Raw genomic sequence first — 55,443 nt, 5'->3', positions numbered from 1 at the left:
CCGTCCGCGCCGCCGTCGAGGAGGCCGGCTACCAGCTGGCATGAGCACCTCGGCGAAGCTGGCCGGCTTCGCGGCTGCCGTCGCCGCGATCTTCGGGATCGCGATCCTCGTGGGCCGGGTCGTCGGCCCGGTCGACGACACCGACAGCGCACACGACCAGGGCCAGCACGGCTCCGACCAGATGGGCGCCACCCACGGCGGCCACGCTGAGGGCCAGGACGCCGCGGCCGAACTGCCCGGCGGCCTGATGGTCTCCCAGGACGGCTACACCCTGGCGCTCGGCCAGGAGCGCGCCACCGCGGGCGTGGACCGGCCGGTGAGCTTCACGATCACCGGTCCCGACGGCGCCGCCGTGACCGACTACGAGACCGCGCACGACCGCGACCTGCACCTGATCGCCGTCCGCAGGGACCAGACCGGCTTCCAGCACGTGCATCCCACCCTGGACGCCGCCACCGGAGAGTGGAGCGTCGAGCTCGACCTGACGCCGGGCACCTGGCGGCTCTTCGCCGACTTCGTGCCCGAGGGCGGCGATCCCCTGACCCTCGGCACGGACCTCAACGTGGCCGGTGAGTTCGAGCCGGCCTCCCCCGGACCCGAGCGCCGCGTCGCCGACGTCGGCCCCTACCAGGTCAGCATCGACGGTGACCTCGTAGCGGGCGCCGGCGCCGAGCTCACGGTCTCGGTCACCAAGGACGGCCGGCCGGTCACCGACCTCGAGCCTTACCTGGGCGCCTACGGACACCTGGTGGCCCTGCGCGACAGCGACCTCGCCTACCTGCACGTGCACCCCGACGGCGACCCCGACGACGACGCCACCGAGCCCGGCCCCGACGTGGTGTTCCACACCGCCGTGCCGAGCAGCGGGCGCTACTACCTCTACTTCGACTTCCAGCACGGCAACGTCGTGCGCACCGCATCGTTCGCCGTCGACGCCCCAGCGGCCGAGTCCGGCGGATCGCACGGCAGCGCCGGCCATAGCCACTGACCCCACGAGAGGAGGACAGGCAGATGAGCACCCCGACCACGACCACGACCGGCGAGGCCGGCAGCGACGTCGAGCTCGCCATCACCGGGATGACCTGCGCCTCGTGCGCCAACCGGATCGAGCGCAAGCTGAACAAGCTCGACGGCGTCACCGCGACCGTCAACTACGCCACCGAGAAGGCCAAGGTGCACTACGCCGACGGGATCGACCCCGAGACACTCGTCGACGCCGTCGAGCAGGCCGGATACGCCGCGACCCTCCCCCAGCCCGAACCCACGACCGAGGCCGGCGAGGAGGGCGCAGCAGCCGGCGACGCCGCCGACCCCACCCGGGCGCTGCGGCAGCGCCTGATCATCTCGGCCCTGCTCTCGGTGCCGGTGATCGCGATGGCGATGATCCCGGCGCTGCAGTTCACCAACTGGCAGTGGCTCTCGCTGACCCTGGCCGCACCGGTGGTGGTGTGGGGTGCCTGGCCGTTCCACAAGGCAGCCTGGACCAACCTGCGGCACGGCACCTCCACGATGGACACGCTGATCTCGCTGGGGACCCTCGCCGCGCTCGGCTGGTCGGTCTACGCGCTGTTCTGGGGGACCGCGGGCACGCCGGGCATGACCCACCCGTTCGAGTTCACCGTCGAACGCACCGACGGCGCGGGCAACATCTACCTCGAGGCCGCGGCCGGGGTGACGACGTTCATCCTCGCCGGGCGGTACTTCGAGCAGCGATCCAAGCGCCGGGCCGGCGCCGCACTGCGGGCTCTGCTGGAGCTCGGCGCGAAGGACGTCGCGGTCCTGACCGGCGGCTCCCCCGACGACCCCGAGAGCGGCGTCGAGACCCGCATCCCGGTGGGGGATCTCAAGGTCGGCGACCTGTTCGTGGTGCGGCCCGGGGAGAAGATCGCCACCGACGGCACGATCGAGCGCGGCACCTCCGCCATCGACGCCGCGATGCTCACCGGCGAGTCGGTGCCGGTCGAGGTCGGGCCCGGCGACGACGTCGTGGGCGCGACCGTAAACGCCGGCGGACGGCTCGTCGTCCGCGCCACCCGGGTCGGTTCCGACACCCAGCTGGCCCAGATGGCGCGTCTGGTCGAGGACGCCCAGAACGGCAAGGCGCAGGTCCAGCGCCTCGCCGACCGGATCTCGGGGATCTTCGTCCCGATCGTGATCCTGCTCGCGGCCGGCACGCTCGGCTTCTGGATCGGCACCGGCAACGGCCTGTCGATGGCCTTCACCGCAGCGGTCGCGGTGCTCATCATCGCCTGCCCGTGCGCGCTCGGGCTCGCCACGCCCACCGCGCTCATGGTCGGCACGGGGCGAGGCGCCCAGCTCGGCATCCTCATCAAGGGACCGGAGGTCCTGGAGTCCACCCGTCGCGTCGACACCGTCGTGCTCGACAAGACCGGCACCGTCACGACCGGCGAGATGAGCCTGCGCGACGTCGTCGCCGCACCCGGCGAGGACGCCGACCAGGTGCTCCGATTCGCCGGCGCCCTCGAGGACTCCTCCGAGCACCCCATCGCCCGCGCGATCGCCGACGCGGCGCGCGAGCGGGTGGGGCCGCTGCCGCGGGTCGAGGACTTCGCCAACCTCGCGGGCCTCGGCGTCCAGGGCGTCGTGGTCGGGACCGACGACGAGGCGGACGCGAGCCACGCCGTCCTCGTCGGCCGCCCGCAGCTGCTCGCCGAGTGGTCCCAGACCCTGCCGCCCGAGCTGGAGCAGGCCATGGCCGAGGCGCAGGCAGCCGGCGGCACCGCGGTCGCGGTCGGCTGGGACGGCGCGGCGCGCGGCGTGGTCGTCATGGCCGACTCGATCAAGCCGACCTCCGCCGAGGCGATCGCCCGGCTGCGGGACCTCGGTCTCCGCCCGGTCCTGCTCACCGGCGACAACCTGCGTGCCGCGCGCACGGTGGCCGCCGAGGTCGGGATCGCCGAGGCCGACGTGATCGCCGACGTGCTGCCGACCGACAAGGTCGAGGTCGTCACCCGGCTCCAGGACGACGGCAAGGTCGTCGCGATGGTCGGCGACGGCGTCAACGACGCCGCCGCCCTGGCCCAGGCCGATCTCGGCCTCGCGATGGGCACCGGTACCGACGTCGCCATCGAGGCCAGCGACCTGACCCTGGTGCGCGGAGACCTGCTCGTGGCGGTCGACGCGATCCGGCTCTCGCGCCGCACGCTCGCGACGATCAAGGGCAACCTTTTCTGGGCCTTCGCCTACAACGTCGCCGCGCTGCCGCTCGCGGCCGCCGGCCTGCTCAACCCGATGCTGGCGGGCGCGGCGATGGCGTTCTCGTCGGTGTTCGTGGTGTCGAACAGCCTGCGCCTGCGCGGGTTCAAGCCAACCGCCTCGACCACCGGAGGTTGAGCAAGCCGGAAGGGCGAGGAACGAGCCCAACCGGCGCCGACGAAACCTCCCAACCCCGCCTGCCAACGCCGGCACCGCCGGTCGCCGGGGTTTCGTCAGCGCTCGCTGGCGCTCACTTGCTCAACCTCCGGCGAAGGGGCAGCTGGCCGGAACCGTGCTCGAGATCCGGCGGACGCTAACGTCGCGGCGTGAGCAAGCAGACCGCCCTCGACCTCGGCGGAGCCGGGCTGGTGCTGCTCGGCGGGACGATGGGCACGCTTGGCCGTTACGGGGTCTCGCTGGCGTTGCCGACGGCCGACGGCTGGCCGTGGCCCACCCTCGCGGTGAACGTCAGCGGCGCGTTCCTGCTGGCCCTGCTGCTGGAGTGGCTCACGACGCCGGCCCCGGAGTCGAGCGGACGGCGTCGGGTCCGCCTTCTGCTCGGTACCGGCGTCCTCGGGGGCTCCACCACCTACAGCACGCTCGCCGTCGAGACCGAGCGGCTCCTCGCGGCCGGTGATCTCGAGATGGCGGCGGGCTATTGCGCCGCGACCCTGGTCGTGGGCCTGCTCGCCGCGGTCGGCGGCTACCTTCTGGCCGCCCGGCTGCGCGGCGGCCGAGTCGTCCCGGAGTCCGAGGAGGGGGCCGCGTGATCCTCGCGCTCCTGATCGCCGTCGCCGGCGGACTCGGCTCGGCGCTGCGCTACCTGGCCGACCGGGCCGTCGCGGCCGTCCTCGGTCCCGCGTCCTGGGGCATCGTCCTGGTCAACGTCACCGGCTCCTTCGCCCTCGGCGCGCTCACCGGGCTCGCGGCCCGTGGCGCCCTCGCCGAGGACCCGCGCCTGATCCTCGGACTGGGCGTCTGCGGCGGCTACACGACGTTCAGCACCGCGATGGTCGACGTGCTACGGCTCGGCCTGCGCGACCGGCGCGGAGCCGCCGTGGCCTGCCTCCTCGGCACCTTCCTCGGCGCCGTGGGTGCTGCCGCACTGGGGTTCGCGGTCACCGCCTGACGGCGTCCGCGACGGCGTCGCGCACCGTCTGCGCCCAGACCTCCGGATGGGTCGCCCATAAGTCGTGCGGCACGTCCGGCACCACCGAGAACCGCCCGTGGCGGACCAGCCGGGCGAGCTGCTCGGCCGGCCAGGCCGGCCGGATGTCGTCGCCCGCGGCGATCAGGTGGATCGGCACGTCGCAGTCGGCGAGCCGGCGCCACAGGTCCGGGTGCTGGGTCCACTCGGTGAAGGAGTGCGCCAGCGCGGCGTGCACGCCCTCGTCCCACTCGATCTCGACCACCGGCTCGGTGGGGCGCCCTGACTCGTAGGCCTCCGACCAGAGCCGGTCGCGCTGGGGCCCACGCCCGGCGATGCCCACCACGGCGGTGACCGGGCCAGGATGCTCGACGGCGTAGCGGACGGCGAGGTCGGAGCCCCAGGAGTGACCCAGCACGGTCCAGGCGTCGACGCCGACCGCGACCCGGATCGCCTCGAGGTCGGCGATGGCACGCTCGATGGTGTGCGGCCCGCCGCCGGAGCGACCCACGCCGCGCGGCTCGGGATACCAGCAGCGAAAGCCGGGCGGGCCGAGGTCGGCACGTTCGAGGTACTGCACGCAGCCGGGTCCGCCGGTGAGCAGGAGCAGGTCGGGCCCTTGGATCGGCCCCGCCGCACCGACGTGGAGGTCGACGTCGTCGACGCGCACGGTCCTCGATTCAACTACCACACCACAAGCCTATGGAAGCCTCTCCCGACGGTCTCATCGGTGGCCTACGATCCGGTCACCCTTCCCGACCGCACCGCAGACCGAGAGGACGCCGATGAGCGACCAGGTGACGTACACCCTCGAGCCGGACGAGCAGCCCACACACTGGTACAACATCGTCGCCGATCTGCCGACTCCGCCGCCTCCGCCGCTGCACCCCGGCACCCGCGAGCCGGTCGGGCCCGACGACCTGGCGCCGCTGTTCCCACCCGAGCTCATCGCGCAGGAGGTCAGCGGCGAGCGGTACGTCGAGATCCCCGAGGAGGTGCTCGACGTCTACCGGCAGTACCGGCCCTCGCCGCTGTATCGCGCCCGCCGCTGGGAGGAGAAGCTCGGGACGCCGGCGCGGATCTACTTCAAGTACGAGGGCGTGTCACCGGCCGGATCGCACAAGCTCAACACCGCGGTGCCGCAGGTGTACTACAACCGGCTCAACGGCATCACCCGGCTCACCACCGAGACCGGCGCTGGCCAGTGGGGCACGGCGCTGTCCTACGCCGCGGCGCTGTTCGGCGTGGAGTGCGAGGTCTGGCAGGTCGGGGCGTCCTACGACACCAAGCCGCAACGGCGCACGCTCATCGAGGTGTTCGGCGGCAAGGTGCACCGCTCGCCGAGCCGGCTCACCGAGTCCGGCAAGGCGTTCGAGGAGGGTCACCCCGGCTCGCTCGGCATCGCCATCTCGGAGGCGGTGGAGGTGGCCGCGCAGGACCCGGAGGCCAAGTACTCGCTCGGCTCGGTGCTCAACCACGTGCTGCTGCACCAGAGCATCATCGGCGAGGAGGCCCTGCGCCAGCTGGCCAAGGCGGGCGAGTCCGGCGCCGACCTAGTCGTCGGCTGCGCCGGTGGCGGCTCGAACTTCGCCGGCCTGGTGTTCCCGTTCCTGCGCGAGAAGCTTGCCGGCAACCAGAGCCCGCGGATCCTCGCCGTCGAGCCGAGCTCGTGCCCGACGCTGACGCGCGGCGAGTACCGCTACGACTTCGGCGACACCGCCGGGCTCACGCCGTTGATGAAGATGTACACCCTCGGCCACGACTTCGTGCCCTCGCCGATCCACGCGGGCGGGCTGCGCTACCACGGCATGGCGCCGCTGGTCTCGCACGCCGTCGACCAGGGCCACATCGAGGCCACCGCGCTGCACCAGAACGAGTGCTTCGAGGCCGGCGTCGAGTTCGCCCGCACCCAGGGCATCGTCCCGGCCCCGGAGTCCTCGCACGCGCTGGCCCAGGCCCGGCGCGAGGCCCTGGCGGCCAAGGACGCCGGCACCGAGCCGGTCATCGTCATCGGCCTCTCCGGCCACGGCCTCCTCGAGCTCGGCGCCTACGCCAACTTCCTCGACGGCGCCCTCGACGACGACCCGCTCTCCGACGACGCCCTCTCCGACGCCCTCGCGAACGTCCCCGTCATCGACTGACGCCTCCGACTCCCCCATCTACGCTGACCCGTCCGCTATAGCTGACGGGTCAGCGCGGATTTCACGCTGACCCGTCTGCTATGGCTGACGGGTCAGCGTCCATTGCGAGTCGCCACCTGTGGATAAACCGGATGCGGGTGGGAGGTGGGGGTCCGTAGCGTCGGGCGGCGTGACGGACCAGACGCCGCAGGCCAGCACCGAGATCCCCGACCACAGCGACTACTGGGACGCCGAGTCGGCCGAGCGGTACGACGAGGCGTCGGCGTTCATGTTCGAGCCCGACGTGCTCGACCCGGCCGTCGAGCGGCTGGCCGAGCTGGCGGGGGACGGACCGGTGTTGGAGTTGGCGATCGGCACCGGGCGGGTGGCGATCCCGCTGGCCGAACGCGGGATCGAGGTGGCCGGGATCGAGCTCTCGGCACCGATGGTCGAGGTGCTCCACCGCAAGCGCCTCGGCCTGCCGGTGCGCATCGGCGACATGGCGACGGCCGAAGCGCCCGACGACGGCCCGGCGATCGGTGCGTTCTCGCTGGTGTTCGTCGTCTGGAACAGCCTGGGCAACCTCCGCACCCAGGACGCCCAGGTCGCCTGCTTCGCGAACGCCGCCCGCCACCTCGCGCCGGGGGGCCGGTTCGTCGTCGAGCTGTGGATCCCCGGCATCCGGCGCTTCCCGCCGGGCCAGGATGCGGTGCCCTTCCACGTCGGCGAGCAGCACGTCGGGTTCGACACCTACGACATGACCACCCAGCAGGGCACCTCGCATCACTACACCCGGCAGCCGGACGGAACGGTGCGCTACGGCTCGAGCAACTTCCGCTATGCCTGGCCGGGCGAACTCGACCTGATGGCGCGGCTCGCGGGGCTCGACCTGGAGGGCCGCTGGGCCGACTGGCACCGGGCGCCGTTCACCAACGACAGCGAGAGCCAGGTGTCGGTCTGGCGCAAGCCGTCCGGCGCGCGCTGAAGGTCCGGACGCCGAGCGCTCACCGGTCCGGCATCGAGACCGGCACCGGGATGTGCAGGGCGTTCTGGCAGTCGGTGAACACCTCGTAGCGCAGCATTCTGATCGGCTCGAGCGAGCGGACGTCGCTGCTCAGCCGGCCGTCACCGAGCTGGAGCGACACCCCGCGCGGCAGCAGCCGGCCGCCGCCGGCCAGGTTGTTCGTCTGGCTCAGGGTCGCGTTCCAGCCGCCGCCGAGCCGGGTGTAGGAGGTCAGCGTGGAGACGCTGGTGCCGCTCGGGACCCGGGTCTGGGACGGCGTGGGTGCCTCCAGCGCGACGTCGATCCCGCCGGCGTCGTTGAGCACGCGGGCCGAGGTGTGGCGATCGTCGATGTCGACGTCGATCTCGGTCACCCACTTGGGGAAGCCGTAGCCGTCGTGGCCACGCACCTGGGCGATGTCCGTGCTCACCGGCAGCGACAGCACGTAGGCGTGGGTGGCGTCGTTGGCCAGCGTCGAGAGCAGGTCCGCGCTGCCCAACCGGCCGTGGCGCGCCGGGCGGACGGCGATGCCCACCGCGGCCTCGGTGTAGAAGTCGATGTCGCACACGTCGTAGCGGAAGAAGACCACCGAGAACAAGCCGAGCCCGGGTGCGGCGCGGAGCGGTTCCAGCCCACGGGGCAGCCGCGAGCGCAGGGCTGCGATGGGTGCCAGGTAGGTCAGCTGCGCCTTGGACATCGCGTAGTAGAAGTTCGGCGTGCGGGTCGGACCGATCGCGGAGCGCACCTCGGTCCTGGGCAGGGTCCGGAAGAACTCGACGCTCTCGACCCGCGGATCCTTCGCGACCTCGTCGAGGTCGGTGTCCATCCGGTAGCGGTCGTAGAGCCCTCCGGCGGGCACCTCGACGGTGCGGCCGCCGAGCTCGACCTCGACCGGGTCCGGGTTCGTCCTCGCAGCGGGCATGGCAACCTCCAGGTCAATGTATGCGGTGCTCACATTGAGCCTAGGCTACGATGTGAGCACAGTCAACATTGGCCGATCCCAGGGCGATCCGCCCTCGAGAACGGCCGTCCGGAGAGCGCGAAGAGGTCCTAGCCGCAATGCCCGAGGCCGCGAGAGGCAGCTACCACCACGGAGACCTGCGCGCCACGCTCATCGCCACCGCCATGGGGATGCTCGAGCGCGGCGAGGCGTTCTCGATCCGCGCCGTGGCACGCGAGGCCGGCGTCTCGGCGACCGCGCCGTACCGGCACTTCCCCGATCGCGAGGCGTTGGAGTCGGCGTTGGCGGCCGAGGGCCTGCGCGACCTCGCCGCCGACCTGGCCGGCGGCCGCGCCCTGCCGCGCACACCGGAGGAGCTGGCGGAGTTCGGGGTCGCCTACGTGGAGTTCGCGCTGCGCCGCCCGGCGCTGTTCCGCCTGATGTTCGGCAACGAGTGCAATACCGACGACGAGGAACGCGTGCAGGCCGCGGCCGCGGTCCACGAACTGCTCGCCGCGGCGATCACCGGGGTGTTTCCCGACTCCGACCCGCTCGACCTGGCCCTGGGCGGCTGGGGCGTCGTGCACGGCCTGGCCTTCCTCTACCTGGACCGCAAGCTGAGCGCCGCCTCCACCGAGGAGGTCGCCACGCAGGTGCGAGCCTCGGTACGCGCCGTGTTCGCCGCGCGACCGCGGACCTGAGCTGAGCCCGGCCGAGCCCGGATTGACGGCCTCGGGCCGTCGCGCTACGGTCGATGTAAGCAATGCACACATTCCGTGCGCCGCCTCTCGGAGCGTTCGGCGCGGACAGGAGATCGTCATGACCGAGCTGCCACCGCCCCTCACCCCCTACCTCGAGCCCGAGGCCAAGGAGCTGTGCGAGCAGACCGATCCACACCCCCGGATCTACGAGGTGCCGCCGGAGCAGGGCCGCGAGATCCTGGCCGACCTGCAGAGCGGCGAGGGGGTGGATCGGCCCGAGGTCGAGGAGGAGTGGGTCGACGTCGACGCCGGCGAGTGGGGCACGGTGCGCACCCGGATCATTCGTCCCAAGGGCAGCACCGGACCGCTGCCGGTCGTCTTCTACATCCACGGCGCCGGGTGGGTCTTCGGCGACGAGCACACCCACGACCGGCTGTTCCGCGAGCTCGCGGTGGGGGCCGGCGCGGCCGGCGTCTTCCCGGTCTACGACCGCGCTCCCGAGGCGAAGTACCCCACCCAGGTCGAGCAGAACTACGCCGTGGGCCAGTGGGTCCTCGAGCACGGCGCCGAGCACGGCCTGGACGCCTCGCGGATCGCGGTGACCGGCGAGTCCGTGGGCGGGTGCATGTCGACGGTCTTCGCCCTGATGAACAAGGATCGCGGCGGCATCGACCTCAAGGCGCAGGTCCTGCTGTACCCGGTCACCGACGCCGACTTCGACACCGCCTCCTACCTGCAGTTCGCCGAGGGCTACTACCTCACCCGCGAAGGCATGCAGTGGTTCTGGGACGCCTACACCACCGATCCGGCGCAGCGGACCGACAAGTACGCCGCTCCGCTCCAGGCCTCCCTCGAGGACCTCGCCGGGCTGCCGCCGACCCTGGTCATCACCGACGAGGCCGACGTGCTTCGCGACGAGGGCGAGCGGTACGCCGACAGGCTGCGCGAGGCCGGCGTCGAGGTCACCTCGGTCCGGGTGCAGGGCATGGTCCACGACTTCCTGCTCCTCGACAGCCTGCGCGACACCAAGGCCGCGAACGTCGCTCGCCACCTCGCGATCGACGCGCTCCGGACCGCCCTCCAGTAGTCGGCGCCCGCAGGAAGAGAGACCAGGCATGGCCAAGCGCATCCTCAACGTCGTGACCAATGTCGGCCACTACGTCGACTCCGAAGACCCCACCGGCCACCCCACGGGTCTGTGGCTCTCCGAGCTGACCCACGCCTGGGACATCTTCGCCGAAGCCGGCTACGAGCAGACCCTGGTGAGTCCCGCCGGCGGCGCCGTCCCCCTCGAGCCGCGTGCCCTGAAGTTCCCCAACTACGACAAGACCGCGAAGGCCTGGCGCGCCGACGCGGCCAAGATGGCGCTGCTGGAGAACACCCTCGACCCCGCGCAGGTCGACGCCGCGGACTACGACGCGATCTACTTCACCGGCGGCCACGCGGTCATGTACGACTTCCCCGACAGCCCGGGTCTGCAGCAGATCACCCGCGAGATCTACGAGCGGGGCGGCGTCGTCTCGTCGGTGTGCCACGGCTACTGCGGCCTGCTCGACACTCGCCTCTCCGACGGCACCTACCTCATCGCCGGCAAGCGGATGACCGGCTTCGCCTGGACCGAGGAGGTGCTCGCCCGCGTCGACAAGCTCGTCCCTTACAACGCCGAGGAGCGGGCCAAGGAGCGCGGCGCGCTCTACGAGAAGGCCAAGCTTCCCTTCGTCTCCTACGTCGTCACCGACGGCAACCTCGTCACCGGCCAGAATCCCGGGTCCGCCAAGGAGACCGCTACCAAGGTCGTCGCCGCGCTCGGCGACTAGGGCGGCTCTGGCACGATGCCGCGGATGGAGCAGCGAGCACAAGCGCACCTCGACGACCGCATCCAGGCGTTCTATGGCACCGAGTTCGACGAGCACGACCGCCTCGTCGGGCGCTCCGGCCAGGGCCTGCTGGAGTTCGAGCGCACCCAGCGCGCCGTGACCGAGCGGGTCCCCGCCGGATCGCGCGTCATCGACGTCGGCGGCGCGGCCGGGATCCACGCGGCGGCGCTGGCCGAGCGCGGCGACGACGTCGTCCTGGTCGATCCGGTGCCGCGCCACGTCGAGCAGGCCGCCGCCCACGGCACGTTCACCGCCAGGCTGGGCGATGCCCGCGAGCTGCCCGCGGAGGCCGATTCCTTCGACGCGGCGCTCCTGCTCGGCCCGCTCTACCACCTCGCCGAGCGCGCCGACCGTCTCCGGGCCCTCTCCGAGGCGATGCGGGTGGTGCGCCCGGGCGGCTGGGTCTTCGCCGCCGGCGTCTCGCGGCTCTCGGCGCTGTCGTGGGTCACGGTGGTGGAGCCCGCGCTCGATCCCGACGTCGAGCGGCCCGTCGACGGCGTGCTGCCCGACTTCTGGCGCCGGCTGATCGCCGAGGGCGGCGGCGGCCTCGGACCGCGCGGCTTTCCGGGCGGACACTTCCACCTGGCCGACGAACTCGAGCGCGAGGCGGTCGAGGCCGGGCTCCTCGACGTCACCGTCATCGGGCTGGAGGGCCCAGGAGCGCAGGCGATCGAGGTCGCGCGCTCACACGATCCGGCGCTGGTCGAGGCCGCCCGCACGCTGGCCCACGCCTTCGAGGCCGAGCCGGGCCTGCGCGATCACAGCCTGGATCCACCGATTGTCGGCTTGGCGAGCGTCACCAGATGGGTGCGATGGCAAGGCGCGGTCGCGAAGGCGTTCTGGTTGACCGTCGAGCGGCCGCAACGCCGCCAGCGTGCCCATATGGTGGCGCGGAGCAGGCGAGAATCGGCGGATCCAGGCTGAGCCCGCACCTGCTCGCCATCGGCCGGGTGCCCGGCGGCCCAGAGTCAGGCGCCGCGGGGTGAGTACATGATCACCGCGACGCCGGCCAGGCACACCAGCGCGCCGACCACGTCGTAGCGGTCGGGCCGGAAGCCGTCGAAGGCCATGCCCCAGGCGAGCGACCCGGCGACGAACACCCCGCCGTATGCGGCGAGGATCCGGCCGAAGTCGGCGTCGGGCTGAAGCGTCGCGACGAAGCCGTAGAGCCCCAGCGCGATCACGCCGGCGCCGATCCAGACCCAGCCGCGGTGCTCGCGGACGCCCTGCCAGACCAGCCAGGCGCCGCCGATCTCGGCGATCGCCGCGGCGACGAACAGGGCGATCGACTTCGCGGTGTCCACGTCGCCGATCCTGTCAGGCGGCGCCTTCGAGGCGCAGCAGGTAGGCCTTCGCCTCGGGGCCGCCGAGATAGCCGCCGGCCGAGCCGTCGCTGCGCACGACCCGGTGACAGGGCACCACGATCGGCAGCGGGTTCGTGCCGCACGCCGTCCCGACGGCGCGGACGGCGCGGGGACGGCCGGCCAGCGCCGCGACCTCGGCGTAGGAGGCGGTCCGGCCGTAGCCGATCTCCGGCAGGTGGCGGTGCACCTCGCCGCGGAAGCCCGACGAGAGCGCGTGGTCGAGGTGGAGGTCGAACCGGGTGCGCCGGCCCGTCAGGTACTCCTCCAGCTCCCGGACGGCCTCGTCGAGGCGGCCGGGCGCGCGCAGGATCCGCGGACTGACCCGCTCGGCGAGCGTCTCCAGCACTCGGTCGAACTCCTCCCGCTCGAAGGCCACCCGCACCAGGCCGCGCTCGGTGGCGGCCAGGAGCAGGGCGCCGAGCGGGGTGTCGAGGGTGCGGTAGGCGACGCCGAGGTCGCCCCCGAGGTCGGCGCGGTCCGCGAGGCTCTCGCGCAGCGCGGTCAGGTGGGCCTCGGATACGGGGAACTCGATGGTCATGGCGCCTCTCCTCCGGTCTGGCGCGCCGCGACGGTGCGGCGCAGTGTCTTGATCCCGTCGGCCGCCGCCCTGCGGACGGCGGCGGCGGTCCCGCCGATCAGGTCGGCGGTCTCTCGATGAGTCAGTCCTCCGAGGTAGTGGTAGGCGACGGCGAGGCGCTGGCGCTCCGGGAGCCCGGCGACGGCGTCCCACAACTCGGGCTCGGGCCCCGGGACGCCGTCGGTGCTGACGGCGTCCACCGCCGGGTGCTCGACCGGGACCGCCCGCCGGGCCCGGGCCCGGGTGACGTCGATCGCCTTGCGGTGCGCGACCCGGACCAGCCACGCCTCGACGTTGGTGTCGGCGTCGAGGTCGGGCCAGGCCCGCAGCGCCGCGAGGAAGGTCTCCGACCAGGCGTCGTCGGCGTCCGCGGTGGCGCCGAGGACGGCTCGGCAGACTCGCAGCACGGTGGCACCGTGCTGCTCTACCGCGATCTCGAAGGGCTGCTTCATCACGGGGTAGACGCGCGGGCGGCGCGATGTGTGAGGTCCACCCCGGCCATGATTCCCGACCGTTCGCGCGTCTGGCAGATTGGGCGCATGATCCTGATCTGCGTGAAGTGGAAGATCAAGCCCGAGTACGCCGACCGGTGGCCCGGCCTGGCCCGTGAGTTCACCGAGGCCACCCGCGCCGAGCCCGGCAACCGCTTCTTCGAGTGGTCGCGCAGCCTCGAGGACCCCAACGAGTACGTGCTCCTCGAGGCCTTCGACGACGATGCCGCCGAGGCGCACGTGAACTCCGAGCACTTCAAGAAGGCCCAGGCCGAGCTCCCCCAGTACGTCGCGGAGACACCGCTCATCCGCAACTGGCAGAACCAGCAGGACGACTGGGATCGCCTCGGCGAGTTCGAGGTCGGCTGAGAGGGCGTCATGCCCAAGAGATCCCGCGTCCGCGAGCAGCACATCGCCGTCTTCGGTGAGAGCGGGTCCGGCAAGACCGTCCTGGTCTCCTCGTTCTTCGGCCCGACCCAGGAGGGCACGTACCGCAACGAGCTCTGGGACCTGGTCGCCGACGACACCGGACAGGGCAACCGGCTCAACCAGAACTACCTCGGCATGCGAGATCGCTCGACGGTTCCAACGGCCACGAGGTTCAAGGCCACGGCGTACTCCTTCACCGTCCAGCTCAAGGGCGCCTTCGACGCGGAGTCGAAGCGGCAGCCCTTCGACGCCCTCCGCCTGGTCTGGCACGACTACCCCGGGGAGTGGTTCGAGGAGGAGCCGAGCAGCGAGGAGGAGCGGCGCCGCCGGGTGGAGACCTTCTTCTCCCTGCTGCGCTCCGACGTCGCCGTGCTGCTTGTCGACGGACAGAAGCTGCTCGACCACGCCGGCGAGGAGGAGCGCTACCTCAAGTCGCTGTTCGCCAACTACCGGCAGGGCATCCTGCGCCTCAAGGAGGACCTGCTCCGCAACGACGACCGGCTCATCGAGTTCCCGCGCATCTGGATCATCGCGCTCTCGAAGTCCGACCTCTTCCCCGACTGGGACGTCTACGCCTTCCGCGACCTCGTCGTGGGCCGCGCCGCCGCCGACGTCGAGCGGCTGCACGAGACGATCCAGGGGATCGTCGAGACGCCCGAGGCACTCTCGGTCGGCGAGGACTTCCTCATCCTCTCCTCCGCGGAGTTCGAGGCCGGCGCCGACGCCGCACCGCGCGGCATCGACGTGACCCGACGCGTCGGACTCGACCTCATCCTGCCCATCGCGGCGATCCTGCCGTTGGAGCGACGGGCGATGTGGGAGCGCCGGATGGAGATCCCGCGTCAGGTCCTCGACAAGATGGCCGACGGCGCCGAGGTCATCGCGGCCGTGCTTGCGGGCAGCAGCCTCGTGAACCGCGTCGCGACCAAGGTCCCCCGGATCGGACCGATGGCCAAGCACGTCGTCCTACCGCTCCTGGTCGCGGCCACCCGGGTGTCGGGCACGAAGCTGAAGGACCTCAACGCCAAGGCCCGCGACAACCACGACTACGTGACCGCCACCCTCACCCAGTTCAAGCTGGATCTCGAGCGCGGTGAGTCCGACCGCCTGCTGCTCCGGAGCATTCGTTGAGCTCTCCGCACGGGCTTCCCGTGGGGCTCATCTGGGCGACCCGCGGTCGCACGTGGGGCTTCCGCTTCCTCGCCGACGGCGGCCGACCCGACCCGCTGGCCGCCTACGAGTCGGCCTTCGGCGAGGTGGTCGACGAGGGGGCCGCCTATCACCGCGACGGCGACTCGGCGGCACTGCGCCTGGTCGACCCGCTGGGCCGAGCCGACGCCGCCGGCCGGGTGATCCCACACGACTTCGTCCTCTCCGGCACCCTGGCCGCCGAGGTGACCTCGGTCGAGGACGGCGTGCGCCTGGTCTGGCCGCTCGTGGCCGAGGCGTACGCACGAGTGTGGGACGCGCCGACCGCCCCCACGAGACGGTCACTCCTCGGAGGTTGAGCAAGCCGGGAGGGCGAGGAACGAGCCCGACCGGCGCCGACGAAACCTCCCAACCCCCCCCGAAACGCTGGCAGGCACGGTTGCCGGGGTTTCGTCGGCGCTCGCTGGCGCTCGCTTGCTCAACCTCCGGCGCGCGCAGTCCTCGGAGGTTGAGCAAGTCCCGCGGCGCAGGAACGAAGCCGCGACGGGCGAGACGAACCCTCCGGCCGTACGCGTGCTCAGGCTCGTGCGGCGAGCACGGAGATCACGTTGCCGGAGGGGTCGCGGAACCAGGCGATGTCGGGGCCGCGACCGTTGCCGGCGACGATGCCGCGGTCGTCGTAGTCGAAGCCGTCGTAGCGGAGGAGCTCGACGCCATTGGCGGTCAGGTCGTCCACGGCGGCGGGCAGATCGCCCACCGGCAGGTTCAAGATGGTGAAGTCGGCGGGTTGGTGGTCGGGCTTGGGGTAGGCCAGCACGGTCGTCTGGCGGTTGATCCGGATGCCCAGGAGACCCATCGGGTAGCGCAGTACGCGCATGCCGAGCACGTCGCGGTAGAACCGCTCGGTCTCGTCGAGGTCCCGGACGGCGAAGCCGCTGCACGCCGAGCCGGGGCCGCCCATTGCCGCCTCCTGCTCGTCGGACAGCCGCAGGATCTGCAACCAGTTGCCGTCCGGGTCCTGCAGGGTGCCGAAGCAGCTGCCGTCCCGGTCCTCCAGCGGGCTGACCCAGCGGGCGCCGAGCCCGTCGAGACGGGCCGCGGTCGCCGTGGGGTCGTCGACCTCGACGTTGAGGATGGCGCGCGCGCCACCGGGATTCGCTCCCGAGACGTCGTCGCGCTGGTCGAACATCAGGTAGAAGCCATCGAGCTCGACCACCCGGTAGCCGGGTTCACCCGGCGTGGTCTGGACCTCGCTCTCGAACGCCGTCGCGTACCACTCGGCGAGGCGCTCCGGCTGGTCGCTGGACAGGAGCATGGACGAGATCGTTGCGGTAGCCATATCTGGACCGACCGCCCTCGCGCCTGATCCTCATCGCGTTCAGCTGGATCGGCTTCTCAGAGGCAGCGTTCGAGTGCTGACGAAGTGGCGCTGAGCACCGTCGACCGGGTCGAGGAACGCCAGCTCGCTGGCCAGCAGCTGGAGCGGGCGGCTGAAGTCGTCGACGTCGATGCGCAGGTCGACGGGGTAGAGCGGGTCGTCGACGATCGGTGCGCCGAGGTCGCGCAGGTGCAGGCGGAGCTGGTGGGTGCGTCCGGTGCGCGGGGTGAGCCGGTAGACCGCCAGGTCCCCACGCCGCTCCTCGAGCTCGACCAGGGTCTCGGCGTTCACCGGCGCTCGTACGACGACCTCGGCCCGGCCGGTGCGCGGGATCGCGGCGATGTGGTTGCCCACCACGGTCGGTGAGCACAGCTCGGCGCGCCACGGCGCGAGGGCCCGATAGATCTTGCGGACCATGCCGTCGGCGAACAGCGACTGGTAGGACCCGCGCCACCGCCGCTCGACCGCGCACACGACGAGACCGGAGGTCACCCGGTCGAGCCGGTGCATCGGGGTCAGGTCGGGGAGACCGAGCTCGTCGCGCAGCCGGACGACGAGGCTCTGCACCACGTGTCGGCCTCGTGGGACGGTGGCGAGGAAGGCCGGCTTGTCGACCACCACGATCCGATCGTCGCGATGGACGACGGCGAGCCGGCCCGGCACGACCGGCTCGTCGCGCAGGTCGCGGTGGAACCACACGAACGTGTGTGGACGGTACGGATCGCCGTCCCCGACCGGGTGGGCGTCGGCGTAGACGAACCGCCGCTGCGAGAGCAGCCCCTCGACGTCGACCCGCGCGTCGACGTGGTCGCGCAGCCAGGCCCCCATCGTCGTCCAGCCGGCCGGACGTGCCGGGTCGCGATGCGGGGTGCACACCCACGCCGCGCTCAATCCGTGCCGCGGCGGCAGGGGAGAGCGTGGAGGCACCCGGCCATCGTAGGGAGCGAGAATTGCCGACGCCCCGAGGGAACCGACCAGGGCGCTCGCGACTCATGTCCGGTGAGAGTGAGGATGTGAGACATGGGTCGACGACCTGAGTGGGAGCCCGACTACTGCGAGTTCCACGCTGCCCGGCAACGGCAGTACCTCCGGCTGGCACGCACGATCGTCGGCAGCTGGGCCTCCGCGGAGGACGCGGTGCAGACCACGTTCACGACGCTGTACCTCAAGTGGCCGCGCATCGGCCCCGACACCCGCGAGGCCTACGCGCGCCGGGTGCTGGTCAATGCCAGCCTGGGCATCTTGCGCAAGCGACGACGCGAGGTGATCACCGACGAGGTGCCGGACCGCACCACCGCCGCGGGCAGCGAGCACGTCGAGCTGATGGACGCCGTGCGTCAGCTGCCGCCGCGCGACCGCGCCGTCCTGGCGCTGCGCTTCCTCGAGGACCTTCCCGTCGTCGAGGTGGCAGAGATCCTCCAGGTGCCCGAAGGAACCGTGAAGAGCCAGACCTCACGTGCGTTGGCGCGTCTTGCGGACTCACTCTCCGCCACCGAATCCACGCCCGGAAAGAGAGCACAATGACTGACCAGACCGACCTGACCCGACGACTTCGCAACCAGCTCGCCTCCGACACCGCCGACGTGCCCGACACCCTCAGCTCCGAGCGGAGTCTCACCCTCGGACGTCGCGCCCGCCGGCGCCGCACCGCCACGGCCGCGGTGGGCGCGCTCGCCGTCGCCGCCGTCGTGGGCGGCACCGCGCTCGCCGCATGGCCCGACGGCGCCGACCCCGCGCCGCGCCACGACGACTCTGCCCCCGTCGCCGGTGCCCCTCAGGTCGCAGAGGGCGACTTCGTGCCCGGCACCGACATCGACGAGACCCTGGCGGCCGCGGTGGCCGCCCACATCCCGCAGGCGGGCGAGGCCGACGACATCTACCCCTCGGACTGGAACACCGACGGGCCGATCCCCGATGCCCGGTTCGCCAACGCCACCGACTGGCAGGGCTACTTCCCGGTCGGCGACAACACCCTCGGCGTCCTGATGGCCAAGGCGATCCCCGGCGAGCCCGCGCCGACCAGCTGCGACGAGCTGCCCGCGCCCTGCGAAGCCACCACGCTCCCCGACGGCTCGACCTACCTGCCCTTCAGCCAGCACACCGAGTCGGGCAACACGTTCTTCGTCCTGCTGACGCACCCCGACGGGTCGGTGACCCAGGCCTTCGAGAAGGTCGCCGGCCCCGCCGAGGGGGCCGCCGACCGTCGGGTGCTCACCGACGCCCAGCTCCGCGCCCTGGCCGAGGACCCGAGCCTCACCTTCCCCGACCCGGTCGACCCGCCCGCGCCTCCGGCGCGCTGACCTGCCACGTCCTGGCCGTACCGACCAGCCTGGCCCACGCGGCATCGTCCGGGTGGGCCAGACTGGCGCCGTGAGCAGCGCGCGGCCGGGGATCGTCATCGTCGGTGCTCCTGACGGCCTGAGCCCGATCACCGAGTTGACGATCCCGGCGACCCTGGTGCGGGCCGGCGCCCTGGGGCACCGGGACCTCGTCCACGTCTACCGACCGCAGGCGCCGACGGTCGCATTCAGCACTCGCGACCTGCGCTCCCCCGGCATCGGTGTCGCGACGCGCGTCGCGCGCGAGGCCGGCTTCGCCGCCGTCACCCGCTCCCCCGGCGGCCGCATGGTGGCCTACGACGACGGCGCCGTCGTGATCGACCACCTCCGGGCGCTGCCCGGCACGACCGGGCGGATGTCGGACTTCGCCGAGAACGCCCGCGCCCACGTCGAGGTGCTGCGCGCACTCGGCGTCTCCGACCTGCGGGTCGGGGAGGTCGAGGGCGAGTACTGCCCGGGCGAGTTCAGCGTCAACGTGGGTGGTGCGTTCAAGGTCATCGGCTCGGCCGAACGGATCACGGCGCGAGGTGCGCTCTTCAGCACCGTGGTGCAGGTGCGGATGTCGGACGCCGTCCGCGACGTACTCGGCAACATGTCGAGCGCGCTGGGGTACCCGCTCAACACCGGCTCGATCGCCGGGCTCACCGACGTCGTGCCCGGGTTGGAGCCCGATGCGGTCGCGACCGCCTTCGCTGCCGACTATCGCTCCCGGCTCCACCTCGACGACGGCGTCCTACCCGAGCCCGTGGTCACCCACGCGCGCGCGGCGGAAACGACCCCAGCCACCGACGGCCCGTTCCACGTCGACGACTGGACGCGGGCGCACCCGCTCCCCTGATGAGGGCTGCCACACCTTGCTTGCGCGCGGCGGTGGGAGCCGCCACGGTGAGGGCGTGAACCCCACTACCGAACCGATCGAGCCCGAGTCACACCCCGGCGAGCCGCACGATCCCGGCATCGCCGGCCGGCTCAACTGGCTGCGCGCCGGCGTCCTGGGGGCCAACGACGGGATCGTCTCCACCGCGGGGATCGTGGTCGGCGTCACCGGGGCGACGACGGACACCACCTCGATCGCCATCGCGGGGATCGCGGGCCTGGTGGCCGGTGCGATGTCGATGGCGGCCGGCGAGTACGTCTCGGTGAGCACCCAGCGCGACTCCGAGCGAGCACTCCTGGCGAAGGAGGCCAGGGAGCTGCGCGAGGACCCTGACGCCGAGTTCGCCGAGCTCGTCGCGATGCTCGAGCAACGCGGCATCTCACCGGACGTCGCACGCGAGGCGGCTCGCGACCTCACCCGGCACGACGCCCTCGCCGCCCACGCGGAGATCGAGCTCGGGCTGGACCCGGACGGGCTCACCAATCCCTGGCACGCCGCCTGGGCCTCCATGGTGGCCTTCACCCTCGGCGCCCTGCTTCCCCTGCTGGTGATGACACTGACGCCGCCCGACGTCCGGCTGGTCGCCACCGTGACCTCGGTGATGCTCGCCCTCGCGGCCACCGGCTGGGTCTCGGCGCGACTGGGTCAGAGCCCGCCGCTGCGGGCCTTGGTCCGCAACGTGCTCGGAGGTCTGGCGGCGATGGGGGTCACCTACCTGATCGGCATGATCGTCGGGACCCGGATCTGACCTGAGGCGTCCTTACTCGGCTCCCCGACGGGTGAACGTCAGATGGGTGACCCCGCTCGGCGCCGAGACGCTCTCGACGTCGTAGTCGGCGTCCAGTCCCTCCTGGCCGTCCCAGAGACGCACTCCCCGGCCGAGCAGGATCGGGACCACCACCACGTGCATGTGGTCGACGAGGCCGGCGGCCAGGAAGTCACGCACCATGCTGGGGCCGCCGCCGATGCGGACGTCGTCGCCGCTGGTTCCTGCGCGCGCCGCCGCACCAGCGACCTCCAGCGCCTCGGCGGGGGTCGCGTCGAGGAAGTGGAAGGTGGTGCCGCCCTCCATCTCGATCGAGGGCCGCGGTCGATGGGTGAGCACGTACGTCGGGGTGTGGAACGGCGGGTTCTCGCCCCACCAGCCCCGCCACTCGACGTCGTCCTGCCAGCCGGGCGGCCCGAACTTGCCGGCGCCCATGATCTCCGCGCCGATACCCGGCCCGTGCTGCTGGGCGAACGCGTGGTCGACGCCGACGCTGCCGCCCTCGGTGTCCCAGTACCGAGTGGCCATCATCCACTCGTGAAGACGGTGCCGGGCGTGGCCGAACGGTTCCTCGAGCGACTGGGGCTCACCGGTGCCGAAGCCGTCGAGGGAGACCGACAGGTTGTGGATGCGGGTGCGTGTCATGACAAGGACAGACCGTCCTCGTCTCGGCGATTCATCGGCGATCCATCGGCGCTGCGTGCTCATGCCGGTGGCGTTGGATGCCCAGCACCAGCAGCAGCTCGGCGGCGATGTAGGTGGCCATCACCGCGACCGAGAAGACACGGCCGTCGAGATCACGGAAGGCACCGAGTGCGATCAATGCGTCGGAGACCAGGAACAGCGCGCCACCCCAGCCGGCGAGGCGCCCGAGTCCGGTGGCGAGCAGCGCCATCGTGGTGAGGCTGGCGCCGTAGACGATCACCGGTCCGAGCAGGCCGCCCGCCTCGGGCGCGCACAGGACGATCAGCGCGACCAGGGCCGCCAGATAGATCGCCAGCACCGCGCGGCGTCGTGCGACGCTTCGATGGCGCCACGGCCAGAAGCCGGCGATGAAGCACCACTGCGCGCACAGGAACGCCGCGACCAGGGCCGGGAACCTCACGTCCTCGGGGACGAGGTCGGGCAGCGTGTCACCGACCCAGGAGAAGAACAGGGCCCCGAGTGTGAGGACCCGCAGCCGCGCCAGCGGCTCGACGCCGCGTGGTCTCGAGGTGAGGAGCACCAGCACGAGGGCCGGCATCAAGAACCACTGCGCAGCGCCGGCCACCCGTTCGGCGCCGGCTGCGAGCGCCCCGAGGTTGAGCGCGGCCAGCGCGCCGTAGCCGCCCAAGGCGGCAGCCTCGGCCGCACCCGGACGTCGTGACGTCGACGCCACCGCGCCGGCGCGCTGCGTCCCACGGTTCGCCATGGCTCGATCCTGCCGGGTCCGCGCGCTTGCGGCACGACCACAGCGGCGAGTCGGCGATCGGTCAAGGCTCCACAGGTCCCACCTGAGAGGACCAACGACTCTGGTGTCGCGCGAAATGGCCGTCCTAACGTGAACGTGATCCCGAGGACCGCCACGAGGAGAGTGAGCAGCAATGAGCAGCACCGACGACGTCATCGCCACCGCCGCGGAGGCGATGACCGAACTCACCCCCGAGCAGAGCTGGGGGCTGTTGGTGGGCGAGAGCTTCGGGCGACTGGCCTACCGGCTGATCGAGGAGGTGCACGTGGTGCCGGTCAACTACGCGGTCGAGGGCGCCCGCCTGCTCATCCGGACCGCAGCCGGCGGGAAGCTCTTCGGTGCGGCACTCGGGACCGACGCGGCCCTCGAGATCGACTGGCACGACGAGGGAGACGCGTGGTCGGTAGTGGCCCGCGGGCGTCTGCGGCGTCTCGAGGAGGACGAGGTCGCGGAGGCTGACCCGGCTGTCGGCCTGCCCTGGGTGTCCACGCCCAAGAACGAGATCATCGAGCTGCTGCCCGAAGAGGTCACCGGCCGCCGCTTCCGCCTGCATCGCCCGGGCCCCGGGCGTTCGCCTGGTCGGCCGCATCTTGCGTAGGGACGCTCCACCTCAGGCGCGTGCCGGCATCCGGCGCGGTGTCGATCACCAGGGAGCCTCCGCGCCGTTCGGCGCGTTCACGCATGTTCCGCAGGCCGCTCTCCACGACGTCGTCGGGTAGACCCCGGCCGTCGTCGGCCACCACGAGGTCGATCCGGTCTCCGGCGCTCAGCGTCACCTCGATCGAGGAGGCCGACGCGTGCCGGCTGGCGTTCGACAGCGCCTCGCCGAGGACGGCGAGGAGGTCCGGCGCCAGCTCCGGCGACACCAACGAGCGCACCGGCCCGTCGAAACGTAGCCGGGGACGGAACTTCAGCGTGGATGCCGCACGGTCGACGATGCTGGTGACCTCCGCCTGCACATCCTCGGAGGCCTCGGCCGTCCCGAGCGCGAAGATGGTGTGCCGGATGTCGCGGATGGTCTCGTCGAGGTCGTCGACCGCCCGTTCCAGGCGGGCGGCCAGATCGGGTGCCTCGCGCACCGCAATGCGGGCCGCCCCCTGCAGACCCAGACCGACCGCGAACAGTCGCTGGATCACCAGGTCGTGCAGGTCGCGCCCGATCCGGTCGCGGTCCTCGAACACCGCGAGACGTTGCCGGTCCTCTCGTGCCCGTCCCAGCTGCACCGCCACGCCGGCCTGCTCGGCGAAGGCCGCCGGCTGCGCGATGTCGAGCACGTGGAAGCGCTCGGTGCGTGCGGCGACCCAGCCCAGGATCAACGCACGCGCCGGCTCTCGAGGACCTCCCAGAGGGAGGATCAGGATCGCCCCACGGCCCCAGCCCTCGAGATCGACCTCGGGCAGCCGTTGCGCCTCGCCGGTATCCACGCAGGCCGCGATCAGGCGCGCGAGGTCCCCGTCGAACCGCTCGCCGTCGACCTCGTGGCCGCAGGCCGTCTCGGTCAGCACCGGTCCGCCCGCGGCGAGCCGGACCACCCAGGCGGCGTCGGCGTGCGCGGTGGCCAGCGCCTGCTCGGCCAGACGGTGCACCGCGTCGTCCTCGGCGACGGCGTCGGAGAGGATGGCGGTGATCTGGGCGGTGGCCGCAGCCCAGGACTCGCGGCGTGCGACGTCCTCGTAGAGGCGGGCGTTCTCGATCGCCACTCCGGCCGCGGCGGCCAGAGCGACGACGATGTCCTCGTCAGCCTGGGTGAAGGCCGCCGTCCAGCTTCTCGGTGAGATAGAGGTTGCCGAACACCTGCTCACGGATGCGCACCGGTACACCGAGGAAGGTGTGCATCGGCGGGTGGTGGGGAGGGAAGCCGTAGGACTGGGGGTGTGCGCTCATGTCCTTCAGACGCAGCGGCTCGGGCAGGTCGATGATGAGTCCCAAGAGCCCGTGCCCCTCGGGCAGCTCGCCGATCTCGGCTACCTGGCGCGGGCTCATCCCGTGATGCACGAAGTTCCGTAGTCGGCGGCTGGGTGCGGCACCGAGCACTCCGAGTGCGGCGTACTTGGCCCCGACCAGGCGCCGCGCGGTCTCGACGATCCTGGTGAGGACGCCGTCGAGGCTGAGGTCGGCGGCCATCGTCATCACCGCATCGAGCAGCAGTAGCAGCTTGTCAGCATCGATGGCGTCGGCGCCCTCCGGGTCACCGTGGTCGCGCCGGGTCATCCCCCACCGCCTTCCTCGTAGCACCCTCGTCGCATCAACGGCCCTGATCGGGGCTCGGCGTCGGTCACGCTAGCGGACCTGGCGCCGTCACGCTGGGCAGGAAGAAGGTCCTCACGGCGACGGGTTCTCCGGCCCGTGCCGAAAGGCCGCGCGAGAAGGCAGGATGGGGCCATGAACTCCAAGCCCGCGTCCGCCGGTGGTCCCCTGGTCGAACTGTCCGACGACCAGTGCCGCACGCTGCTCGCCCAGCACACGATCGCTCGGATCGCCTGGCAGGGGACCCGCGGCCCGACCGTGATCCCGGTGAACTACGCCTACGACGGCGAGCGCATCCGCATCCGTACCGCCGCCTACTCGGCCCTCGCCCGCGAGTGCGACGACTCGGTGGTCGCGATCGAGGTCGACCAGATCGACGAGGACGGCAGGTTCGGATGGAGCGTCCTGCTGAGGGGTCACTGCCAGATCGACTTCGAGCGGTCCGGCACCCGGCGCGACCGCTGGGACGACGTGCCCGACGCCGAGCCGTGGCCGGCCGGCCACCACCCGCTCCAGCTCGTGGTCGAGCCGTACGAGGTGCACGGCCGCCGAGTCGTCCCGTTCGAGCCGAAGAACTGACCTCCCGCCGAGGGGCGCCTCAGGCCGTCACGGTCGCGGCCGGTCCGCGGGATGCTTCACCGCGAAGATGGCCGCCTGGGTGCGGCTGGAGAGGCCGAGCTTCGCGAGTAGCGAGGAGACGTAGTTCTTCACGGTCTTCTCGGCCAGATGAAGATGTTGGGCGATCTGCCGGTTGGTCAGGCCCTCTCCGATGAGATCGAGGATCCGCTGCTCCTGGTCGGTGAGCACGTCGCGCTGGTCGTCGTGCGGCGGCCCGTTACGGACTCTTTCCAGCACCTTCGCGGTGACCGACGGGTCGAGGGTCGACTGGCCGGCGGCGACCTGGCGCACCATGTCGACGAAGTCGTTGCCCCGCACCTGCTTGAGGACGTAGCCCGACGCACCAGCCATGATCGCCGCGAACAGTGCGTCGTCGTCGTCGTACGAGGTCAGGATGAGGGCCTTGATCGATGGGTCTACCGAACGCACATCCCGGCACACGTCGATGCCCGACCCGTCCGGCAGCCGGCCGTCGAGGATGGCCACGTCGGGGCGCAACGCCGGGATGCGACTGGTGGCCTCGACCGCAAGCCCCGATTCGCCCACCACGACGATGTCGGACTCGCTCTCGAGGAGCTCCTTGATGCCTCGACGTACCAGCTCGTGATCGTCGAGCAGATACACCCGGATCGGGTCCGTCGTCGCGTCGCTCATGGACCCAAGTATCGGTGACGACGTCTCTGTCTGGGCGCGGTTCTGTCCCGGCGGTCCGGCCGGGTCGCAGATCACCGGCGCGGCGGTGTCCCGAGGGCTCGGGACCAACGACCCTTGGCTCGGGCCCTACGGCGACGCACAGTGGCAAGAAGACCAGCGGTGAGTGCCAAGAAGCGCGGCAGGAGGAGTCATGACTGCGACCCCGGTGTCGACCGACCCGATCGGCCGGCCGGGGCCGAGTCTGTTGCTGAGGCTGGTCGAACTGGCGTGCACGGCGCCCAGCACTCACAACTCCCAGCCGTGGCGCTGGCGCCTGCTCGACGACGGCGTCGAGCTGCACACGGACCCCGAACGCCGGTTGCGCTCGATCGACCCGGACGACCGCGATCTGGTCATCAGCTGCGGCGCCGCCTTGCACTGTGCGGTCGTCGCGGCGCGTGCGCTCGGCTGGGACTGCGAGGTCAGCCGGGCCCCCTACGACGGTCGCGGGACCCTGCTGGCCCGGCTGCGGCTGAGCCTGCGTCGCGAGTGGAACGCCGAGGGCGAGACGGCTCTCGCGACCCTGCGAGCCCGAGTGACCGATCGGCGCCGGTTCACGTCGTGGCCGGTACCGAGCGCACGCCTGGCCTCCCTCGTCCGGATCGCACGTGCCCACGGCGCCCGGGCCCGAGTGATCGATGACGCCGTGGCCCGCTTCCGTCTCGAGAGACTGGTCGCGCGCGCCCAGAAGCTGCAGGAGGCCGACCCCGCCGCGATGGCAGAGCAGCGGCGCTGGGTCGGGGACCGGCCCTGCGACGGCGTGCCCTTGCAGGTCGTTCCCGCCGCCGACCCCGGTCGACCCGTGCGCTTCGGTCCGGGACTGCTCGACGAGCCGGACCGCGACGTCCGGGGCACGGACGGAGTCATGGTGCTGGGCGGCGCCGGCGACGACGACGATCTACCGGCGGCCTGGCTGCGCACCGGCGAGGCGTTGAGCGCGCTCTGGCTCACCGCGACCGCCGAGGGGCTCTCCGTCGTGCCGTTGAGCCAGCCGATCGAGGTCGCCGAGACGCGGCGCACGCTGCGCGACGCGGTGCTGGGCGGCGAGTTCGCGCCCCATCTCCTGGTCCGGCTCGGCTGGCAGGCGATCGGTCGCAGCGAGATCCCGCACACCCCGCGGCGGCCGGTCGAGGACGTCCTGCTCCCCTGATGAGCCTCACGCGTTGAGCCCGTCCCGCGCGGTCCGGGCAGAAGGTCCCATCGAGAACAGGTCTCGGGCCGCTATTGCCGGCCTCGGCGAGCGACGAATCTAGGGGTACGGAGATCGAAGCCTCAAGGCCCTCGGATCCGCTTCTCAAGGAGGAACCGTCATGAACACCGCCGACACCCGCACCCCGACCGGCGGTCAGGAATTGCAGACCGTCTCGCACCAGGCACCGACCGCGCTCGGTCGCCGCGCGTTGGCCGTCCTGCGCATTGGTTTCGGGCTGACCTTCCTGTGGGCGTTCTTCGACAAGCTGCTTGCGCTGGGCTTCAGCACCGGCAAGGCCCCCGACGGCACCGTCGACCGGTTCGGTGACGCTGCCTGGATCAATGGCGGCAGCCCCACCAAGGGCTTCCTCACCTTCGGGGCCGACGGTCCGTTCAAGAGCTTCTACAACGACATCGCAGGCGCGGTGTGGGCCGACTGGCTCTTCATGCTCGGCCTGCTCGGCATCGGGCTCGCGCTCACCCTCGGTATCGGGATGCGGTTCGCGGCCGCGGCCGGCGCTCTGCTCTACGTGCTGATGTGGACCGTCGCCCTGCCGCCGGAGAACAACCCGGTGCTCGACGACCACCTGCTCGGCGCCGTCACCGTCGTCGCTCTCGCGGCTCTCTACGCCGGCGACACCTGGGGCTTCGGCAAGCAGTGGGCCGCACTCCCCATCGTGCGGAAGAACCCCATCCTGCGCTGACCGTCGCTCAACCTCGGGCTCTCGATCTCCTCGAACCGGCCCGACCAACCCACCGCCCCGTTCGGCTCTCTCGGGAGGAGCCGGACGGGGCTTCGGCGTGTCGTCGGGCGTCGGGGTCAGGCGAGCTCGACGCCGACCTCCACCGGCGAGGTCGCCAGCAGGGGAGAACCACCTCGCTGTCCGACCGCAGGCGCGTCAGCCCGAACAGCGCTGCTCGCGCGCCGAGGCGCCCGGCCACACCCGGCCAGCCGAGCCGAGGTTCCAAGGTCGCCAGGGCCGCCGGGTCCGTCAGGGACTGTCAGCCGCTCTCCCCGACCTCGAGCAAGGCCACCACCTCCTCGGACGGCCGCGGTGCGCGCACGGACGGCAGCCAGCCGAGCAGGAAGAGAAGGCTCGCCAATACGCCGACACCCGTGCCGATCACCGGCCCTCCCCCGTCGGAGTCGATGAGAGCGCCGACCAGACCCGAGACCAGAGGCACGAACACCAAGATCGCCAGCACCTGACTCGCTGTCCGAACGACCCAGGTGAACAGATCCGTCTGATGGATCATCTGCGCAAGCGCCGGCGACGCGGCCTCGTGATTCGACATCGCGGCATTGTGCCAGTTGGGCTTCGCGTACGCAGAGCGGACGAGGTCTGCGCGGGATGGATAGTCGGCCGCGCCGCTGGATCCTTAGCGTCGCCTCCTCTCGTCCCACCACCCTGGAGGCACGCCATGCGCATCGCGATCGTCGGCGCCGGCTTCGCCGGTCTGGCCAGCGCCAAGGTACTCGGGCAGCTCGGCCACGACGTCACCGTCTACGACAAGACCCCCGACGTCGGCGGCGTGTGGAGCCGCACGCGGCGCTACCCGGGCTTGAAGACGCAGAACAACAAGGGCACCTATCACTTCTCCGACCTGCCGATGCCGCGGGAGTTCCCACAGTGGCTCGAGGGCGCGCAGGTGCAGCAGTACCTCGAGCAGTACGTCGAGCGCTTCGGCCTGGCACCGCACCTCCGATTGAGCACCGAGGTGGAGAGGGCGACACCGTCGCCCGACGGTGGATGGGACGTCGTGACCGCCGCGGGGAGCACCCACTACGACCACCTCGTGGTCGCCAACGGGATCTTCTGCGAGCCGGCGATCCCCGACTTCGAGGGTGTGGCCGAGCTGGAGGCGGCCGGCGGACGGGTGATCGCGACCGGTGACCTGGCGAGCCTCGACGAGGTCCGCGACAAGCATGTACTCATGATCGGTTACGGCAAGTCGTCGTGCGACGTCGCGGTCGAGGTGAGCAAGGTAGCCGCCAGCACCGACGTCGTCGCCCGCGGACTGCTCTGGAAGGTGCCCCGCAGGATCAAGGGGGTCGTCAACTACAAGTACCTCCTCCTCACCCGGCTCGGCGAGGGCCTGTTCCCCTACCAGCGGCTCAACGGCGTCGAGCGCGTCTTGCACGCCGGCAGGTCTGCGCTGCCGAGTGCCATGCTGGGCACCGTCGAGAAGGTGGTCAGCTCGCAACTCGACCTCCCCCAACTCGGCCTGGTCCCAGACGCGCCGTTCTCGAGCATCGCCAAGGCCTCGGTCTCCCTGGCCACCGAGGGCTTCTACGAGGCCGTCGCCGACGGCTCGATCGACGTCCACCGCGACACCGTGGTCAGCCGCTTCCTGGAGAAGGACGGCCGCCCGCACGCCGAGCTGTCCGACGGCACCGTGTGCCGCGCCGACGTCGTCATCTGCGGCACCGGCTTCCGGCAGGAGGTGCCCTTCCTGCCCACCGACGTGCAGGAGCGACTCACCGACGAGCGCGGCAACTTCGCGCTCTACCGGCAGATCCTCCCGATCGACGTCCCCGACCTGACCTTCGCCGGCTACAACTCCTCCTTCTTCTCCCCACTCTCGGCCGAGATGGCCGCGGTGTGGATCGGCTCCTACCTGGCCGGCCACCACACCGTGCCCGACGCCGACACGATGCGCACCGTCGTACGCGAGCGGGTCGACTGGATGGAGGCGCGCACCGACGGGCACTCGGCCCGCGGCACCAACGTGGTGCCGTTCTCGATGCACAACATCGACGAGGTGCTTCAGGAGGTCGGCCTCGACATTGGGCGCCGCACGCGCGCGCGGCAGTGGCTGCTCCCGGTCAGCCCCTCCTCCTACCGGCAGGTGACCCCGCGGCTGGCCAGGCGGATCGCCCGCGACCAGACCGGCTGAGCCAACCCCAGGACGGCGCCGAATTCTCCGTGACGGAAACGGCGACGTCGCGCTCCCCCTCGCGCCGCCTCGCGCCTAGCGTGTGAGCTGCGTCACCGGGCCATCTGCCCGGTGGGAGTCGAGCCCCGAGGAGCGTCGATGGCCCGTGACCTGCTCACTCGCTTCCCGGTGGTCGCCACCACCGAGCTCGACGTCGCCCGTGAGCGCGTCGCCGACCGATACTGCCCGCACGGGCTCTCTCTTGCCCGCCGCGGCGGCCGGCTCGACCTGGTGCACAACGGCACGGCGGTCGGCCGCGACGTCGCGGTCAACTACATGGCCTACGGCGACGAGGTCCGGATCACGCCGGGCCGCTTCACCAACTTCTACCTCGTGCAGTTGCCGTTGCGCGGCCGCGCCCGGGTCAGATGCGGCTCCCGCGAACTGGTCGCGGACCGGCATACCGCCTTCGTCGGCTCGCCCGAAGAGCCGGTCGACATGCGCTGGTCGGCCGACTGCGCCAAGGTCGTGGTCTACATCCGCCGCTCCGCGGTGGAGGAGCTCGCCGCCGCGACGGACGCAAGCGACGGTCACGAGAAGGGTTCTGTGGTCTTCGACCCGACCCTTTCCCTGGACCGCCCGGCGGTCCGGGAGTGGCTGCAACTGCTCTGGCTGGCGATCGAGCAGCTCGAGGCCGGTAGCGGCCTGCTCCACACACCGTTGGTCGCCACCAGCTACGAGCAGACCCTCATCTCGGCGCTGCTCGCCGTCCAGCCCAACAGCGCCGGCACGCCCGCCTCGGTCGACGTCCCTTCGCGCACCGTGCGGGCGGCATTGGCTCTCATCGAGGGCGACCCGGCCCGCGCCTGGCGGATCGCCGACCTGGCCGCCGCATGCGGCGTCTCGGCGCGCACGCTCCAGGCGGCGTTCCACGCCGAGCTCGGCACGACGCCGCTGGCCGAGCTCCGCCGGATCCGGATGGACGCCGTCCGCCGCGACCTGCTCGAGGCCGACCCGTTGTCGACCACCGTCACCACAGTGGCATCGCGCTGGGGCTTCTACCACCTCGGCCGCTTCGCCCAGGCCTACCGCGACCGCTTCCAGGAACTGCCCTCGCACACGCTGGCGCGCTGACCCCGAACGGGCCGGCCTCGATCCGGTCCACGACCGTCGGATCGCGGGCCGCATGCCGGCAAGCCGATTCGAGGAGGTCACGCCGGAACCACGAGGTATCGCCGGGTATCGCCGGGCATCGCCCTGTGTATCGCCCTCGTGGGATGCCCATCGTGGCGCGCGTCATGATCTCGGCATCGACTCCGACTCCACCGCCGGGTTCGATATCCCATGGCCCCGCCCCGCGCCCGCGGCCTACCGTGCATGACGTGGACTACGAGTTCGGCTCTCTCGACTTCTCAGACGACTCGGAGGAGGCCGTGGCCCGGCGGCGCGGCTGGATCGGAGCGGTCCAGCGCGGCTTCCGCGAGCCCCGACCCAACGAGGAGGTGGTCGAGCGCTGGACCGGCCACTACCGCACCGATGCGGTCAACGTCAGCGGCGCGTGGCTGCCCGACGGCGCGTTCGGCGCCGGGCCGATGCCGGTGGCGACCTATGCCAGCTTCGACAAGACGCTCAACGCCGGCCGCGAGTTGCTGCCCCTGCGGATGATCACCGACATCACCACCAGTGCCTCCCACCGCCGTCGCGGTCTGCTGAGACGGTTGATCGAGGACGACCTGGCCGACGCCGTGGCGCAGGGGGTCCCGCTGGCGGCGCTGACGGCGTCCGAGGCCACGATCTACGGCCGCTGGGGATTCGGCCCGGCGACGTTCAACCAGACCGTCGAACTCGACACGTCCACCGGCTTCGCACTGCGGCCCTACGACGACCCCGGGCGGGTCGAGTTGATCGAGCCCGCCGATGCCTGGCCGCACGTCAGGGCCGTCTTCGACACCTTCCACGCCCGTCAGCGCGGGTCGGTCGAGTGGCCCAGCCAGTACCAGGACATGCTGACCGGCGCCTTCGACTTCGAGGCGGGCGGACCCGACACCAAGCTCCGCGCCGCGGTTCACCTCGACCCACGAGTAGCCGACGACGTCGTGGACGGCTTCGTCGTCTACTCCTGGGGCGAGGACTACACGCTCAAGGTCGCTGAGATGGTCGCTCTGACGCCTGCGGCGCAACTTGACCTGTGGTCGTTCCTCGCCGAGACGGACCGCGTGCAGAAGGTGACCTTCGACCTCGCCCACCCCGACGACCCGCTGCGCTGGGCGCTCATCGACGTCGAACGCCTCAAGCTCAAGGCCAGCCGGCACTTCCTCTGGCTCCGCCTCCTCGACGTCCCCCGCTCGCTCGCCGCCCGGCCCTGGGCCGCCGACCACACCGTCGTGATCGACGTCGACGACCCGCAAGGCCACGCGGCCGGCCGCTTCGCGATCACCACCCGAGATGGCGTCGCCGAGGTGGAGCGGACCGAGCAGCTCGCCGACGTGGCGCTCACCGCCGAGACTCTCGGGACGCTGTACCTCTCCGGTGTCAGGGTCAAGGATCTCCACCGCGCCGGCCGTCTGTCGGGCACGGCCGACGCGATCGGGCGGTTCGGCGCGATGGCCGACGTCGACGGGCCGCCCTACAGCCTCACGGGGTTCTGAGCGACGCGGGGGATGTCAGGCGCGCGAGCCTGCGATAGAGCGCCTCGTTCCGGTGCCGACGCAGCCGGCGGCGAGCGCGCGGCGCGCCCTCGAGCGCCGTCCGCAGTGGGCGCACTCCGGGCGCCCCAAGACGGCCACCGACGCCGGCCTCGAGGCCCTGCGTGCCTGCGACGAGATCGCGGATGCCGTCGACCGGAGAACTCGGTGCGGCGATCAGCGAAGAATGCGCTCGACGAGCTCGTCGACTGCCGCGTCGGTCGACAGTCCGGTGTCAAGGGGAACGGTCAGGCGGTCGAGCATGAGGCCGTCGATGGCGTAGTGGAGCAGGGCGAGTTCGGTGCGCCCGCCGGGAAGTCCGGCGCGATCATTGAAGGCGACGTCGTCCTCGAAGGCGCGCTGACGCCACGTGCCGAGTGCTGCAGCGACGGCCGGGCGGCGGGCTGCCTCGAGTCGAAGCTCGAACAACGCGAGAGCCACGTGCGGATCGGCGCCGAGCCGGACGACGACGTCGCGTAGGTAGGCGGCGAAGAGCGCCTTGTCCGGCGCTGTTGCGCCGGCGGCCGGGGCGGCGCCGAGCTCGGGCGTGAGCCGCTCGCCGATCCGGTCGACCAACGCCGAGATGAGGTCGTCGCGGGACGGGAAGTAGTTGGACGCCGTGCCGCGCGGGGTCCTGGCCGCAGCGTCGACCGCGCGGTGGGTCAGACCACGCGCCCCCTCCTCGGCGAGCACCCGGATCCCGGCGTCGGCGAGGGCGGAGCGTCGTTCGTCGTTGCGGACCACGCACCGCATGCTACCCAAACCACGACACCTGCTGTACTTTAACTACGACATCTGTCGTGATTGGAGTAGGTCATGCGAGAACTCGTCTACTACGTCGCCGTCAGCCTCGACGGCTACATCGCCGATCCGGCGGGTGGCTTCGATGCCTTCCTCGTCGAGGGCGACCACGCCTCGGTCGTGTTCGGCGAGTACGCCGACGCACTGCCCGCCCACGCACACGCCGCGCTGGGCATCGAGCCACCGGGGACACGATTCGACACCGTGATCATGGGGTGGCGCACACTCCAGCCCGCCCTCGACGCCGGCATCGCGAGCCCCTATCCGCACCTACACCAGTTCGTGGCCAGCAGGCACCCCCGCGACGTCGATGCCGCCATCACCCCGGTCGTGGACCCACGAGACGCCGTGCGCACCTTGAAGCAGGACGACGGCCTCGACATCTGGCTCTGTGGCGGCGGCGAGCTCGCGGGCGCGCTTCTCCCGGAGATCGATCGCCTCGTTCTCAAGCGCAATCCGGTCGTCTTCGGATCGGGCATCCCGCTCTTCGGCGATGCGCCCTATGAGCCACGGGTCTTCGCGCTGACCGGCGCTCGATCGTTCGAGTCGGGGGTCGTGATCGAGGAGTACGCCTCCCTCCCCCGCGCGTGAGCACCACACGATGCGGTGGGTCTTGACTATCGCTCGCGAACGGTCGGATGCTCGGACTTCTCGGGAATGGAGAGTTCGATGAGACACCGCACTTCGTCACCCTGAACGAGCTCGGCGAACTCCATCGCGGCTCCTTCGTTTCGCGTGCCACGTCTCGGACAGCCGACTAGCCGAGGTTGACGCTCGGCAGCCGCGTGGCAGCTCGGGTCGCGATCGGAGATCCCGAGTACACGAGGCGGATCCGGTGCCGGCCCTGGGCGAGAGCCACCCTGACCTTTGTCGCCCGTCCGTCGCCTCGAACGGCGACCGTCTTGGTCCTAGCGCCGTCGACGATCACGGTGATCGACCCGCCGGGCGCCGGAGCACCGGGCGTCGAGAGTCGCGCGGAGACCACGACGCTCCTCGCCTTGACCGTGCGGATTCCGTCAAGAGCGCTCAGGGCCTTGACGGTCACCGCTCGGCTTCGCGTCGTGGTGCGGGCCGTCCCGTAGCTGGCCAGCGCCTGGAACCACACCTTCCGCCCGACGTCCGCCGTCGAAAGTCGATAGCGTCGCGCGCTGCCGACGGATCGACCGTCGCGCCGCCAGGTGTTGTCGATGTGGTCCGGTTCGGCGTTGTAGGAGGCCGGGGTGTGGGTCAGGATCTGTCCGGCGACCGCCCGGCCGCTGGTCAGCGGTCGGGAGGTGGCCTCGAACCGGGTGATCGGTACGGACAGGTGGCTCGCGACGCTCTTGTAGTTGGCCTTGACCGCCGTCAGGCGCAGGTCTCCGTACCACGGTTGTGACCAATCCGCACCGGTGAGCGCTGCGACGTCGCCCGTGGTCTTGATGTCGTCAAGCCTGTGCCAGGACCCATCGCTTCCTCGCATCAGTGCCTCGATCCGATCGGGAACGACGTTGTATCTCGGAATCCTGATGGTGACCGGTTTGCCCAGCACGTCGTTGACCAGGCTCGCCTCCTCGCGCACGGCCAGCTCGTGATCGGGTAGGAACTCGACCTTCGCGTCGACGCCGTAGTTGTCCTGACCTAGGAGGCTGTTCCAGCCGGTGCCGGCAGCCGGGCGCGTGGTGCGAACTGCGCCGTTCCCGACCAGCCAGGCGGTTCGCAGTCCCTCACGCTCGATCTTGATGTGGACACGCGGCGCGACCTCGATCGCGCCGAGCCCGGGGAGCCGGTAGGCGCCGCTGGCGTCGGAGACCGTGGAACTCATCAAGGTCTCGCCGGACCAGGCAGTGATCCGCACGCCGCCGACCCCTCGCTGTTCGCCATCGCTCCATCCTTCGTGCAGGAGGCCACGAATGCCGTGACCGCCGCTGACCTCGACGTCGTTGCCGCTGCTCGTCTCGCCGGCGGCAACGGTCTGGTAGACCGCGTCCTCGGGGGTCGCAGCCGAGGGCATCCACGAGGTGGCGAAGCCTTGGGCGGTTCCCGCGACCGTGACCTCGACATCGGCTGGGACCGCGAGAGTGTAGGGCTCGGTATACGTCGTGACGGTGTCTTCCCAGCTCGTCTCGAGGGCGACGGGCTGTCCCTGGTGGAGCACCCACGCCTTGACGTTGCCGGCCAACGGGCCACCGAAGCCGTTGACGACGCGACCGGTGAGCATGCCGACCGCGGGAATGTCGACATCGACGCCGGTCGCCGTCACGTCGGCGCCAGGTTGGACCGACGGCGCCGTCTCGGCGCTGTAGCCGTCACCGTGGAAGTACCGGAATTGGCCGGCCGACGTGCCGGGCTGCCCGGCGAGTGCGTAGAGCTTGACGGGCATCCGGGTGGTCAGCTGATAGCTGTAGCTTCCGTCGGACGAGGTGAGCACGCTCGCGCCGGTCGAGAGCCATGCGCCGCCGATCCACCTGAGCACACCGACGGTGACCCCCGCCTTCGCGACTCCTGCTTCGGTCACCGTGCCTTCCAGCCGGCCGCCGCGAGCCAGCGCGGCCGATGCCTCGACGGTCGCCTCCTCACCCACGTGGACCGTTCGAGCGCTCTCGCGCTGCTCGTCGCCACCGATCCAGGCCGGGACATAGGGCGACAACGCGTTGACGAAGATCTCGTAGTCACCCGGCTCCACGCCGTCCACGGAGTAGGACCCGTCCGATCGGCTCCTGGCCTCGAACGACGCCGAACCGGTGCCGACCTCGTAGAAAAAGATCCTGACGTCGGGAACGCCGACGTTCCCGTAGACGGTCGCGGAGCCGACGGCGTGCGCAGACGTCACTGGCATGGCCGCAGCAACAAGGACGGTAGCCACGAGAGAAGCGAGGACCCTCAACACTGACGCCATCTGGTGCTCCATGCCGTAAGAGACGAAGCCTGGCCGACAGTGCGGGAGGCGGGGATCGCCGATCCTAACGGCGGCTAGGCCCCAACGGGAGAGAACAGCGGACCTCAAGAGTTGGACCACTTTCGCGCGGGCCGACGAGAGCATCGCTTCCCTATCGTTCGGCTGGTGCGGATCCTGCTGCTCGACACGTGCTCGGTGCTCGGGCCTCTCGGGGGGGCGGCCTTCCGACTCATCCTGCCCATGCCGGATCCGGCGTGTTGCCCTACGACAACGCGATGGTCGGGGTCGGCGAAGTCGAGGGTTCGGTCCGCACACGGACAGCAGCTGCCGCCGCCGTCGCGGAACCAGGCTCCTCCGAGTACGGCCTCGACGACGTGGCCTTCGGTTGGAGCGCCTCGCGCGTCGCGAGGCTCCTCGACTCCACTCCGCCCAGGAAGGCTGGCGACCTACCTCACCCGGACCCTGAGTGGTGCGGAGACTGAAGGCCGATCAGTCCACGGGCAGGTCGCAGGTCCATGCGGTCGAGGACGAACAGGGCGTCCTCTCCGACGAGGAGGTCGGGCCCGCTGCAGGTCTCGACGAGTCCGTAGCCCACGATCAGTCGCGACGTCGCGAGGCTCAACACCATGCGAGACCCCAGTCTCGCCCGGTGCTGACGCCCGGATTGGTACCTACTCGGCCAACTCCAAGGCCACACTCGCCTCCACGGTGCGTGTGCCCTTCCCCTCGGGCAGCACGGTGGAGCGCAGCAGGACGTAGACCAGCGGGCACAGCACCAGCGCGATGAGGAAGCCCAGGTTGGTGCGACCGGAGTCCTGGAGCCAGTAGGCCAGCGCGGAGGAGCCGAGCATCGCGATGATCCCGGCCCAGTTGAACTGCTCGACCCGTCCGATCGAGCCGGTCGAGCCGCGGCGCACCACGAAGAAGTCGGCGATCATCAGCGCGCACAGGGCCGTGGTGAGGATGCCGAGGAGACCGAGGAAGGAGTTGATCCGGTCCAGGATGTCGCCCCAGATGGCCAGCAGGGCGATCACGTTGCCCAGGACGACCATCACCAGGCGCCCCGGGCTGCGGCCGGTGAGCGCGTCGGAGAGGTTGCTCAGCGCCAGCGAGCCGGAGTAGGTGTTGAGCACCTGGGCCTTGGCCTGGGCGGCGTACATCACCAGGAAGCCCAGGAAGCCCGAGAGCACGATGAAGTAGGCACCGGGGTTGGCCGACGACATGAACGCGATCTTGTCGGCGATCGTGGCGCCGGCCTGGCTGGCGGCCTGGTCGGCGTTCGCCGGGTCGGCCAGGTGCTCGGCGACCACGAGGTTGCCGGCCTGGAACACGATCGTGCCGATCGCGACCACCACGATGTTGACGACGATCGCACCGCCCACCGCGAGGATCTTGACGTCCGAGGAGGTGCGGGCGTAGCGGCTGAAGTCGGCGCCCACCAGGGCGAGGGCGCCGGCGATCCCGGCGATGATAGAGAGGGCCGCGGTGATCTCGGTGAAGCCGACGTCGGGCGGGCTGTAGGCCCAGATGTCGCCCAGGGTCACGGCGGACTTGTCGAGCGCGACGAACGTGACGACCACGAACAGGATCCCGCACAGGACCGTCAGAAGCAGCGAGACCTTCTGCACAAGGCCGAGGCCGAAGGTGGTCAGGACGATCCAGGCGATGGTCAGCACGGCGTAGATGCCGATCTTGTTCGCGGTCGTCGGTTCCCAGCCGAACATGAAGATGGTGCCGTAGTAGAGCAGCGCATTCTCCAGGGCGAGGAAGCCGAGGATCATGAAGGCGAAGACCAGTGAGGCCACCGCCGACCCGCGCGAGCCGAGCCCGAAGAAGCGCGACGTCACCGTCGACGACGTCCCGGCCACCTGGCAGACGCGGCCGACGCCCCATCCGATGGTGGAGCCGAACACGGCGGCGATCAGCGCGACGACGAGTCCCCACTTGGTGCCGGCGGTGAAGGTGACGGCGGCACCCACGCCCAGCACGACGAGCGTCGACCCGACGCCCGCGGTGTTGGCGAAGAGCTTCCAGCCGCTCTGACGTTGCTCGGACGGCACCGATTGAAGGGCGTTGTCCTCGATGACGGCCCGCAGATCTGGCCGCGCTGAGGTGTTTTCGGGCATGACGGAACTCCTGACGGGTGAGTGAGCCCGGCCCGGCGCCCGGTGCGCCGGGCCGGTGGTGCGGCCCGAGAGTGAGGGGTCGATCAGAGGTTCAGGCGGGCCCGGATCTCCTCGGCGCGGTCGCGCAGGTACATCACGAAGGAACCGCTGCGGTCGACGACGCAGTCGTACTGGTCGAGCACCACGATCGTCGTCGTCCCGAGCTCGATCACCGCGGGCCCGCTGATCTGGGTGTTCGGTCCCATCGCGGTGCCCTGGTGCACGTCGACCTCGACCATCGCCTTGCGCTGCGGCGACCAGATCTCGCGCCGTGCGGGCCGCTCCGGCTTGTCGACGGCGACCTCGGAGCTGAGGTCGATCCGCTCGTCGGAGGTGCGTCCCACCGCGGAGAGCCGGATGTTGAGGACGTCGATCGGCATCTCGTCGCTGTGGTAGCCGAAGAGGAGCTCGTGCTCGGCGTGGAAGGCCTCGGCGATCGCGGCGACGTCTGGCGTGCCGAGCATGCCCGCGTCGAGCGGGATGTTGAGCTCGTACCACTGGCCCTTGTAGCGCAGGTCGAGCGAGGGCTCGAAGGTGATCGCGTCGTCGCCGACTCCTTCCCCGCGCAGGGTCTCGCGGCCCTCCTCGGCCATCGTCTTCCACGTGCCGACCAGCGCGGCGAGGTCGAGCGCGTCGAGCCGGTCGTTGGCGCTCTGCACGTAGTCGTGCTTGAAGTCGCAGACCAGCATTCCGGCCGCGCAGAAGATCGAGGAGTCGCGGGGCGTGATCAGGACCGGGATGTCGAGCTCGCCGGCGATCGCGGCCGCGTGCACCGGACCGGCGCCGCCGGCCACGACGATCGGGAAGTCGCGCGGGTCCAGGCCGCGGCGCACCGTGATGTCGCGGACGCCGGAGGCCATCGAGACGTTGACCAGCTCGTAGATGCCGGCGGCGGCCTCCAGCACGCTCAGCCCGAGTGGCTCGGCGACGTCACGCCGGATCGCCTCCTCCGACGCCTTCTTGTCCAGCGCCATCTGCCCGTTGAGGAAGCTGTCGGGATCGAGATAGCCGAGCACGACGTCGGCGTCGGTGGTGGTCGCCCGATCACCGCCCCGGCCGTAGCAGGCCGGGCCGGGCACGGCGCCCGCACTCTGCGGGCCGACGCTGAGCAGGCCGCCCTCGTCGACCGACGCGATCGAACCGCCGCCGGCACCGATGGTGTGGATGTCGACCGAGGGCAGTGCGAGCGACCAGCGATCGATGCTGCCGTCGGTCATGACCAGCGGCTTGCCGCCCTTGACGGCGGCAGCGTCGAAGCTGGTGCCGCCCATGTCGACGGTGAGGCAGGAGTCCCAGCCGTGCTCGGCGGTGACGAGCAGCCCGGCCGTCGGGCCCGACGCCGGTCCAGAGAGTAGAGAGAGCGCCGCTCTGCGGGCGAGCTCGGACGGCGTCGCGACCCCGCCGTTGGACTGCATCATCAGAAGCAGGCCGCCGAAGCGCACCTCCTCGAGGAGGCCGGTGAGCGTGGTGAGGTAGGAGGAGATGATCGGGCCGGCGTAGGAGTTGAGCACCGCCGCGCTGGAGCGCTCGTAGTAGCGCGCCTGACCGAGCAGCTCGGCCGACTCGGTGAGGTAGACGTCCTCGCCCATCACCTCGGCGAGGATCTCCGCCGCCCGGCGCTCATGGCCGGCGTTGGCGTGCGAGTGCATGAAGGAGATGGCGACCGACTGCACGCCCTCCTCCCGCATCGTCTCCGCCGCGGCGCGGACGCCGTTCTCGTCCAGGGGGGTGATCTCGCTCCCCTGGTAGTCCATCCGGCCTTCGACCGGCAGGCGTAGGTGCCGGGGGGCGAGCGGCTCGGGCATGGCCAGCAGGTTGTCGTAACCGTCCTCGCGGGTGCCGTGCCGCATGGGGAGGACGTCACGGAAGCCCTCTGTCACCAGCATCGCGGTCTTGGGGCCGCGGCGCGTGAGCAACGCGTTGGTGGTGACGGTGGTGCCGTGGACGATCAGGCCGATCCGGTCGGTGAACTCCTCGACGGAGGTGCCTTCGAGGTCGGCCAGCTCGCGCAGGCCGTTGAGGACCGCCTGCGGCGGGTCCGAGGGCACCGAGCTGGTCTTGTGGATGCGGCGGCTGCCGTCGGGGTAGATCACGAGGAAGTCGGTGAACGTGCCGCCGACGTCGATTCCGATACGGATGCTCATGGTGTGAGTCCTTGGCTGTGAAGGAAGTGGTCAGGCGCGGAGCGCCGCGGTCTGGGCTTCGTCGACGGACCGGCCGTCGGCGGTGAGGACGACGCCGTAGTCGGCGCGCGCCTTCTCAGGAGAGAGCAGGCCGTCGCGGATCTCGGCCAGCACCTTCTCGACCGGTCGACGCAGCGGGTCGCCGTAACCGGCTCCGCCGCCGGCGTTGGAGATCACCCGGGTGCCGACCGGCTGCTCGATGATCTCCTTGGAGCCCCAGTCCTGGCCGGCGCCGTCGGGATACTCGACCCGCAGCTCGTTGAGGCCGGAGTCCTTGCCGCCGAACAGGCCGCGGGCCGGGAAGGCACCTTCGTGCGCCATGTTGTCGGCGAGCGTGACGCCGATCTGGCCCTCGCCGTAGGTGCGCCAGGCCGAACGGGTGCCGTAACCGCCGCGGAACTCGCCGGAGCCGGCGGAGTCGGGCAGGTACTCGTTGTACTCGAGGAAGTGCGGCGTGGTGATCTCGAGCATCTCCGGGTCGGGGTAGCGCATCTGGCCGGCGGTGCCGGTGAAGCCGAGCGCGTCCCATCCGTCCTGACCCTGGACGCCGCCGGGACCGGTGCGCTGGAAGACGGTGAACGCCGCGAAGGGCTCGCCGGTGCGCGGGTCGAGGCCGTTGGTCGCGGTGCACATGTACTTGTTCCAGCCCGCGCACACCCGGTCGGGGAGGGCGTCGGCGAGCGCGAGCATGATCGCCTCGACCACCTCGTCGCACAGCTGGTTGCCGTAGATGGTCGCGGCCGGGAACTCGGGGTCGACGATCGAGCCCTTGCGGAACCTGGTCTCGATCGGCGCGAAGAGGCCCTGGTTCGTGGGGATCCGGATGCCCCCGCTGGCCATGAGCATGAGGAACGCGATGCGGACGGCGCCCTTGGCCGCCGCCGGGGGCATGTTGCAGATGCCCGGCGACTGGTCGTCGGAGCCAGAGAAGTCGAAGGTGATGTCGCTGCCCGCGATCTCGATGTCGACCGCGATCTTGTACTTCTTGGTCGGGTCCACGCCGTCGGAGGTCATGAAGCTCTCGCCGTGGTAGCGCCCGTCGGGCCAGCGTCCGACCTCGGCCTCGACCTGGCGCCGGGAGCTGTCGAGGATGTAGCGCCAGTGGGCCTCGTAGCTGTCGAGGCCGTAGCGCTCGACCACCTCGACCACGCGGCGCGCACCGACGGTGCAGCAGCCGACCATGGCGCGGATGTCCTCCATCACGAACCCGAACCGGATGTTGGCGGCCAGCAGGTCCCACACGTCCTTGCGCGGGACGCCCTTCTCGACCAGCTTGACCGGCGGAATGCGCAGCGCCTCCTGCCAGATGTCGCGGGCGTTGGGGTTGTAGCCGCCGGCGGTCATGCCGCCGATGTCGGCGAGGTGGCCCTTGGCCGCGGTCCAGCCGATCAGCCGGCCCTCGGCGAAGATCGGCAGGAAGATGCCGGTGTCGGCGTTCTGGTTGCCGCCGTGGTAGACGTCGTTGTGGATGATGACGTCGCCCTCGTGGATGTCGTCGCCGTAGTACTCGATGATGTACTCCAGCGACGGGTGCGCACCGAAGGCGATGATCGCGGCGAACTCGGCCTGGGCGAGGGTGTTGCCGTTGCGGTCGAAGATGACGGTGACCAGGTCGCCGATCTCGTTGAAGATCGGGGAGCGCGACGAGCGCATGAGCATCGTCGCCATCTCCTTGGTCACCGAGTCGATCCGGCGCTGGAGCACCGAGGCGGTGATCGGGTCGATGTCGTCGGGGACCGGCACCGGCGCGGCGCCCGGCGCCGTCGATGACTCGGTGGCGGGCTTGGTCAGCTGCTCAGTGGTCATGGATCGAGACCTCTCCTCGGGCGATGCGGTGGAGACCGGTCGGGTGCTCGGACAGCTTCCGGCTTCCGGAGGACTCCACGATGAAAGTGTCGGACATGTAGCCGCTGCCGCGACCGCCGTCGTCTTGGACCATCGGGTGCAGGGTCACGACCATGCCCTCCTCGATGACGTTGTCGCCGGACTGCTCGGGGTCCTCGACGACGTCGAGCCCGATCATCGGGTCCTCGATCACGTCGAGTCCGAGTGAGTGTCCCGACCAGTACGACGTCGAGGCGCCGTGCCGCTCGACGCCGGCGAGGACCGTGCGCTGGATGTCGCCGGGCGTGGCCCCGGGCACCATCGCGCCGGCGCCGTCGCCGATCCCGTCGGCCACCGACCGCGCCATCCGGGTGGTGACGTCGTCGGGCACGGCGAAGGTGACCATCCGGGCCAGCTCGGTCCAGTAGCCGCGCGGCCCGATCATCTCGAAGGAGAAGGTGTGCACGTCGTGGGTGCCGAGGACCCGGTCGCGCGGGCTGTCGAACGTCGACTGGGAGTGCTCGTTCTGGGCGTCGGTGTGCATGGAGAGGAAGATCGGGTCCTCCCCGCCGTGCAGGTGTCCGACGCGGTGCATCTCGGCGGCGATCTCGCGCTCGGTGATCCCGACCCGGGCGATCTCCAGCAGCCGGTGGAAGCACTGGTCGAGGATGTAGGCCGACTCCTCGGCACCGGCGAGCTCGTAGGGGCTCTTCACGGCGCGGACCTTCTCGAACTCCTTGGTGAAGTCGACGAAGGCACATCCGGGAAAGGCCTCGGTCAAGGCGAGGTACTCGTTGACCTTCAGCACCTGCCCCATCCCGATGATCCCGACCTTCTCCAATCGGTCGGACTCCTTGAGCGCCTCGACCAGGCCGGCGGCGGTGGTCTGCGGGAACCGGTAGTCACTCACCCAGCCCGAGGCCGGCTTGCGGGCGCTGACCAGGCTCCCGGAGAGGACCAGGGACGGTTCGCGGCCCCGCAGGAGCACGGCGTTGCCGTACTTGTGGCACAGGTTGTAGTCGGCGACGTACCGCAGGGAGCCCTTGTGGCCGCGATAGTCGTTGGCCGCGAAGACGAGGGCGTCGAGGTCGTGCTCGGCCATCGTCTTGTCGAGGGCGGCCCACCGCCGATCGCGCTCGTCGTGGGACTGGGACATGGGAAACCTCTTCCGGAGAGCAGGTCTGGGTGACGGCCGGGTCCCGGCCGTGGGCGCCATCGGAGGTGGATCGTGGAGATGATCGAACCCGTGGCGCCGAGGTTCGGTGAAGGTATGCCTGGACCGCTCATGCCGAGAACGAACGGCGCTATGTTTTCCGGTGTGGCGAATTCCACACCACCCATCGAGTCGATCCACCGTGGCCTGGTCCTGCTCAAGGAGCTGCGCGACGGCCGGGTGCTCGGGGTGAAGGAGGCCGCCGAGCTGCTCGACGTCGCACCGTCCACGGCACATCGCCTGCTGAGCGCCCTGTGCTTCGACGGCTTCGCCGTCCAGGACCGCGACCGGCAGTACCGCCTCGGACCCGAGATGCACCCCGAGCAGGTCCGCGGTCGCGACGTCGGCGAGTTCCGCACGCTGGTGCACCCGGTCATCGATCGGCTCAGCCAGGCTGTCGAGGAGACCGTGCACGTGTGGGTGCGCCAGGGTCCGCTGCTGCGATGGGTCGACGGCGTCGCCGGGCCCACGCCGTCCCATGTCGCGACCGACCGGTGGGACCGGGTGCCGGCCTACGCCTCGGCCGCCGGGAAGGCACTGCTCTCCGAGCTCAACGGCAAGCAGCTCGAGGAGGTCTTCGTCGACGGCCTCCCGCCGGCGCGGGCGTCGCGGATCACCAGCATGACCTCGCTCAAGCGGCATCTGCACGCTGTCCGCACCCGGGGCTACGCGCTGAGCATCGAGGAGTCCGCCCAGGGCGTCGACGGCGTCGCGGTCTGCTCGAAGGACTCCCTCGGCCGCCCGATCTTCGCGATCTCCCTCGCGATCCCGAGCTCGCGCTTCGATCGCGCCAAGGTGCCCGACTACGTCGAGGCGCTGCGCTACGCAGTGGAGCAGACCGAGGAGGCGCTCGCGACTCCGTCGTCGTGACTAGCCCCCACTCGGAGGTTGAGTAAGTTGGCGGGCGAGGAACGAGCCCGGGACGCCGCAAAGCCACGCAACCACTCGGAGGTTGAGCAAGCTGGCGGGCGAGGAACGAGCCCGACAGCGCCGACGAAACCTCGCAACCGACCTCGGAGACGCTGGCAGCGAGGGTCAACGGGGTTTCGTCAGCGCTCGCTGGCGCTCGCTTGCTCAACCTCCGGCGCTCGCTTGCTCAACCTCCGGCGCTCGCTTGCTCAACCTCCGGACGGGAGACGTCGGGAATTCGCCTCACCGGAATCGGGCGCGTCCGCCGTGGTCTGGGGACGCGCGCCGTCATTAACGTGCCGCCACCCGCACCGCGGTGGAGACGGACGCAGATCCTTGCGGACCTAGCGAACCTCAGGTGAGCCTCCGACCGCTGCGCATCGACCTGCGATCAGAGCGAGGCACGTGATGACCGTTCAGCAGCAACGACCCACGGCCGAGGACGGCCGCGCCACCCAGGACGGCACGCCGTCCGACCGGTGGGGCGGACTCGTCGAGGCCGACCGGGTGCACCGCACCCTGTACACCGAGCCCGACATCTTCGCCGAGGAGATGGTGAAGGTGTTCGGCGGCGAGTCCTGGGTGTATCTCGCACACGAGTCGCAGGTGCCGGAGCCGAACACGTTCCGCTCGGTGCGGATGGGCCTGCGGCCGGTGCTCGTCACCCGCGACCGGAAGGGCGCGCTGCACGCGATCTTCAACCGCTGTGCCCACCGCGCGGCCACGGTCTGCCGTGAGGAGTCGGGCACCGCGAAGAGCTTCCAGTGCCCCTACCACGGGTGGACCTTCCGCAACACCGGCGAGCTCGTCGGCGTCCCGTGGCCGCAGGGCTACGGCGAGATGGACAAGTCCGAGTTCGGCCTGACCCGCGTGACCAAGGTGGAGAGCTACCGCGGCTTCATCTTCGGCACCATGAACGCCGACGCACCCTCGGTCGAGGAATGGCTCGGTCACGCCCGGCCCTGGCTCGACTACTGGGTCGACCGCGCGCCCGACGGGGAGGTGCTGGTCGACGCCGCCGCCTACCGGATGGGGTTCCGCGGCAACTGGAAGCTCGCCTACGACAACGCCGGCGACGGCTACCACCCGTCGTTCTCGCACCGCTCGCTGCTGGAGATGGCCTCGCGGATGGGCGAGACCAAGGACATGTCCTACTTCGGACGCACCCCCGACGACGGACCGATGCTGTCCTACTCCCTCGGCAACGGGCACAGCGTCATCGACCAGCGTCCCGCCCACGGCGAGGAGGCCGGCGGGTTCTGGGCCAACCAGCGCCCGCAGCCGGGACGCGAGGCCTTCGAGGCCGCGATCCGCGAGCGGCACGGCGAGGACGCCGAGGAGCTGCTCGACCTGGCCATCGGTGCCCAGATCAACCTGAGCATCTTCCCCAACCTCCTGCTGATCGGGAACCAGGTCCAGGTGGTCGAGCCGCTGGCCGTCGACCGCACCCAGCTGACCTGGCACGCCACCCGTATCGGCGGCGTCCCGGAGGAGGTCAACACCCTGCGCATGCGCACCCAGGAGGACTTCCCGGCGTTCGGCGAGCCCGACGACCAGGCGAACTTCGAGGAGGCCCAGCGGGGGCTGGCCGCGCCCGAGGCTGAGTGGATCTTCATGAACCGCGGGCTCGACGTCACCGAGTGGCAGTCGCTGGACGAGGACGGCGTGATCGTCACCGCCGTGACCGACGAGCTGCACATGCGCAGCTACTACGACGAATGGCTGCGCCGGATGCGGGAGGAGATCCGATGAGGCTCTCCGCCCTGCCCCAGCAGTACCGCGACACGACCGCGCACTCCTTCCACGTCGACGACGAGTGGTACGACGAGCTGGCCGCCTTCCGCGAGATCCTCGCCGACGACTGGCCCGCTGCCGACGTCGAGGAATGGCATGCGGCCCAGTCCTTCCTCGCCCAGGAGGCGCGGCTGATCGACGACGGCCGCTTCAACGACTGGCTGGAGCTCTTCGCCGGCGACGGCCTGTACTGGGTGCCGGTGGTCGCCGGCGGCGGCGACCCGCGTCGCGAGGTGAGCCACGCCTTCGACGATCACCGCCGGCTCACCGACCGCGTCTACTGGCTGCGCACCGGCCTGGCCTACAGCCAGATCCCGGCTTCGCGGACCAGGCGTCTCCTCACGAACATCGAGACGATCCGTGACACCGAGGGACGCCGTCTGGTGCGGTCGAACTTCGTCGTCCACGAGTTCCGGGCGGGGGTCACCAAGACCTACGCCGGGTGGTACGGCCACGTGCTCGTCCCGGACGCGGCGGCAGCCGACGGCTGGCGGATCCGGCTCAAGATGGCCAACCTGCTCGACTCCGAGCAGTACCACGAGAACCTGACGCTGGTGTTCTGACGTGTCCGCCGATGCTGACACCGATCGAGGGGTCGAGGCGCTCGAGCGTGAGCTGGTGCTGCTGCGCTCGCGCGTGCGACGTCTCGAACGTGACCTCGCCTCGCTGCGGCCCCTGGTCCGCACCGCGCGCGACCTGACGCCGTGGGACTTCACGCCCTACCAGCTCGAGCCGGGCGGCGACTGGGTCGCGGTGGACCGACAGCAGATCGAGGAGCTGCTCGCCGCGCTGGCCGGCGTCGACCACTGGGCTCCGTGGCGCACCCCGATCGAGCCGAGGCCGCAGCCATGACCGCCTCCTCGATCGCGGTCCTGAGCCACGTGCCCGATCCGTCGATCGCGGTGCTGCGCGAACGGGCGGGGCTCGCCGGCCGGGACCTGGTGATCTACCGCGCCCACCTCGGCGAGCTGCCCGACGCAGGCGATCACGCCGCGTGGGTCGTGCTCGGCGGCCCGCAGAGCGCGCACGCTGATCGTGACCACTTCCGGCCCGAGGTCGCCGCCCTGCGCGACGCCGTCGAGCGCAACCTGCCGGTGCTCGCCATCTGCCTCGGGTCCCAACTGCTCGCCGAGGCCACCGGTGGCCGCGCCCACGCGGGCGAGCACGGCCTGGAGAGTGGCGTGATCGAGGTGTCCTCGACGTCGGACGCGGTGCCGTCGGGTCGCTACTTCTCCTTCCACTCCGACTCGATGGAGGCGCCGGCCGGCGCGGAGCTGCTCGCCAAGAGCGAGCGCTACCTCCAGGCCTGGCGCTACGGCAGCGCGCTCGCCGTGCAGTTCCACCCCGAGCTCGACGCCGCGGGGTTCGACGCCGTCCTGGCCTTCGAGGCCGACAAGCTCGCCCGCTTCGGCGTCGACGTCGCCGCCCTGCGCGCCGACGTCGCGGCCCCCGAAGCCTCCCCCACTCCTTCCCAACGCCTGCTCGACAGCTGGCTGGCCGGCCTTCCGGCCCACGGCTGACACCCACCCACTCGGGCCCCACCCACAGGAGAACATCATGTCCGCGAAGTTCATCGAGCAGTACGACCTCTACACCGACGACCAGGCCGCCGCCGCCGAGCAGTCGCTCAAGCTCATCGAGCAGCAGGGAATCGAGATCGTCCGCCTCGTCTGGCCCGACCAGCACGGCCTGCTGCGGGGCAAGGCGCTGACCGCCGACGCCTACGAAGCAGCGCTCGCGGCCGGCAACGAGATCACCATGGCGCCGTTCTTCTTCGACCCCGCCAACGCCATCGTGTTCAACCCCTTCACCCCCGACGGCGGCTTCACCGTCGACGGCCTGGGCGGCAGCCCGAACGTGAAGATGGTCCCCGACCCGGGCACCTTCACCGTGCTGCCGTGGCTGGAGAAGACCGCGCTGGTGATGTGCGACCTCTACCTGGCCGACGGCCGGCCGTTCCCGCTCGCGCCGCGCTCGATCCTCAAGCGGACCCTCGCCGAGCTCGACGACGCCGGCATGAAGCTGATCGCCGGCGTCGAGATGGAGTGGTACCTCACCAAGCTGCTCGAGGACAACCTCACCGGAGTCTCCCTGGGAGCGCCGGGCACCCCGGCCGACCCGCCGACCGTCGCCCCGGTCGCACGCGGCTACAGCTACCTGCTGGTCGAGCACCTCGACGAGATCGATCCGATCCTCGCCCCGATCCGCGACGCGCTGCTCGCGATGGGCCTGCCGCTGCGCTCCTTCGACGACGAGTGGGCCCCCAGCCAGGTCGAGACCACCTTCGACATCCTCGAGGGACTCGCCGCCGCCGACTCCGCCGCGCTCTTCCGGACCACCACCAAGCAGGTCGCCCGGAGGCACGGCCACCACGCCTCGTTCATGTGCACTCCCGCGATCGCCGGCTTCTACGCCAACGGCTGGCACCTGCACACCTCACTGGTCGACCACGAGGGCACCAACCTCATGGTGCCGGGCGACGGCGAGATCCTCTCCGAGGTCGGCCGCCACTACGTCGGCGGCACCTTGGCCCACGGCGTCGCGGCGTCGGTGTTCACCACCCCGACCGTCAACGGCTACCGCCGGCGTCGTCCCTACTCGCTCGCGCCGGACCGGCTCACCTGGGGACACGACAACCGCGCGGCGATGATGCGGGTCATCAGCGCGCCCGGCGACGTCGCCTCGCACGTGGAGAACCGGGTCGGCGACTCCGCCGCGAACCCCTACCTCTACATCGCCGCCCAGGCCGCCGCGGGGCTCGACGGCATCGCCAACCGCACCGACCCCGGTCCGATCAGCGACGACCCGTACGCCGCCGATGTGCCCCAGCTGCCGACCTCGCTCGCCGAGGCCGTCGACGCCCTGGCCGAGGACGCCTTCTACCGCAAGGCCTTCGGTGACGACTTCGTCGACTACCTGGTCGCGATGAAGCGCAGCGAGGTGACCCGGCACCAGGCCTGGGTCGAGGCGAACCCCGACGAGACCGCCTACGTCAACGGGGTCACCGACTGGGAGCACCGCGAGTACTTCGACCTGTTCTGACCGCACCCCTGACCGCACCCACCAAGGAGCTGACATGCCCACCATCGAGTACACCTGCCCCGACGGGAGCCGCCGCGACGTGGAGGCGCGACTGGGCGCGTCGGTGATGGAGACCGCCGTCAAGCACGGAGTGCCAGGCATCGTCGGTGAGTGCGGCGGCGGACTGTCGTGCGCCACCTGCCACGTCTTCGTCGACGTCGAGCAGATCGACCTCACCGGCCCGGCCACCGACTTCGAGGAGGAGATGCTCGAGGACGCCGTCACCCCGCCGACCGAGCTCAGCCGGCTGTCGTGCCAGATCCGGATGACCGACGAGCTCGACGGCCTGCGGGTACAGATCGCCAAGGAGCAGCAGTGAGGATCGCCATCGTCGGTGCCGGTCAGGCGGGAGTGCAGCTCGCGACATCGCTGCGCTCGCTGGGCCACGACGGGCCGGTCGTGCTGATCGGCGCCGAGCCCGGTCTGCCCTACCAGCGCCCGCCGCTGTCGAAGGGCTTCCTCGCCGGCACCACGCCGGCCGAGGAGCTCGACCTGCGCGAGCGGTCCTATCTCGACGGGGTGGGGATCGACCTGCGCGCCGGGCGCACGGTGGTCGAGGCGACCCTCGGCGACGAGGGCGGGACCCTACGCCTCGACGACGGCAGCGAGGTCGCCTTCGACGCGCTGGCGCTGGCCACCGGCGCTACGTCGCGGACGCTTCCGGTGCCCGGCGGCGACCTCCCCGGCGTGCTCGGCCTGCGCACGGTCGCCGACGCCGAGGCGCTGCGGGCCGGCCTCGCCGGAGCCACCGACGTCGTGGTGGTCGGCGGCGGCTTCATCGGACTCGAGGTCGCCGCGACCGCTCGGGCACAGGGGCGCCGGGTCACCGTCGTCGAGGCGGCCGACCGGCTGCTGGCGCGCGTGGTGTCGGAGCCGTTCTCGGCCCACGTCCGTGCCTGGCACGAGGCGCAGGGCACCACGATCCTCACCGGTGCCGCGGTGAGCGGCCTAACCGGAGGACCGGACGGCGTCACCGGCGTCACCCTGGCCGACGGCACGACGCTGCCTGCCGACGTGGTGGTGACCGGCATCGGTGCGGTGCCCGCCTGCGACCTGGCCCGCGCCCTCGGCCTGTCGGTCGAGCGCGGCATCGTCGCCGACGAGCACGGCCGGACCAGCCATCCGCGGGTGGTGGCGATCGGCGACTGCGCGGTGCAGCCGCACCCGCACGAGCCCGACCGACTGCTCGGCGTCGAGTCGGTCAACAACGCCGTCGAGCAGGCCACGGCCGCGGCGTCCGTGCTGCTCGGGCAGGAGCCGGCGCCGCGCGGCGTCCCGTGGTTCTGGTCGAACCAGGGCGAGCTGAAGCTGCAGCTGGCCGGCATCTCCGACGGCCACGACGAGCGCGTCGTCCGGGGCGGAGGGGAGCGGCTGACGGTCCTCTACTACCGCCGGGGCCGGCTGATCGCTGCCGACGTCGCCGACAACCCGCGCGACTTCAACGCCGTCAAGAGCGCCCTGGCCAAGGGCGCCACGATCGACCCCCGTGCCGCGATCGACAGCGAGGTGCCGCTGCGGTCGTTGATCTCGGAACCCGTACCCGCCTGAATCCCACTCACGACCGAGAGGACCCACCCATGAGTACCGACACCGCCACCGCAGCCGCCTCCGGCGCCAGTGCCACCGAGCGCTTCCACTCCGACAAGTCCCCGTTCGCCGCGGTCGCCGACACCTCGCCCGAGCGGGTCGACCGGCTGGCCCGCAAGGTGATCGAGGCCCTGCAGCAGACCGTCCGCGAGGAGAAGGTCAGCTATGACGAGTACAACGCCCTGAAGGCATGGCTGATCAACGTCGGGCACGACGGCGAGTGGCCGCTGTTCCTCGACGTGTGGCTCGAGCACGTCGTCGAGGAGGTCGCCACCGAGCACCGCGAGGGGAGCAAGGGCACCATCGAGGGGCCCTACTACGTCCCGGGTGCGCCCGAGCTGGGCTCCGTGGGCACGATCGAGATGCGCGAGGGCGAGGCCGGGACCCCGCTGGTGTGGACCGGCGCCGTCACCTCCGTCGACGGGTCGCCGCTGGCCGGCGCGCTCGTCGAGCTCTGGCACGCCGACGCCGACGGCTTCTACTCTCAGTTCGCACCCGGCATCCCCGAGTGGAACCTGCGCGGCAACTTCCGCACCGACGACCAGGGCCGCTTCGAGATCCACACGATCCAGCCCGCGCCGTACCAGATCCCGACCGACGGCTCCTGCGGCAAGCTCATCGCCGCCGCCGGCTGGCACGCCTGGCGCCCGGCGCACCTGCACGTGAAGGTCTCGGCGCCCGGCCACGAGTTGCTCACCGCCCAGCTCTACTTCCCCGGCGACGCCCACAACGACGACGACATCGCCTCGGCCGTCAAGCCTGAGCTGCTCTTGGACCCCAAGCCCCAGGACGACGGCTCGGTCACCGTCGACTACGGCTTCGTGCTCGACCCGGAGCGCTGAGCCCGAGCCCCGGCCGCCCGGGACGGACGCGGGTATCTGCCGGGGTACCTGTTCTTCGAGCTCGAGGCGATCTGAACACGACTCGATGACTCCGTTGCCCTGTGGATAACGGACCCGGCGATCCGGCCCGGACGCCTAGCATCGCTGTCAGCGGTGCGGCTTCTCGGGAGGAAACATGCGGCGTGCGGGTCTGGTGGGGTGTCTGGTTGCGGCGGCGATGCTGGCCGGGGCGTGCAGCGGCGGCGACTCGGACGAAGGTCCGCCGAGCGGCGCCCCGTCGGACCCGGCGACCGACGAGGGCTCCGGGGGCGGCGGCGAGGTGGACTTCCCGGCGCCGACCCGACGTCAGCTGGCCAAGGGCGTGCGGGTCGGCGACCAGACCACCCAAGCGTTGAGCGACGTCGTCGCCCGCGGGCAGACGCTCGTGGCGGTCGGCGGTGAGTTCGCCGACAACACGTCGCGGCCGTTGTTCGTGTTGAGCACCGACGGCGGCGACACCTGGACGCGGTCGGAGGTGACGGACCCGGCGCGGGAGATGACGACGAGCGAATCGGCCACGAGCGTCGCCAGGAGCCGGAACGGGTTCGTCGCCACCGGGAACGACAACGAGGGTCCAGTGATCTGGAGCAGTCCAGACGGAGTCTCCTGGGCCCGCCAGAAGGCGGATCGAGCCGTCTTCAAGGCCGCCGACTGGGTGGAGCGGGTGCGCTACGTCGACGGCCGGTTCGTGCTGATCGGTGGCAACGAGGCCGCGGCCGGCGCAGCTCACGACCGGGTGATCATGTGGACCAGCCGGAACGGAGCGCAGTGGAAGCGCGTCGACCTGACCACTCGCGGGATCGACGACGTCGTCGGCGAACCCTCGGCGGTCGACGTCACCTACTACCGCGGCGACCTGATCATCGCCGGCGGGGTAGAGAACAACGCGATCGCCGACCAGCCCAACCGCATCGTGATCTGGCGCTCGCGCAATGGGGGCCGCTCGTTCACCACCGACTCCACCCCTGCGGACCTCGCCGGTGACTACCGGGCCTACGCAGACGACTTCGTGCTCAATGGCGGCGAGCTCTACCTGACCGCCAGTGGCGACGGCACCGGCAAGACCTGGGACGCCGTGGTGCTGCGGGCCACCGGCGGAGCATGGGAGAAGATCACCGCTGCCCCGCTCTCGACCTCGGCGGCCGACCATCCCGGCGCCCTGATCGGCGTATCGGGTGGCTGGGTCTACGGGGGACGCACGACCGAGGGAGCCGAGGATGCTCGGATCGCCACCGGCGGCACGTTCGCCGACCTGGCCGCCCTACGCCATCCCGGTCTCACCGCGCGCGGGAGGCAGCTGATCACGGCCGGTGCTGCGGTGGGCAGACGCGCCATCCTGGTCGGGATCACCGACGCCAGCGGTTCGACCGAACCCGCGATCTGGCGGGTTGAGCGCGGGCGCGCCACCCCGGTTCGGCTACCCGCAGAGGTGACTGGCGGCCGACCCCACATCTACGTGACCGAGATCCTGCGGACCGATCGCGGCTGGACCGCTGTCGGCACCGTGGGCCTCAGCCCGGCCTCTGGCGCAGCGCCGACTTGGAGAGCTGGACACCGCAGGGACTCACCGGGCGCAACGACACCGTGAGCTCGATCAATGTGACAGGGGCGGACCTACTGGCCGACGGCCGCGTGCTGATCGTGGGGTCGGCGAACAAGCCACTCGGCGATGACGCGATCGCATGGGTCGAGACCCGCAAACAGGGCTGGAAGCAGGTCAAGTCCGAAGCCTTCGCCAACCGCGGAGAGTCGGGGTACGGCAGCCTCTTCCCGAACGACGTGGGCGTCGGCCCCCAGGCGATCGCGATGCCAGCAGGCGGCTACAGCGACGGCGAGAGCGAGGTTCATCCGCTTCGCTCCACCTCCGACGGCGAGTTCTGGGCACCGCTGATCTCGGCAGGTGCCGCCGACGTCGAGCAGCAAGGCGAGGGGACGAGATACCGCGACTACCGTGCTCCACTCGATGGGGACATCTCGATGAACAGCGTCAGCGTCACCCGAGGCGGATTCGTTCTCGGCGGCTCGCGCACCCCAGCAGGCCGGGGAGCGATCCCGGTGATCTGGCGTGGCGACGCCTCCCTCAGCACTCTTCCTCTCTCCACGACTCTGCCCAAGCCTCGCGGGGCCTATGGGGCCTCGGTCTCGGTGCAGGCGGCGCGGGGCAGGACGATCGTGCTCGCGGGCACCACGTGGGCCTCCGCGGGCCAGCCCGACCCGGGCTGGGCCTCGTGGGTCTCTCGAAACGGCGGCCGTACCTGGCAGGTCGGTCGCCCAGTGGCCGAGAGCCGCGTGCAGGTCTCCGACCTGGTCGCCGTCCCGGACGGATTCGTCGCCCTCGGCAGCACCGGCCCGAGTGCAGACACCGACGCGGCCGTCTGGTTCTCCCCCGACGGGTTGCGGTGGAGCGAGGTCGACGTCGAGCTCGACCGCGCCAGAGGACCCGGCACGCAGTCGTTCACGTCCGGGATCGTCGACGGCGACGAGCTGCGCCTGGTCGGGTACGACGTGCCCCCGACCGGAGGCGGCCCGTACACCACGTCCATCCCGCTGCCGGCCGGTTGAGGGCCGGTAGCCGCCGCTGGCACCCAGAGGTGTCGAGTGCCTCAGAGTCGGGCCAAGACGGTGCCGCCGTGGACGCCGATGACCTGACCGGTGGTGAAGCCGGCGTCCTGCGATGCGAGGTAGGCCACCAGGGTCGCCACCTCCTCGGGCGTGCCCGGACGGCCCATCGGGATCCGCGCGGTGCGCTCCTCGACCAGGGTGGGCGAACGGCGCGCATCCCAGAATTCGGTGTCGGGCACGAACCCGGGCGCGACAGCGTTGACGGTGATTCCCTGCGGCGCGAGCTGTGCGGCGAGGTCGGTGACCCACACGTTGAGCGCGCCCTTGGCCGCGCCGTAGGAGCCCGCGCCGCGCAACGCCGCGACCGAGCTGATCGCCACGATCCGCCCGCCGGGCGCCGCGATCCGGTCCCGGAAGGCCTCGGTGAGCAGGACCGCCGACACCACGTTGAGCCGATAGTCGCTCATCCAGTCCTCGGCGATCGCGGCCAGCGAGTCACCGGAGGACGGCGTCGTGCCGCCGGCGTTGTGGATGATGGCGTCGAAGCTGCCGCTCACCTCGGCAGCCAGTGTCTCGATCGCCTCCGGTTCGGTCACGTCGGCCGTGTGCACCTCGACGGCGTCGCCCAGCTCGTCGGCGACATCGTCCAGGACCGCTCGCCGTCGGCCCACGATGACCACCCGAGACCCCGCGGACACGAGCGCGCGCGTCACCGCCCGCCCGATCCCCGTTCCACCGCCGGTCACCAGAGCTCTGCGTTGCGTCACGTCTCCCAGACTAGTAACCGAGCCTTGGGGGCCATTGCGCCGATCCACGGGCTTCGGAAGGGTGTCCGGGTGACTGCGGCATTCAAGGATCTGGCCCTCGACGCCCTCGACCACCAACGACTCGCCGACTGGTGGTGTCAAGCCATGGGATACCGGCGCAAGGACGATCTCGAGCCGCTACTGGGCGAGGACGGAAGTCGCTGGGAGCGCCCAGCCGAGTGGCCGGTGCCGATCGTGGATCCGCAGGGACGCGGACCGCTCATCTGGGTCGTCGCCGTCCCAGAGCCGAAGACGGTCAAGAACCGCATGCACCTCGACGTCGTGGGCGACACCGCCGCGCTTCTCGCGCTCGGCGCCACGGTGGTGACCCTTCGGCACGACGCGATCGACGAACACGTGAACTGGGACGTGCTGGCAGATCCAGAAGGCAACGAGTTCTGCGTGTTCGATCCGACCTGAGCGCCGAGACCCGCCCGCCGCCGGAGGTTGAGCAAGCGAGCGCCAGCGAGCGCCAGTTGACTGATTGAACCCCGGCAGCTGACTGCGCGATTGTGGTCGGTGGGCCGGCGCGCATGGGTGCCGATTCGGCCGGGTGGTGGGGTGGCCGCGCGCGTAGTCGACCGACACCCGCCGTCAAGGATCGCCTTCGGCGTCCGCTTCGCGGCGG

59 protein-coding genes (1 of these 59 only partly in view) are annotated in these 55,443 nt (G+C 71.0%); 38 read left to right on the top strand and 21 right to left on the bottom strand.

Translation table 11 applies throughout. The features are described 5' to 3' along the window. The 5 genes from WMR31_RS11085 to WMR31_RS11065 form a co-directional block, all read left to right on the top strand. On the top strand, positions 1–44 hold the 3' portion of the coding sequence (locus tag WMR31_RS11085) for a heavy-metal-associated domain-containing protein (protein WP_340538887.1). It extends 163 nt beyond the left edge of the window; 44 of the gene's 207 nt are visible here — the last part of the coding sequence; the start codon falls outside the window, past its left edge; its stop codon occupies positions 42–44. Further along, positions 41–988: a DUF8832 domain-containing protein gene (locus tag WMR31_RS11080; RefSeq protein WP_340538886.1), complete on the top strand. Its 948-nt coding sequence runs from the start codon at positions 41–43 to the stop codon at positions 986–988. Before WMR31_RS11085 ends, WMR31_RS11080 begins: the two co-directional genes overlap by 4 nt. Positions 989–1,011: 23 nt before the next feature. Beyond that, positions 1,012–3,354, top strand: coding sequence for a heavy metal translocating P-type ATPase (locus WMR31_RS11075; RefSeq protein ID WP_340538885.1), 2,343 nt, complete (start codon positions 1,012–1,014; stop codon positions 3,352–3,354). Positions 3,355–3,542: 188 nt separating this feature from the next. Beyond that, the gene (locus tag WMR31_RS11070) at positions 3,543–3,986 is read left to right on the top strand and encodes a fluoride efflux transporter FluC (RefSeq protein WP_340538884.1); all 444 of its coding nucleotides are present in this window, start codon (positions 3,543–3,545) and stop codon (positions 3,984–3,986) included. After that, positions 3,983–4,345, top strand: coding sequence for a fluoride efflux transporter FluC (locus WMR31_RS11065; RefSeq protein WP_340538883.1), 363 nt, complete (start codon positions 3,983–3,985; stop codon positions 4,343–4,345). Before WMR31_RS11070 ends, WMR31_RS11065 begins: the two co-directional genes overlap by 4 nt. On the opposite strand, the gene WMR31_RS11060 is transcribed toward WMR31_RS11065, so the two are convergent. After that, the gene (locus WMR31_RS11060) at positions 4,335–5,033 is read right to left on the bottom strand and encodes an alpha/beta fold hydrolase (protein WP_340538882.1); all 699 of its coding nucleotides are present in this window, start codon (positions 5,031–5,033) and stop codon (positions 4,335–4,337) included. The two genes, WMR31_RS11065 and WMR31_RS11060, sit on opposite strands and share 11 nt — an antisense overlap. 115 nt (positions 5,034–5,148) lie before the next feature. Here WMR31_RS11060 and WMR31_RS11055 point away from each other — a divergent pair, with 115 nt between their 5' ends. Together WMR31_RS11055 and WMR31_RS11050 are read left to right on the top strand one after the other, a co-directional pair. Continuing rightward, complete coding sequence (locus WMR31_RS11055) at positions 5,149–6,504, top strand: TrpB-like pyridoxal phosphate-dependent enzyme (RefSeq protein WP_340538880.1); 1,356 nt, start codon at positions 5,149–5,151, stop codon at positions 6,502–6,504. A gap of 169 nt (positions 6,505–6,673) precedes the next feature. Beyond that, positions 6,674–7,468: a class I SAM-dependent DNA methyltransferase gene (locus tag WMR31_RS11050; protein WP_340538878.1), complete on the top strand. Its 795-nt coding sequence runs from the start codon at positions 6,674–6,676 to the stop codon at positions 7,466–7,468. A 19-nt stretch (positions 7,469–7,487) separates the two neighbouring features. Here WMR31_RS11050 and WMR31_RS11045 read toward each other — a convergent pair whose 3' ends face one another. After that, positions 7,488–8,408: an acetoacetate decarboxylase family protein gene (locus tag WMR31_RS11045; RefSeq protein ID WP_340538876.1), complete on the bottom strand. Its 921-nt coding sequence runs from the start codon at positions 8,406–8,408 to the stop codon at positions 7,488–7,490. A gap of 137 nt (positions 8,409–8,545) precedes the next feature. On the opposite strand from WMR31_RS11045, the gene WMR31_RS11040 reads away from it, so the two are divergent. From WMR31_RS11040 to WMR31_RS11025, 4 genes are all read left to right on the top strand, one after another. Continuing rightward, positions 8,546–9,127 carry a TetR/AcrR family transcriptional regulator gene (locus WMR31_RS11040; RefSeq protein WP_340538874.1) on the top strand — a complete coding sequence of 194 codons (582 nt, stop codon included), beginning with the start codon at positions 8,546–8,548 and terminating at the stop codon, positions 9,125–9,127. A 118-nt stretch (positions 9,128–9,245) separates the two neighbouring features. Further along, positions 9,246–10,214 (top strand): alpha/beta hydrolase, encoded by a 969-nt coding sequence (locus WMR31_RS11035; protein ID WP_340538873.1) that lies wholly within the window; start codon positions 9,246–9,248, stop codon positions 10,212–10,214. A 28-nt stretch (positions 10,215–10,242) separates the two neighbouring features. Next, positions 10,243–10,944: a type 1 glutamine amidotransferase domain-containing protein gene (locus WMR31_RS11030; protein WP_340538872.1), complete on the top strand. Its 702-nt coding sequence runs from the start codon at positions 10,243–10,245 to the stop codon at positions 10,942–10,944. Positions 10,945–10,968: 24 nt separating this feature from the next. Then, positions 10,969–11,928, top strand: coding sequence for a class I SAM-dependent methyltransferase (locus tag WMR31_RS11025; RefSeq protein ID WP_340538871.1), 960 nt, complete (start codon positions 10,969–10,971; stop codon positions 11,926–11,928). A 44-nt stretch (positions 11,929–11,972) separates the two neighbouring features. Here WMR31_RS11025 and WMR31_RS11020 read toward each other — a convergent pair whose 3' ends face one another. Genes WMR31_RS11020 through WMR31_RS11010 form a run of 3 tightly spaced genes read right to left on the bottom strand, consistent with a single transcriptional unit; the run spans position 11,973 to position 13,397 of the window. Next, the gene (locus WMR31_RS11020; RefSeq protein WP_340538870.1) at positions 11,973–12,308 is read right to left on the bottom strand and encodes a YnfA family protein; all 336 of its coding nucleotides are present in this window, start codon (positions 12,306–12,308) and stop codon (positions 11,973–11,975) included. A 13-nt stretch (positions 12,309–12,321) separates the two neighbouring features. After that, the gene (locus tag WMR31_RS11015; protein ID WP_340538869.1) at positions 12,322–12,906 is read right to left on the bottom strand and encodes a methylated-DNA--[protein]-cysteine S-methyltransferase; all 585 of its coding nucleotides are present in this window, start codon (positions 12,904–12,906) and stop codon (positions 12,322–12,324) included. Then, the gene (locus WMR31_RS11010) at positions 12,903–13,397 is read right to left on the bottom strand and encodes an RNA polymerase sigma factor (RefSeq protein WP_340538868.1); all 495 of its coding nucleotides are present in this window, start codon (positions 13,395–13,397) and stop codon (positions 12,903–12,905) included. The genes WMR31_RS11015 and WMR31_RS11010 overlap by 4 nt, the downstream gene beginning before the upstream one ends. 87 nt (positions 13,398–13,484) lie before the next feature. Here WMR31_RS11010 and WMR31_RS11005 point away from each other — a divergent pair, with 87 nt between their 5' ends. The 3 genes from WMR31_RS11005 to WMR31_RS10995 are packed head-to-tail and all read left to right on the top strand — an operon-like array spanning position 13,485 to position 15,373. Beyond that, complete coding sequence (locus WMR31_RS11005) at positions 13,485–13,805, top strand: putative quinol monooxygenase (protein WP_340538867.1); 321 nt, start codon at positions 13,485–13,487, stop codon at positions 13,803–13,805. Positions 13,806–13,814: 9 nt separating this feature from the next. Beyond that, on the top strand, positions 13,815–14,996 hold the full coding sequence (locus WMR31_RS11000) for a TRAFAC clade GTPase domain-containing protein (RefSeq protein ID WP_340538866.1): 1,182 nt from the start codon (positions 13,815–13,817) through the stop codon (positions 14,994–14,996). Continuing rightward, positions 14,993–15,373, top strand: a complete 381-nt coding sequence (locus tag WMR31_RS10995) for a hypothetical protein (RefSeq protein ID WP_340538865.1) — start codon at positions 14,993–14,995, stop codon at positions 15,371–15,373. The genes WMR31_RS11000 and WMR31_RS10995 overlap by 4 nt, the downstream gene beginning before the upstream one ends. Before the next feature lie 218 nt (positions 15,374–15,591). On the opposite strand, the gene WMR31_RS10990 is transcribed toward WMR31_RS10995, so the two are convergent. Both WMR31_RS10990 and WMR31_RS10985 read right to left on the bottom strand, forming a co-directional pair. After that, positions 15,592–16,329, bottom strand: coding sequence for a VOC family protein (locus WMR31_RS10990; protein ID WP_340538864.1), 738 nt, complete (start codon positions 16,327–16,329; stop codon positions 15,592–15,594). 63 nt (positions 16,330–16,392) lie between these two features. After that, a complete protein-coding gene (locus WMR31_RS10985; protein ID WP_340538863.1) occupies positions 16,393–17,319 on the bottom strand; it encodes a pseudouridine synthase in 927 nt (308 codons plus the stop codon). Between the two features lie 93 nt (positions 17,320–17,412). Between WMR31_RS10985 and WMR31_RS10980 the strand changes: the two genes are divergently transcribed. The 4 genes from WMR31_RS10980 (at position 17,413) to WMR31_RS10965 (ending at position 20,356) form a co-directional block, all read left to right on the top strand. Beyond that, the gene (locus tag WMR31_RS10980) at positions 17,413–17,916 is read left to right on the top strand and encodes a SigE family RNA polymerase sigma factor (protein ID WP_340538862.1); all 504 of its coding nucleotides are present in this window, start codon (positions 17,413–17,415) and stop codon (positions 17,914–17,916) included. Beyond that, a complete protein-coding gene (locus WMR31_RS10975; protein ID WP_340538861.1) occupies positions 17,913–18,692 on the top strand; it encodes a hypothetical protein in 780 nt (259 codons plus the stop codon). The genes WMR31_RS10980 and WMR31_RS10975 overlap by 4 nt, the downstream gene beginning before the upstream one ends. 70 nt (positions 18,693–18,762) lie before the next feature. Beyond that, positions 18,763–19,569, top strand: coding sequence for a hypothetical protein (locus WMR31_RS10970; protein WP_340538860.1), 807 nt, complete (start codon positions 18,763–18,765; stop codon positions 19,567–19,569). Positions 19,570–19,624: 55 nt separating this feature from the next. After that, positions 19,625–20,356: a VIT1/CCC1 transporter family protein gene (locus WMR31_RS10965; protein WP_340538859.1), complete on the top strand. Its 732-nt coding sequence runs from the start codon at positions 19,625–19,627 to the stop codon at positions 20,354–20,356. A gap of 12 nt (positions 20,357–20,368) precedes the next feature. Here the strand turns inward: WMR31_RS10965 and WMR31_RS10960 are convergent, their stop codons facing one another. Both WMR31_RS10960 and WMR31_RS10955 read right to left on the bottom strand, forming a co-directional pair. Next, on the bottom strand, positions 20,369–21,019 hold the full coding sequence (locus WMR31_RS10960) for a dihydrofolate reductase family protein (RefSeq protein ID WP_340538858.1): 651 nt from the start codon (positions 21,017–21,019) through the stop codon (positions 20,369–20,371). Positions 21,020–21,050: 31 nt separating this feature from the next. Continuing rightward, on the bottom strand, positions 21,051–21,785 hold the full coding sequence (locus tag WMR31_RS10955) for a lysoplasmalogenase (protein WP_340538857.1): 735 nt from the start codon (positions 21,783–21,785) through the stop codon (positions 21,051–21,053). Between the two features lie 172 nt (positions 21,786–21,957). Between WMR31_RS10955 and WMR31_RS10950 the strand changes: the two genes are divergently transcribed. After that, the gene (locus tag WMR31_RS10950) at positions 21,958–22,422 is read left to right on the top strand and encodes a pyridoxamine 5'-phosphate oxidase family protein (RefSeq protein WP_340538856.1); all 465 of its coding nucleotides are present in this window, start codon (positions 21,958–21,960) and stop codon (positions 22,420–22,422) included. Here WMR31_RS10950 and WMR31_RS10945 read toward each other — a convergent pair. Further along, positions 22,352–23,524 (bottom strand): sensor histidine kinase, encoded by a 1,173-nt coding sequence (locus tag WMR31_RS10945; RefSeq protein WP_340538855.1) that lies wholly within the window; start codon positions 23,522–23,524, stop codon positions 22,352–22,354. The two genes, WMR31_RS10950 and WMR31_RS10945, sit on opposite strands and share 71 nt — an antisense overlap. Before the next feature lie 37 nt (positions 23,525–23,561). Then, on the bottom strand, positions 23,562–24,035 hold the full coding sequence (locus WMR31_RS10940) for a GAF domain-containing protein (RefSeq protein ID WP_340538854.1): 474 nt from the start codon (positions 24,033–24,035) through the stop codon (positions 23,562–23,564). A gap of 171 nt (positions 24,036–24,206) precedes the next feature. On the opposite strand from WMR31_RS10940, the gene WMR31_RS10935 reads away from it, so the two are divergent. Beyond that, positions 24,207–24,650 (top strand): pyridoxamine 5'-phosphate oxidase family protein, encoded by a 444-nt coding sequence (locus WMR31_RS10935; protein ID WP_340538853.1) that lies wholly within the window; start codon positions 24,207–24,209, stop codon positions 24,648–24,650. A 27-nt stretch (positions 24,651–24,677) separates the two neighbouring features. Here WMR31_RS10935 and WMR31_RS10930 read toward each other — a convergent pair whose 3' ends face one another. After that, complete coding sequence (locus tag WMR31_RS10930) at positions 24,678–25,343, bottom strand: response regulator (RefSeq protein ID WP_340538852.1); 666 nt, start codon at positions 25,341–25,343, stop codon at positions 24,678–24,680. Between the two features lie 190 nt (positions 25,344–25,533). Here WMR31_RS10930 and WMR31_RS10925 point away from each other — a divergent pair, with 190 nt between their 5' ends. After that, complete coding sequence (locus WMR31_RS10925) at positions 25,534–26,532, top strand: Acg family FMN-binding oxidoreductase (protein WP_340538851.1); 999 nt, start codon at positions 25,534–25,536, stop codon at positions 26,530–26,532. Between the two features lie 160 nt (positions 26,533–26,692). Next, a complete protein-coding gene (locus WMR31_RS10920) occupies positions 26,693–27,277 on the top strand; it encodes a hypothetical protein (protein WP_340538850.1) in 585 nt (194 codons plus the stop codon). A gap of 298 nt (positions 27,278–27,575) precedes the next feature. On the opposite strand, the gene WMR31_RS10915 is transcribed toward WMR31_RS10920, so the two are convergent. Continuing rightward, positions 27,576–27,869, bottom strand: coding sequence for a hypothetical protein (locus tag WMR31_RS10915; RefSeq protein ID WP_340538849.1), 294 nt, complete (start codon positions 27,867–27,869; stop codon positions 27,576–27,578). Between the two features lie 126 nt (positions 27,870–27,995). Between WMR31_RS10915 and WMR31_RS10910 the strand changes: the two genes are divergently transcribed. From WMR31_RS10910 to WMR31_RS10900, 3 genes are all read left to right on the top strand, one after another. Next, complete coding sequence (locus WMR31_RS10910) at positions 27,996–29,471, top strand: flavin-containing monooxygenase (RefSeq protein WP_340538848.1); 1,476 nt, start codon at positions 27,996–27,998, stop codon at positions 29,469–29,471. A 138-nt stretch (positions 29,472–29,609) separates the two neighbouring features. Further along, complete coding sequence (locus WMR31_RS10905) at positions 29,610–30,584, top strand: AraC family transcriptional regulator (protein WP_340538847.1); 975 nt, start codon at positions 29,610–29,612, stop codon at positions 30,582–30,584. A 248-nt stretch (positions 30,585–30,832) separates the two neighbouring features. Then, positions 30,833–32,098 (top strand): GNAT family N-acetyltransferase, encoded by a 1,266-nt coding sequence (locus WMR31_RS10900; RefSeq protein WP_340538846.1) that lies wholly within the window; start codon positions 30,833–30,835, stop codon positions 32,096–32,098. A gap of 213 nt (positions 32,099–32,311) precedes the next feature. On the opposite strand, the gene WMR31_RS10895 is transcribed toward WMR31_RS10900, so the two are convergent. Then, complete coding sequence (locus tag WMR31_RS10895; RefSeq protein ID WP_445321626.1) at positions 32,312–32,887, bottom strand: TetR/AcrR family transcriptional regulator; 576 nt, start codon at positions 32,885–32,887, stop codon at positions 32,312–32,314. 63 nt (positions 32,888–32,950) lie between these two features. Here WMR31_RS10895 and WMR31_RS10890 point away from each other — a divergent pair, with 63 nt between their 5' ends. Continuing rightward, positions 32,951–33,526 (top strand): dihydrofolate reductase family protein, encoded by a 576-nt coding sequence (locus tag WMR31_RS10890; protein WP_340538844.1) that lies wholly within the window; start codon positions 32,951–32,953, stop codon positions 33,524–33,526. A 166-nt stretch (positions 33,527–33,692) separates the two neighbouring features. Here WMR31_RS10890 and WMR31_RS10885 read toward each other — a convergent pair whose 3' ends face one another. The 6 genes from WMR31_RS10885 to WMR31_RS10860 form a co-directional block, all read right to left on the bottom strand. Further along, the gene (locus tag WMR31_RS10885) at positions 33,693–35,750 is read right to left on the bottom strand and encodes a hypothetical protein (protein WP_340538843.1); all 2,058 of its coding nucleotides are present in this window, start codon (positions 35,748–35,750) and stop codon (positions 33,693–33,695) included. Positions 35,751–36,261: 511 nt separating this feature from the next. Continuing rightward, positions 36,262–36,438: a hypothetical protein gene (locus WMR31_RS10880; RefSeq protein WP_340538842.1), complete on the bottom strand. Its 177-nt coding sequence runs from the start codon at positions 36,436–36,438 to the stop codon at positions 36,262–36,264. Positions 36,439–36,481: 43 nt separating this feature from the next. Further along, positions 36,482–37,936 carry a purine-cytosine permease family protein gene (locus WMR31_RS10875; RefSeq protein WP_340538841.1) on the bottom strand — a complete coding sequence of 485 codons (1,455 nt, stop codon included), beginning with the start codon at positions 37,934–37,936 and terminating at the stop codon, positions 36,482–36,484. Positions 37,937–38,019: 83 nt separating this feature from the next. Then, on the bottom strand, positions 38,020–40,119 hold the full coding sequence (locus tag WMR31_RS10870; RefSeq protein WP_340538840.1) for a hydantoinase/oxoprolinase family protein: 2,100 nt from the start codon (positions 40,117–40,119) through the stop codon (positions 38,020–38,022). Positions 40,120–40,149: 30 nt separating this feature from the next. Then, positions 40,150–41,964 (bottom strand): hydantoinase B/oxoprolinase family protein, encoded by a 1,815-nt coding sequence (locus WMR31_RS10865; protein ID WP_340538839.1) that lies wholly within the window; start codon positions 41,962–41,964, stop codon positions 40,150–40,152. After that, entirely contained in the window at positions 41,954–43,138 is a 1,185-nt protein-coding gene (locus WMR31_RS10860; RefSeq protein ID WP_340538838.1) for a M24 family metallopeptidase, read from the bottom strand. The genes WMR31_RS10865 and WMR31_RS10860 overlap by 11 nt, the downstream gene beginning before the upstream one ends. 162 nt (positions 43,139–43,300) lie before the next feature. Here WMR31_RS10860 and WMR31_RS10855 point away from each other — a divergent pair, with 162 nt between their 5' ends. The 11 genes from WMR31_RS10855 (at position 43,301) to WMR31_RS10805 (ending at position 54,009) form a co-directional block, all read left to right on the top strand. Then, on the top strand, positions 43,301–44,065 hold the full coding sequence (locus tag WMR31_RS10855; protein ID WP_340538837.1) for an IclR family transcriptional regulator: 765 nt from the start codon (positions 43,301–43,303) through the stop codon (positions 44,063–44,065). A 447-nt stretch (positions 44,066–44,512) separates the two neighbouring features. Continuing rightward, positions 44,513–45,856: an aromatic ring-hydroxylating oxygenase subunit alpha gene (locus WMR31_RS10850; RefSeq protein ID WP_340538836.1), complete on the top strand. Its 1,344-nt coding sequence runs from the start codon at positions 44,513–44,515 to the stop codon at positions 45,854–45,856. Continuing rightward, the gene (locus WMR31_RS10845) at positions 45,853–46,461 is read left to right on the top strand and encodes an aromatic-ring-hydroxylating dioxygenase subunit beta (protein ID WP_340538835.1); all 609 of its coding nucleotides are present in this window, start codon (positions 45,853–45,855) and stop codon (positions 46,459–46,461) included. The genes WMR31_RS10850 and WMR31_RS10845 overlap by 4 nt, the downstream gene beginning before the upstream one ends. 1 nt (position 46,462) lies before the next feature. Further along, positions 46,463–46,750, top strand: coding sequence for a hypothetical protein (locus tag WMR31_RS10840; protein WP_340538834.1), 288 nt, complete (start codon positions 46,463–46,465; stop codon positions 46,748–46,750). Next, a complete protein-coding gene (locus tag WMR31_RS10835; protein WP_340538833.1) occupies positions 46,747–47,418 on the top strand; it encodes a type 1 glutamine amidotransferase in 672 nt (223 codons plus the stop codon). The genes WMR31_RS10840 and WMR31_RS10835 overlap by 4 nt, the downstream gene beginning before the upstream one ends. Positions 47,419–47,455: 37 nt before the next feature. After that, positions 47,456–48,940: a glutamine synthetase family protein gene (locus tag WMR31_RS10830; RefSeq protein WP_340538832.1), complete on the top strand. Its 1,485-nt coding sequence runs from the start codon at positions 47,456–47,458 to the stop codon at positions 48,938–48,940. Between the two features lie 34 nt (positions 48,941–48,974). Next, complete coding sequence (locus tag WMR31_RS10825; RefSeq protein ID WP_340538831.1) at positions 48,975–49,298, top strand: 2Fe-2S iron-sulfur cluster-binding protein; 324 nt, start codon at positions 48,975–48,977, stop codon at positions 49,296–49,298. Continuing rightward, positions 49,295–50,527, top strand: a complete 1,233-nt coding sequence (locus WMR31_RS10820; RefSeq protein ID WP_340538830.1) for an NAD(P)/FAD-dependent oxidoreductase — start codon at positions 49,295–49,297, stop codon at positions 50,525–50,527. Before WMR31_RS10825 ends, WMR31_RS10820 begins: the two co-directional genes overlap by 4 nt. 29 nt (positions 50,528–50,556) lie before the next feature. Continuing rightward, entirely contained in the window at positions 50,557–51,408 is an 852-nt protein-coding gene (gene catA, locus WMR31_RS10815) for a catechol 1,2-dioxygenase (RefSeq protein WP_340538829.1), read from the top strand. A gap of 175 nt (positions 51,409–51,583) precedes the next feature. Next, the gene (locus tag WMR31_RS10810) at positions 51,584–53,035 is read left to right on the top strand and encodes a beta propeller repeat protein (protein ID WP_340538828.1); all 1,452 of its coding nucleotides are present in this window, start codon (positions 51,584–51,586) and stop codon (positions 53,033–53,035) included. Then, a complete protein-coding gene (locus tag WMR31_RS10805; protein WP_340538827.1) occupies positions 53,032–54,009 on the top strand; it encodes a hypothetical protein in 978 nt (325 codons plus the stop codon). The genes WMR31_RS10810 and WMR31_RS10805 overlap by 4 nt, the downstream gene beginning before the upstream one ends. A gap of 41 nt (positions 54,010–54,050) precedes the next feature. On the opposite strand, the gene WMR31_RS10800 is transcribed toward WMR31_RS10805, so the two are convergent. Then, a complete protein-coding gene (locus WMR31_RS10800) occupies positions 54,051–54,776 on the bottom strand; it encodes an SDR family NAD(P)-dependent oxidoreductase (protein ID WP_340538826.1) in 726 nt (241 codons plus the stop codon). Between the two features lie 69 nt (positions 54,777–54,845). Here WMR31_RS10800 and WMR31_RS10795 point away from each other — a divergent pair, with 69 nt between their 5' ends. After that, a complete protein-coding gene (locus WMR31_RS10795) occupies positions 54,846–55,235 on the top strand; it encodes a VOC family protein (protein ID WP_340538825.1) in 390 nt (129 codons plus the stop codon). The last annotated feature ends 208 nt before the right edge of the window (positions 55,236–55,443 follow it).

The sequence above is a fragment of the Nocardioides epinepheli genome (assembly GCF_037936805.1).
In the GTDB taxonomy this organism is placed as follows: domain Bacteria; phylum Actinomycetota; class Actinomycetes; order Propionibacteriales; family Nocardioidaceae; genus Nocardioides.
The sequence above is the reverse complement of the archived record's forward strand: the minus strand, read 5'-3'. Positions and strand labels throughout refer to the sequence as shown.

Coding starts and splice junctions, on each gene's coding strand:
- WMR31_RS10940 (WP_340538854.1), bottom strand. CDS start 24,035: ATGACCCGGCGCGACCACGGTGACCCGGAGGGCGCCGACGCCATCGAT.
- WMR31_RS10825 (WP_340538831.1), top strand. CDS start 48,975: ATGCCCACCATCGAGTACACCTGCCCCGACGGGAGCCGCCGCGACGTG.
- WMR31_RS10980 (WP_340538862.1), top strand. CDS start 17,413: ATGGGTCGACGACCTGAGTGGGAGCCCGACTACTGCGAGTTCCACGCT.
- WMR31_RS10880 (WP_340538842.1), bottom strand. CDS start 36,438: ATGGTGTTGAGCCTCGCGACGTCGCGACTGATCGTGGGCTACGGACTC.
- WMR31_RS10850 (WP_340538836.1), top strand. CDS start 44,513: ATGACCGTTCAGCAGCAACGACCCACGGCCGAGGACGGCCGCGCCACC.
- WMR31_RS10910 (WP_340538848.1), top strand. CDS start 27,996: ATGCGCATCGCGATCGTCGGCGCCGGCTTCGCCGGTCTGGCCAGCGCC.
- WMR31_RS10935 (WP_340538853.1), top strand. CDS start 24,207: ATGAACTCCAAGCCCGCGTCCGCCGGTGGTCCCCTGGTCGAACTGTCC.
- WMR31_RS10955 (WP_340538857.1), bottom strand. CDS start 21,785: ATGGCGAACCGTGGGACGCAGCGCGCCGGCGCGGTGGCGTCGACGTCA.
- WMR31_RS10865 (WP_340538839.1), bottom strand. CDS start 41,964: ATGACCACTGAGCAGCTGACCAAGCCCGCCACCGAGTCATCGACGGCG.
- WMR31_RS11075 (WP_340538885.1), top strand. CDS start 1,012: ATGAGCACCCCGACCACGACCACGACCGGCGAGGCCGGCAGCGACGTC.
- catA (WP_340538829.1), top strand. CDS start 50,557: ATGAGTACCGACACCGCCACCGCAGCCGCCTCCGGCGCCAGTGCCACC.
- WMR31_RS10975 (WP_340538861.1), top strand. CDS start 17,913: ATGACTGACCAGACCGACCTGACCCGACGACTTCGCAACCAGCTCGCC.
- WMR31_RS10810 (WP_340538828.1), top strand. CDS start 51,584: ATGCGGCGTGCGGGTCTGGTGGGGTGTCTGGTTGCGGCGGCGATGCTG.
- WMR31_RS11080 (WP_340538886.1), top strand. CDS start 41: ATGAGCACCTCGGCGAAGCTGGCCGGCTTCGCGGCTGCCGTCGCCGCG.
- WMR31_RS10960 (WP_340538858.1), bottom strand. CDS start 21,019: ATGACACGCACCCGCATCCACAACCTGTCGGTCTCCCTCGACGGCTTC.
- WMR31_RS10870 (WP_340538840.1), bottom strand. CDS start 40,119: ATGAGCATCCGTATCGGAATCGACGTCGGCGGCACGTTCACCGACTTC.
- WMR31_RS10950 (WP_340538856.1), top strand. CDS start 21,958: ATGAGCAGCACCGACGACGTCATCGCCACCGCCGCGGAGGCGATGACC.
- WMR31_RS10885 (WP_340538843.1), bottom strand. CDS start 35,750: ATGCCAGTGACGTCTGCGCACGCCGTCGGCTCCGCGACCGTCTACGGG.
- WMR31_RS11030 (WP_340538872.1), top strand. CDS start 10,243: ATGGCCAAGCGCATCCTCAACGTCGTGACCAATGTCGGCCACTACGTC.
- WMR31_RS10845 (WP_340538835.1), top strand. CDS start 45,853: ATGAGGCTCTCCGCCCTGCCCCAGCAGTACCGCGACACGACCGCGCAC.
- WMR31_RS10890 (WP_340538844.1), top strand. CDS start 32,951: ATGCGAGAACTCGTCTACTACGTCGCCGTCAGCCTCGACGGCTACATC.
- WMR31_RS10915 (WP_340538849.1), bottom strand. CDS start 27,869: ATGTCGAATCACGAGGCCGCGTCGCCGGCGCTTGCGCAGATGATCCAT.
- WMR31_RS10905 (WP_340538847.1), top strand. CDS start 29,610: ATGGCCCGTGACCTGCTCACTCGCTTCCCGGTGGTCGCCACCACCGAG.
- WMR31_RS11040 (WP_340538874.1), top strand. CDS start 8,546: ATGCCCGAGGCCGCGAGAGGCAGCTACCACCACGGAGACCTGCGCGCC.
- WMR31_RS10875 (WP_340538841.1), bottom strand. CDS start 37,936: ATGCCCGAAAACACCTCAGCGCGGCCAGATCTGCGGGCCGTCATCGAG.
- WMR31_RS10930 (WP_340538852.1), bottom strand. CDS start 25,343: ATGAGCGACGCGACGACGGACCCGATCCGGGTGTATCTGCTCGACGAT.
- WMR31_RS11005 (WP_340538867.1), top strand. CDS start 13,485: ATGATCCTGATCTGCGTGAAGTGGAAGATCAAGCCCGAGTACGCCGAC.
- WMR31_RS11045 (WP_340538876.1), bottom strand. CDS start 8,408: ATGCCCGCTGCGAGGACGAACCCGGACCCGGTCGAGGTCGAGCTCGGC.
- WMR31_RS10920 (WP_340538850.1), top strand. CDS start 26,693: ATGAACACCGCCGACACCCGCACCCCGACCGGCGGTCAGGAATTGCAG.
- WMR31_RS11035 (WP_340538873.1), top strand. CDS start 9,246: ATGACCGAGCTGCCACCGCCCCTCACCCCCTACCTCGAGCCCGAGGCC.
- WMR31_RS10925 (WP_340538851.1), top strand. CDS start 25,534: ATGACTGCGACCCCGGTGTCGACCGACCCGATCGGCCGGCCGGGGCCG.
- WMR31_RS10835 (WP_340538833.1), top strand. CDS start 46,747: ATGACCGCCTCCTCGATCGCGGTCCTGAGCCACGTGCCCGATCCGTCG.
- WMR31_RS10990 (WP_340538864.1), bottom strand. CDS start 16,329: ATGCTCCTGTCCAGCGACCAGCCGGAGCGCCTCGCCGAGTGGTACGCG.
- WMR31_RS11025 (WP_340538871.1), top strand. CDS start 10,969: ATGGAGCAGCGAGCACAAGCGCACCTCGACGACCGCATCCAGGCGTTC.
- WMR31_RS11015 (WP_340538869.1), bottom strand. CDS start 12,906: ATGACCATCGAGTTCCCCGTATCCGAGGCCCACCTGACCGCGCTGCGC.
- WMR31_RS11055 (WP_340538880.1), top strand. CDS start 5,149: ATGAGCGACCAGGTGACGTACACCCTCGAGCCGGACGAGCAGCCCACA.
- WMR31_RS11000 (WP_340538866.1), top strand. CDS start 13,815: ATGCCCAAGAGATCCCGCGTCCGCGAGCAGCACATCGCCGTCTTCGGT.
- WMR31_RS10860 (WP_340538838.1), bottom strand. CDS start 43,138: ATGTCCCAGTCCCACGACGAGCGCGATCGGCGGTGGGCCGCCCTCGAC.
- WMR31_RS11010 (WP_340538868.1), bottom strand. CDS start 13,397: ATGAAGCAGCCCTTCGAGATCGCGGTAGAGCAGCACGGTGCCACCGTG.
- WMR31_RS10830 (WP_340538832.1), top strand. CDS start 47,456: ATGTCCGCGAAGTTCATCGAGCAGTACGACCTCTACACCGACGACCAG.
- WMR31_RS10895 (WP_445321626.1), bottom strand. CDS start 32,887: ATGCGGTGCGTGGTCCGCAACGACGAACGACGCTCCGCCCTCGCCGAC.